48 protein-coding genes (1 of these 48 running past the window's edge) are annotated in these 57,671 nt (G+C 43.5%); 41 read left to right on the forward strand and 7 right to left on the reverse strand.

Features of this window, described 5'->3' with window-relative positions; all coding sequences use genetic code 11:
- The first annotated feature begins 495 nt into the window (after positions 1–495).
- From ltrA to G630_RS0110345, 9 genes are all read left to right on the forward strand, one after another.
- On the forward strand, positions 496–1,776 hold the full coding sequence (ltrA, locus tag G630_RS0110305; RefSeq protein WP_026498521.1) for a group II intron reverse transcriptase/maturase: 1,281 nt from the start codon (positions 496–498) through the stop codon (positions 1,774–1,776).
- Between the two features lie 125 nt (positions 1,777–1,901).
- Positions 1,902–3,158 carry an MFS transporter gene (locus G630_RS0110310; protein WP_026498522.1) on the forward strand — a complete coding sequence of 419 codons (1,257 nt, stop codon included), beginning with the start codon at positions 1,902–1,904 and terminating at the stop codon, positions 3,156–3,158.
- A 15-nt stretch (positions 3,159–3,173) separates the two neighbouring features.
- Positions 3,174–4,640 carry a ribosomal protection-like ABC-F family protein gene (abc-f, locus tag G630_RS24205; protein WP_081667866.1) on the forward strand — a complete coding sequence of 489 codons (1,467 nt, stop codon included), beginning with the start codon at positions 3,174–3,176 and terminating at the stop codon, positions 4,638–4,640.
- A 21-nt stretch (positions 4,641–4,661) separates the two neighbouring features.
- Complete coding sequence (locus G630_RS23570) at positions 4,662–5,423, forward strand: MBL fold metallo-hydrolase (RefSeq protein ID WP_081667868.1); 762 nt, start codon at positions 4,662–4,664, stop codon at positions 5,421–5,423.
- Positions 5,424–5,547: 124 nt separating this feature from the next.
- A complete protein-coding gene (locus G630_RS25365; RefSeq protein WP_026498523.1) occupies positions 5,548–7,413 on the forward strand; it encodes an alpha-galactosidase in 1,866 nt (621 codons plus the stop codon).
- A 13-nt stretch (positions 7,414–7,426) separates the two neighbouring features.
- Positions 7,427–7,783, forward strand: coding sequence for a hypothetical protein (locus G630_RS0110330; protein WP_155829176.1), 357 nt, complete (start codon positions 7,427–7,429; stop codon positions 7,781–7,783).
- A gap of 98 nt (positions 7,784–7,881) precedes the next feature.
- A complete protein-coding gene (locus G630_RS0110335; protein WP_022761086.1) occupies positions 7,882–9,039 on the forward strand; it encodes a GGDEF domain-containing protein in 1,158 nt (385 codons plus the stop codon).
- Between the two features lie 17 nt (positions 9,040–9,056).
- Positions 9,057–9,788, forward strand: coding sequence for an HD-GYP domain-containing protein (locus G630_RS21480; protein WP_022761087.1), 732 nt, complete (start codon positions 9,057–9,059; stop codon positions 9,786–9,788).
- On the forward strand, positions 9,785–11,035 hold the full coding sequence (locus tag G630_RS0110345) for an extracellular solute-binding protein (protein ID WP_022761088.1): 1,251 nt from the start codon (positions 9,785–9,787) through the stop codon (positions 11,033–11,035). Before G630_RS21480 ends, G630_RS0110345 begins: the two co-directional genes overlap by 4 nt.
- 1 nt (position 11,036) lies before the next feature.
- Here G630_RS0110345 and G630_RS0110350 read toward each other — a convergent pair whose 3' ends face one another.
- The 5 genes from G630_RS0110350 to G630_RS0110370 form a co-directional block, all read right to left on the reverse strand.
- Positions 11,037–12,728: a GGDEF domain-containing protein gene (locus G630_RS0110350; protein ID WP_022761089.1), complete on the reverse strand. Its 1,692-nt coding sequence runs from the start codon at positions 12,726–12,728 to the stop codon at positions 11,037–11,039.
- Positions 12,721–14,502, reverse strand: coding sequence for a GGDEF domain-containing protein (locus tag G630_RS0110355; protein WP_022761090.1), 1,782 nt, complete (start codon positions 14,500–14,502; stop codon positions 12,721–12,723). The genes G630_RS0110350 and G630_RS0110355 overlap by 8 nt, the downstream gene beginning before the upstream one ends.
- 133 nt (positions 14,503–14,635) lie before the next feature.
- A complete protein-coding gene (locus G630_RS0110360) occupies positions 14,636–15,451 on the reverse strand; it encodes a TPM domain-containing protein (RefSeq protein ID WP_022761091.1) in 816 nt (271 codons plus the stop codon).
- Positions 15,452–15,473: 22 nt separating this feature from the next.
- Positions 15,474–16,514, reverse strand: a complete 1,041-nt coding sequence (locus G630_RS0110365) for a hypothetical protein (RefSeq protein ID WP_242829169.1) — start codon at positions 16,512–16,514, stop codon at positions 15,474–15,476.
- 76 nt (positions 16,515–16,590) lie between these two features.
- Positions 16,591–17,796, reverse strand: coding sequence for an SPFH domain-containing protein (locus tag G630_RS0110370; RefSeq protein ID WP_022761093.1), 1,206 nt, complete (start codon positions 17,794–17,796; stop codon positions 16,591–16,593).
- A 170-nt stretch (positions 17,797–17,966) separates the two neighbouring features.
- Here G630_RS0110370 and G630_RS21485 point away from each other — a divergent pair, with 170 nt between their 5' ends.
- From G630_RS21485 to G630_RS0110420, 10 genes are all read left to right on the forward strand, one after another.
- Entirely contained in the window at positions 17,967–19,514 is a 1,548-nt protein-coding gene (locus G630_RS21485; RefSeq protein ID WP_196805200.1) for an ASKHA domain-containing protein, read from the forward strand.
- 70 nt (positions 19,515–19,584) lie between these two features.
- On the forward strand, positions 19,585–21,870 hold the full coding sequence (gene ftsH / locus G630_RS21490) for an ATP-dependent zinc metalloprotease FtsH (protein ID WP_022761095.1): 2,286 nt from the start codon (positions 19,585–19,587) through the stop codon (positions 21,868–21,870).
- Positions 21,871–21,952: 82 nt separating this feature from the next.
- Positions 21,953–23,821, forward strand: a complete 1,869-nt coding sequence (gene uvrC, locus G630_RS0110385) for an excinuclease ABC subunit UvrC (RefSeq protein WP_022761096.1) — start codon at positions 21,953–21,955, stop codon at positions 23,819–23,821.
- Positions 23,822–23,898: 77 nt separating this feature from the next.
- Complete coding sequence (gene hprK / locus G630_RS0110390) at positions 23,899–24,837, forward strand: HPr(Ser) kinase/phosphatase (RefSeq protein ID WP_026498524.1); 939 nt, start codon at positions 23,899–23,901, stop codon at positions 24,835–24,837.
- Positions 24,838–24,883: 46 nt separating this feature from the next.
- A complete protein-coding gene (locus G630_RS0110395) occupies positions 24,884–25,864 on the forward strand; it encodes an ROK family glucokinase (protein ID WP_022761097.1) in 981 nt (326 codons plus the stop codon).
- The gene (gene murB, locus G630_RS0110400; RefSeq protein WP_022761098.1) at positions 25,854–26,786 is read left to right on the forward strand and encodes a UDP-N-acetylmuramate dehydrogenase; all 933 of its coding nucleotides are present in this window, start codon (positions 25,854–25,856) and stop codon (positions 26,784–26,786) included. Before G630_RS0110395 ends, murB begins: the two co-directional genes overlap by 11 nt.
- A complete protein-coding gene (gene rapZ, locus G630_RS0110405; protein ID WP_022761099.1) occupies positions 26,783–27,646 on the forward strand; it encodes an RNase adapter RapZ in 864 nt (287 codons plus the stop codon). Before murB ends, rapZ begins: the two co-directional genes overlap by 4 nt.
- A gap of 5 nt (positions 27,647–27,651) precedes the next feature.
- On the forward strand, positions 27,652–28,596 hold the full coding sequence (whiA, locus tag G630_RS0110410) for a DNA-binding protein WhiA (RefSeq protein ID WP_022761100.1): 945 nt from the start codon (positions 27,652–27,654) through the stop codon (positions 28,594–28,596).
- 37 nt (positions 28,597–28,633) lie between these two features.
- A complete protein-coding gene (locus G630_RS0110415; protein WP_022761101.1) occupies positions 28,634–28,900 on the forward strand; it encodes an HPr family phosphocarrier protein in 267 nt (88 codons plus the stop codon).
- Between the two features lie 92 nt (positions 28,901–28,992).
- Entirely contained in the window at positions 28,993–29,892 is a 900-nt protein-coding gene (locus G630_RS0110420; RefSeq protein ID WP_022761102.1) for a diacylglycerol/lipid kinase family protein, read from the forward strand.
- Positions 29,893–30,106: 214 nt separating this feature from the next.
- Here G630_RS0110420 and G630_RS0110425 read toward each other — a convergent pair whose 3' ends face one another.
- Positions 30,107–30,634 carry a peptidylprolyl isomerase gene (locus G630_RS0110425; protein WP_022761103.1) on the reverse strand — a complete coding sequence of 176 codons (528 nt, stop codon included), beginning with the start codon at positions 30,632–30,634 and terminating at the stop codon, positions 30,107–30,109.
- Between the two features lie 73 nt (positions 30,635–30,707).
- On the opposite strand from G630_RS0110425, the gene G630_RS23575 reads away from it, so the two are divergent.
- From G630_RS23575 to mgtE, 6 genes are all read left to right on the forward strand, one after another.
- On the forward strand, positions 30,708–31,652 hold the full coding sequence (locus G630_RS23575) for a GNAT family N-acetyltransferase (RefSeq protein WP_049946170.1): 945 nt from the start codon (positions 30,708–30,710) through the stop codon (positions 31,650–31,652).
- A gap of 75 nt (positions 31,653–31,727) precedes the next feature.
- Positions 31,728–33,848 carry a Na/Pi cotransporter family protein gene (locus G630_RS21500; protein ID WP_330363795.1) on the forward strand — a complete coding sequence of 707 codons (2,121 nt, stop codon included), beginning with the start codon at positions 31,728–31,730 and terminating at the stop codon, positions 33,846–33,848.
- 2 nt (positions 33,849–33,850) lie between these two features.
- Positions 33,851–34,516 carry a hydrogenase nickel incorporation protein HypB gene (hypB, locus tag G630_RS0110440; RefSeq protein WP_022761106.1) on the forward strand — a complete coding sequence of 222 codons (666 nt, stop codon included), beginning with the start codon at positions 33,851–33,853 and terminating at the stop codon, positions 34,514–34,516.
- Positions 34,516–35,241: a pyruvate formate-lyase-activating protein gene (gene pflA / locus G630_RS0110445; protein ID WP_081667870.1), complete on the forward strand. Its 726-nt coding sequence runs from the start codon at positions 34,516–34,518 to the stop codon at positions 35,239–35,241. Before hypB ends, pflA begins: the two co-directional genes overlap by 1 nt.
- 392 nt (positions 35,242–35,633) lie before the next feature.
- Positions 35,634–37,898, forward strand: a complete 2,265-nt coding sequence (gene pflB / locus G630_RS0110450) for a formate C-acetyltransferase (RefSeq protein ID WP_026498527.1) — start codon at positions 35,634–35,636, stop codon at positions 37,896–37,898.
- Positions 37,899–38,134: 236 nt separating this feature from the next.
- Complete coding sequence (gene mgtE, locus G630_RS0110455) at positions 38,135–39,490, forward strand: magnesium transporter (RefSeq protein ID WP_026498528.1); 1,356 nt, start codon at positions 38,135–38,137, stop codon at positions 39,488–39,490.
- Between the two features lie 107 nt (positions 39,491–39,597).
- Here the strand turns inward: mgtE and G630_RS0110460 are convergent, their stop codons facing one another.
- Positions 39,598–41,589, reverse strand: a complete 1,992-nt coding sequence (locus tag G630_RS0110460) for a right-handed parallel beta-helix repeat-containing protein (RefSeq protein ID WP_026498529.1) — start codon at positions 41,587–41,589, stop codon at positions 39,598–39,600.
- Positions 41,590–41,832: 243 nt separating this feature from the next.
- Between G630_RS0110460 and G630_RS0110465 the strand changes: the two genes are divergently transcribed.
- From G630_RS0110465 to G630_RS0110540, 16 genes are all read left to right on the forward strand, one after another.
- On the forward strand, positions 41,833–42,879 hold the full coding sequence (locus G630_RS0110465; RefSeq protein WP_022761112.1) for a LacI family DNA-binding transcriptional regulator: 1,047 nt from the start codon (positions 41,833–41,835) through the stop codon (positions 42,877–42,879).
- Positions 42,880–42,897: 18 nt separating this feature from the next.
- On the forward strand, positions 42,898–43,806 hold the full coding sequence (locus G630_RS0110470; RefSeq protein ID WP_022761113.1) for an ABC transporter permease subunit: 909 nt from the start codon (positions 42,898–42,900) through the stop codon (positions 43,804–43,806).
- 52 nt (positions 43,807–43,858) lie between these two features.
- Positions 43,859–44,797: a carbohydrate ABC transporter permease gene (locus G630_RS0110475; RefSeq protein WP_044928151.1), complete on the forward strand. Its 939-nt coding sequence runs from the start codon at positions 43,859–43,861 to the stop codon at positions 44,795–44,797.
- 121 nt (positions 44,798–44,918) lie between these two features.
- Positions 44,919–46,733, forward strand: coding sequence for a sugar ABC transporter substrate-binding protein (locus G630_RS0110480; protein ID WP_022761115.1), 1,815 nt, complete (start codon positions 44,919–44,921; stop codon positions 46,731–46,733).
- Positions 46,734–46,994: 261 nt separating this feature from the next.
- Positions 46,995–47,357: a competence type IV pilus major pilin ComGC gene (locus tag G630_RS23580; protein ID WP_022761116.1), complete on the forward strand. Its 363-nt coding sequence runs from the start codon at positions 46,995–46,997 to the stop codon at positions 47,355–47,357.
- Between the two features lie 81 nt (positions 47,358–47,438).
- On the forward strand, positions 47,439–47,798 hold the full coding sequence (locus tag G630_RS0110490; RefSeq protein WP_139176218.1) for a hypothetical protein: 360 nt from the start codon (positions 47,439–47,441) through the stop codon (positions 47,796–47,798).
- 33 nt (positions 47,799–47,831) lie between these two features.
- Entirely contained in the window at positions 47,832–49,556 is a 1,725-nt protein-coding gene (locus G630_RS0110495) for a GspE/PulE family protein (RefSeq protein WP_022761118.1), read from the forward strand.
- Positions 49,557–49,565: 9 nt separating this feature from the next.
- Positions 49,566–50,618 carry a type IV pilus twitching motility protein PilT gene (locus G630_RS0110500; protein WP_026498531.1) on the forward strand — a complete coding sequence of 351 codons (1,053 nt, stop codon included), beginning with the start codon at positions 49,566–49,568 and terminating at the stop codon, positions 50,616–50,618.
- Between the two features lie 11 nt (positions 50,619–50,629).
- Positions 50,630–51,853: a type II secretion system F family protein gene (locus G630_RS0110505; protein ID WP_022761120.1), complete on the forward strand. Its 1,224-nt coding sequence runs from the start codon at positions 50,630–50,632 to the stop codon at positions 51,851–51,853.
- Positions 51,854–51,857: 4 nt separating this feature from the next.
- Positions 51,858–52,643 (forward strand): prepilin peptidase, encoded by a 786-nt coding sequence (locus tag G630_RS0110510; protein WP_081646667.1) that lies wholly within the window; start codon positions 51,858–51,860, stop codon positions 52,641–52,643.
- Between the two features lie 12 nt (positions 52,644–52,655).
- Positions 52,656–54,224: a pilus assembly protein PilM gene (gene pilM / locus G630_RS0110515; RefSeq protein ID WP_022761122.1), complete on the forward strand. Its 1,569-nt coding sequence runs from the start codon at positions 52,656–52,658 to the stop codon at positions 54,222–54,224.
- Positions 54,225–54,226: 2 nt separating this feature from the next.
- Positions 54,227–54,823 carry a type II secretion system protein M gene (locus G630_RS0110520; protein WP_022761123.1) on the forward strand — a complete coding sequence of 199 codons (597 nt, stop codon included), beginning with the start codon at positions 54,227–54,229 and terminating at the stop codon, positions 54,821–54,823.
- Entirely contained in the window at positions 54,813–55,415 is a 603-nt protein-coding gene (locus G630_RS0110525; protein WP_022761124.1) for a hypothetical protein, read from the forward strand. Before G630_RS0110520 ends, G630_RS0110525 begins: the two co-directional genes overlap by 11 nt.
- 8 nt (positions 55,416–55,423) lie before the next feature.
- The gene (locus G630_RS0110530) at positions 55,424–55,639 is read left to right on the forward strand and encodes a type II secretion system protein (RefSeq protein WP_022761125.1); all 216 of its coding nucleotides are present in this window, start codon (positions 55,424–55,426) and stop codon (positions 55,637–55,639) included.
- Positions 55,640–55,650: 11 nt separating this feature from the next.
- Positions 55,651–56,223, forward strand: coding sequence for a hypothetical protein (locus tag G630_RS0110535; protein ID WP_139176222.1), 573 nt, complete (start codon positions 55,651–55,653; stop codon positions 56,221–56,223).
- Between the two features lie 44 nt (positions 56,224–56,267).
- Positions 56,268–57,671 carry the beginning of a SpaA isopeptide-forming pilin-related protein gene (locus tag G630_RS0110540; protein WP_026498532.1) on the forward strand. It continues 8,358 nt past the right edge of the window, so 1,404 of the gene's 9,762 nt are visible here — the first part of the coding sequence; its start codon is at positions 56,268–56,270; the stop codon falls past the right edge of the window.

The following is a 57,671-nucleotide window of genomic DNA, read 5'->3' on the forward strand; positions in this document are numbered from 1 at the left end:
TTTTTGGTTTGCGCGCCATGGGCGCGCTCTAACGGGTGAAAGTCCCGAACACGCCCAGATAGTGGGAAGTGTATAGCCGAACAGCAAGGGTGTCCATTGTGAGGTGGAATCTGAAGGAAGCTGTAAGCAAATCTCTGGTCCGACGGACAGAAATCACATATAAGGCTAGGCTACGAGAGATAAGTTGGCCAAAAGCAACGAAGTCTAATAACTATCACATTTGTAGTAGCAGAGTAAATGTGGCGGATATATGGAGAGAAAGAGCGTGCACCTTAAGCGTGGAGGTCTCACAGAGGTTCCATTAGCCTAGTAACAACGAACTGTGAGAAGTCAGCCGAACCCATAGTAGCAAAGAAGTCTCTGTAATGGGGATGGAGTGAAGGGGTGAACAATCAATAAGTTTGAGTATGTCTCGTGTTGCAGAAATGACAACATCTGCCGTAACCAATCGGGTGAAGGGTGGTCAGATCAAGCGAGGCGGAAAGGAAAGAACGCATGGACACAAGTAGTCTAATGGAGCAGATACTATCTAGTGATAATCTCAATAGGGCATATCTGCAAGTCGTGCGAAACAAAGGTGCAGAGGGAGTGGACGGAATGAAGTACACAGAACTCAAGGAACATCTTGCAAAGAACGGCGAAATCATCAAGGAACAGTTGAGGACAAGAAAATATAAACCTCAGCCAGTACGAAGAGTGGAGATACCAAAGCCCGATGGTGGTGTCAGAAACCTAGGAGTACCAACAGTAACAGACAGATTCATACAACAAGCTATCGCACAGGTCTTAACACCAATCTACGAGGAACAGTTCCATGACCATAGTTATGGATTCAGACCGAATAGATGTGCACAGCAAGCAATCCTAACAGCGCTCGACATGATGAATGACGGTAATGATTGGATTGTAGATATTGACTTGGAAAAGTTCTTTGACACAGTAAATCACGACAAACTTATGACTATCATAGGTAGAACGATTAAAGATGGAGATGTTATTTCTATCGTTAGGAAATACCTGGTCAGTGGAATCATGATTGATGATGAGTATGAGGACTCCATTGTGGGAACACCACAAGGAGGTAATCTCTCGCCATTATTGGCAAACATCATGCTGAATGAACTTGATAAGGAAATGGAAAAGCGAGGGCTTAACTTTGTAAGATACGCAGATGATTGTATCATCATGGTTGGTAGCGAAATGTCTGCTAATAGAGTTATGAGAAATATCTCTCGATTCATTGAGGAGAAACTAGGTCTCAAGGTCAACATGACCAAGAGTAAAGTCGATAAACCACAAGGACTTAAATACCTTGGGTTTGGATTCTACTTTGACTCAAAAGCACATCAGTTTAAGGCAAAACCACATGCGAAATCAGTAGCGAAGTTTAAGAAGAGAATGAAAGAACTTACATGTCGTAGCTGGGGCGTTAGCAACAGATACAAGGTGGAGAAGCTCAATCAGCTTATCAGAGGATGGATTAACTATTTCAAGATAGGAACAATGAGAAATATCTGCTATAACATGGACGGCACTATCCGATATAGGCTTCGTATGTGCATTTGGAAACACTGGAAAACTCCACAAAACAGGGCAAAGAATCTTATAAAGCTTGGAGTTACTAAATGGGCTGCATGGAGAACCGCATATTCAAAAGGATACGCGAGAGTCTGTCGTGCATCTGATATATCCCAAGCCATAAGCAATAAGAGATTAGCCTCATACGGACTAATCTCTATGTTAGATTACTACACCGAAAGGTGTGTCACTTGTTAAGTTGATTGAACCGCCGTGTACGGAACCGTATGCACGGTGGCGTGAGAGGTCGAAAATGTCTTTATAATGAGACATTTTCTCCTACTCGATTGTCGCGGAAGTTGCAATTTATGACAGGAGGACGTATGGAAACGAAAACAAAGAATCCCTTATGGACGAGGGATTTTACGATAATAACAGTTGGTAGTGTGATTTCAATGTTTGGAAATAGTATGGCAGGATTTGCCATGAGTCTTATGGTGCTTGACTATACAGGGTCAACAATGCTGTATGCAGTATATCTTATGACATATACTGTGCCAAAGCTGATTGTACCCATAATATCAGGTGCAGTACTCGACAGATTTTCCAGGAAAAAGATGATATATACCCTGGACTACACTATGGGAACTATCTATCTGCTGGTTGGCATTCTTCTTATGAGAGGGTGGTTCAGCTTTCCATTATTTGCACTTTTCAGTCTGCTAATAGGCTCGATAAGCAGTATATACATGGTGGCTTATGACAGCTTTTATCCGCTTCTTATAACGGAGGGGAATTATTCAAAGGCATACTCTATAGCAAGTGTGCTTGAGACGCTGGCGATGTTCATGGTTCCTGTAGCAACCTTTTTATATAATCTCGTGGGCCTTGGCCCGTTACTTCTTGCAAACGCAGTGTGCTTCCTAATGGCAGCAACACTTGAAGTAAATATAAAGGCTGAGGAGAAATATATAGAAAAGCAGAGCATGAGACAGGATACTAAGGATATGGGGCATGTAGAGAGAATGCTCTTTGATATCAAGGAGGGTTTCTTATATCTTTTTTCGGAAAAAGGACTGCTTGTCATTGCTGTTTATTTCTTGTTTAGTGCTATGGCAGGAGGGGCTTCTGATGTAATATGCCTCCCATATTTGAAGAGTCACTACAAAAACGGAGAATACCTTTTCATGTGTATTTTCGGGATGAGCTTTTTAGGAAGAGGACTTGGAGGGATGTTCCACTACAGGAGGAAGCTCCCTGCAAAATACAAGTTTTATATAGCTCTTTTGGTGTACATAATCATAGGCGTTTTTGAGGGATTATATCTATATGTGCCTGTGAAAATTGCGATGGGGCTTGGCCTTATTGTGGGAATCGGAGGAGTAACCAGTTACACAATCAGAATCTCTTCAACTCAGAGCTATGTTCCGGATGAGACAAAGGGCAGATTTAACGGGGCTTTTCAGGTTCTTAGTACATCAGGTGCACTTCTTGCGCAGCTGATGGCCGGTGTTCTTACAGTCTATATGGATCAGAGGGCTGTGCTCCTTTTGTTTGAGCTTCTAAGTGTGTTTGCGGCCATAGCTTTTGTGGGAACTAACAGAAAATATGTAAAGCCAATCTATAACAGAAACATGTAATTAAAAGGAGGTACTATGCCCAGACGATTACTTATAAAAGCAGAAAATATAGTTCATTCCTACGGCGAACAGACTGTTCTTGATTTTGACAGATTTTATTTATACGAAGGTGAAAAGGTAGGTCTTGTTGGTGTAAACGGAGCAGGGAAAAGCACTCTTTTGAAAATTCTAGCAGGAGAAATAGAACCGACTAAAGGGACAGTTTACAGAGACTGTGAGCCATTTTATTTTGAGCAGTTTGGAATGACGGAAGTTTATGATACAGACTATGAAGAAGCAGGGAAAATGGGAGTCAGCGATCAGCTCTGGCAAGAAAATGTCAGCGGCGGCGAGAATACAAGAATCAGACTGGCGCAGCTTTTTTCAAGCCCTCAGGCGGTAGCTTTCCTTGATGAGCCAACCTCAAACCTTGATTTTGATGGGGTGGAGCTTTTAAAGAAAAGACTTAGAGAAATTGAAACAATGGTTATCATCAGCCATGACAGAACCGTACTCAATGAGCTATGCGACAGGATTGTTGAGATATCCTTTAGTGAGCTTCAAAGCTATAACGGCAATTATGATGATTATGTTGTTCAGAAGGAAGAGCAGTATAAAACACAGCTCTCGGAATATGAAAACTATCAGTCTGAAAAGAAAAGATTGCAGAATGTTTACACTCAGAAGAAAGCCAAGGCAAAGAAGGTTGAGAAAAAGCCAAGGAACATCACTGCAAGTGAAGCTAAGGCACGGGCCCTTTGCGGAAACAGGAAACCTGAGGATAAGGCGAGAGGAATTGAGAAAAGTGCATCCAATGTCTTAAAAAGGATAGAACACATGGAGGTAAAGGAGAAGCCAAAGGAGGAACCAACAGCAAGACCGGATTTCAGGCTGACAAACCCTCCGAGGAACCCAATCGTCATAAGAGGCGAGCATATTAACTTTTCATACGATGACAATGTGATACTTGATGATGCGGACTTCATGATAAAAAACGGAAGTAAGGTGGCGCTTCTTGGAAGTAACGGTGCCGGTAAGACAACACTGCTGGAACTCATAGCAAATAGAGATATGGTCTACGTAGTTCCGGGGGCCAAGATCGGATACGCCAAGCAGAACATGTCGCAGATAGATTATGACCGGACAGTGCTTGAAAACATAAGAAGGGTAAGTATACAGACAGAAAGCTTATCACGTATAATATTATCCAGGTTACTGCTTACTGAAAAAGACATGAACAAGAAGGCATCACAGTTATCCGGAGGAGAGAGGATGAAGCTTTCCTTTGCGATGCTTTTTGTGTCGGATGTCAATTTGCTCATTCTTGATGAGCCTACAAATTATCTTGATATTCCTTCGGTTGAGGCGCTTGAAAAGCTGCTGATAGAGTATGAAGGGACGCTTCTTTTCACATCGCATGACAAGATGTTTGTGGACAGGATTGCAACAGAGAGACTTTACGTTGAGAATGGGAAAATAGTAAGTGATATGCAAAAGAAATAATGTGCTAAGAGGAGGTTCATCATGGCAGTTAAATTCATGCGTACAGGACAACAGGGAATTCTGGTATGGGATGAGGAGACAGGCTACAGGTTCGGTATAGATTTATTTTTATCCGATATGGAGGGCAGACAGGTAAAGAACCCGTTCGATATCGAAGCTTTGAAGGATGTTTCTATCTTTTTCGGAACTCATGACCATATAGACCATATAGACAGAGATGCCTGGGTAAAAATTGCTGGGATTAATTCCAAGGCAAAATTTGTAGCACCTAAGTACTTTGAAAAGACTTTGCCCGATGAACTTGGTATAGAAAAAGAACGGTTTGTTTTTGTGGATGAAGAATATTCTGCGGATGTAGATGACCTGCACATAGAGGCAATTCCTGCTGCGCATGAATTTCTTGATACTGCGCCGGAGGGGCTACATCCGTATCTGATGTATATAGTTACTTTCGGTGGTAAAAAAATCTGCCACATGGGAGACACCTGCTTGTATGAAGGGGTATATGACAAGCTAAGGAAAAGCGGACCCTTTGATGTCATGTTCCCTCCGATAAACGGTCGTGATGCAGTGAGACTTCGCGATAACTGCATAGGAAATATGACATATCAGGAGGCAGCAGATCTGGTGGGTACTTTAAAGCCGGCACTTGCTGTTCCGGGACATTACGATATGTTTAAGTTCAATGGTGCTGATCCAAACGAGTTTAAGGACTATGTGGAAATAAAATATCCGGGTCAAAAAGTGATGATCCTGCAGCCGGGTGAGGAATTTGAGTTATAAAAGAAAAGCGCACTTTTAAAGCATTATTTGACAGTAGCAAGGCAAATAGTGAGAAGAGTTTTTTGCAAAACTAGGATAAGTTAATAATGTAAATACAGATAAGTTTCTTTTCACGGGAGGACCTATGCTTAGACCTGACAAAATAACAGAGGCCGGACGCTTTAACAGTTTTGATAATAACGAAATATTACTTGGAAAAAAGAAAAACCACCTTCCTGCAATGGGGTGGAACAGCTGGAATGCCTTCGGAAGCGGTAATACCGAAGCACTGACCAAGGCAATGGCAGATAAAATGGTAGAGCTGGGCCTTGATAAGAAAGGTTATCAGTATGTAGTTTTGGACGATGGCTGTTATAACCCCGAGAGGATTGACGGAAAGCTAGCTGCGGAACCGGTGAAGTTCCCGGGTGGTTTTAAGTCTGTTTCCGATTATGTCCATGCTAAAGGTCTTAAGTTTGGCATGTACAATGATATAGGTGTAAAGACCTGCTCCGGAGCAAGGGTTGGCATTTGCGGATACGAGGATGTGGATGCAAAAAGCTATGTTGAATGGGGCGTTGATTTTATGAAGGTTGATAATTGCTATTATCCTTTTGATAACGCTACTTTTTCAAATTCAGAGAATGCTGCATACACCTTTACGCCTGATATCAGAGCAATAAAAATATGCGGAAAGAAAAGCGAGATTCTTAGCGCCGTATCCGATGGCAGAATAACCGGTGATCGTGCTCATGCAGAAAAGAATTATGTGACGGGGCTCGGAACCTTCGATGGAACGGGACCGGATGCTTCTCCCGTGGGAGTCAGAAGCAGTGAACTCATTTTTGATTATGAGCCCTCTGCTGATAATAAGACAGATAATAATGAATACCAGATCTTAGTGGAATACAGGTCCTCAAAAGAGGAGGGTCGTGGTGACTGGCTTCAGCTTGCAGTAGGTGATGAGTATTATTATGACGATTTTCTTACCAAGGGACTTGATGCGGAGCTCTCTGATAAGAATTTGAATGATCCCGATAACAGAAATAATCCCGTGGATAACAATATGCCGGATCTGGACGGGGAAGAAAATAAAGAGGCTGCAGATAAGGAATTCATCTGGAGTGAGCCTGTTACAGTCAAGCTTGGTGATGGTACTAATCATATCAGGATTATGAATCACAGAAGACAGGAAAACACTCTTAATTCATATTCCAGAATCCTGAAGGCACTTAATGAAGCTGCTCCTGGACACGATATCATCTATTCTGCCTGCGAATGGGGTAAGAGTCATCCGCAGAACTGGGCTTACAAAGTATGTGACAGCTGGAGAATCCTGAATGATATAACATTCCGGGTAGGAAGTGATGGAGATCCCGGGCACGGCGACTGGAAGGATGATTATACTCCAAGTGTGACGACGCAGTATAACAAGGCAGTCATAATGGATGAGTTCGCAGGTCTTGATAAGGGCTGGAACGATCCCGATATGCTGATGATAGGCATGGACGGACTTGATGAGATTCAGTGCAGAACACATATGACACTGTGGTGCATGATGAATTCGCCTCTTATGCTGGGACTTGATCTTAGAAGAGTACAAAAAGGTGACTGGATCTATAACATAATCGCCAATGACGATGCTATTGCAATTAATCAGGACTCTCTCGGAGTTCAGGCAAAGAGGGTATTTTCAACTCTGGCGAAGGAGTGTCCTGACAAGGAATATATTCGCGATATAAACCGTGTGGATATTCTTGTTAAACCGCTTAGCGGGGACAGATTTGCAATAACCTTTGTAAATGTCAGCGAGGAAGATAAGAAGGACTCTTACAGTATTACCCATAAGGAAATTCAAAAGTTCCTGGGAGATAGGATAAAATCAGCAGATAAATATCTTGTAAAAGATATTTGGACAGGAGAAGAAACCGAGAATGACACAGGTGTATTTAAAGTAGACGGACTTAAAGCCTGTGACCAGGTTACGATTGTTGTGACTCCTAAAGGCTGATTATATAGGTAAAATGACGACTGAAGCATTCATAGATTATTTAACAGAAGAATACCGTGGCGATACAGCCGCTTTTTGGAAGCATATGATGGCGGATAATTCAGAAGAGATGCTGATGCAACCTGTCACAAAGAAAAAAGCGGCTCTGATATTGCACGCCATGATGAGGGATTCACTTAATATAAAGGATGTTGACTGGGATAAGGCCAAGAAACTAAAGGATATCTATGATTGCCGCATCTGTGCTAATGCTGTTGCACAGGTAATTGAAAGAGGTCTTATAGAACCGGAGAAGCCGGACTTATTCGGAATGCAGATTCCCATGAAGGATGAAGAATTACTGAGCGCTGTGAAAAAGCTTATCATATAAATATAATGCTATCTTTAGATAATTATTAGATTTATCTGTTACAGTAATAATATACGTATTGTGGCATGCTATGCGATTTCAATAATGAGGATTGGAGCATGAGAGCACAAAGTATAAATCATTACGGTTACGATAAAGAAACTAAAGAGGAATGCACAGAGCTTATAAACGGAACCAATAGAAAACATGTGATGATTCTGAATATATGGTTCTTTATAGTGAATGTGCTGTGTATTATATTCTCAGCGTTTGATATTTTCAGCGTAAACCAGAGCGAGATGAGACTGTATATTGTTTATGCAGTTGTTTCTGCTGTGTTTTTTGTGGTGTGCAAGACCTATGGAGCGAAACCAACTACCGGAAGAGTGACGGTTCTGGTAGTCGTAAATATGCTTATATGGATGGCCTATTCCATTCAAATATCAATTGATCAGCCATACATGGCAGCTACACTTTTCATGGTCATGCTGGTTGTATTGTCTTTTTCTTTTATTTCAACCATGCTAAGGACATTGGCAGGCATAGCATTGTGCTGCGGATGTTTTCTCTATTGTTCATTTAAAATCAAAGCAATTTCCATCGCAGAGCAGGATTTATATAATGTAATTATTTTCGTATCACTTTCAATCGTACTGCACTTCGCCTTTCAGAGGACCAGAATGCAGCAGTTTGTCACGATGCAGAAAAATATACAGATTCAGCGCGAGCTGGAGATAAAATCAAGTTTTGACGCGCTTACGTCTTTGTTAAACAGAGGGCGTTTCTTCTCCCTTGCAGGAAATATCCTTTCAAATCCCCATGATGAATATATTGCAATATGTCTTCTCGACCTCGACGAGTTCAAACAGATAAATGATAAACTTGGGCACCAGATGGGCGATAAGGCTATCCAGATAGCGGGACAGACAATTATCGAGGGCCTCGGAGTGGATATGACAAAGAAGTGGACTTTTCAGGAAAAGGTTTTGAAGGAAGGAATCAGTTTTCCCGGAAGGCTTGGCGGTGATGAATTTATAGTGTTTATAAGAGGGAAGAAGAACAGAGAGGAAGTTACGGAGCTTCTTCAAAATATGCTCAGATCACTTAACAGTGTAGAAGTAGGAGATCTTCACGGAATACATGCATCTCTTGGGGTGACCGAGATAACAGAAAATGACAGAGACATAGATGTTGCATATAAGCGTGCTGACGAGGCCCTGTATGAATCCAAGCGGGCAGGAAAAAATCAGATACGTTTTATGGACGCAGAAGAATAAAGGCAGGGAGGTAGATTATGAATTCAAATGAGATCAACCTGCTGATATTTTTCATAATAATACTGCTAATGCTCACAGCAATTACTCTGCATGAAAACTATACCAGGAAAAAGCGCACGGCAGCAATTCTTGAGATACTGGTTGGAATTATTGAAGCGGGAAATCCTAATCTCGACGGACATTCTCTCCATGTGCATAATCTGACGATGGTATTATATGAATTTATGCCTTTCAGATACAGATTACAGGTCAGCCAGATTGACCTTCACTATGCGTCGCTTCTTTTGGATATAGGTAAAAATGGCATACCTGATTCGATAATGGAACATGCGGGGAAGCTTGGACAAAATGAGTGGGAGATAGTAAAGAAGCATCCTGATATAGGAGTAAATATGTTAAAGGATGTGCCCGGGATGGGGAAAACTCTTTCCTACATTCTGTATCATCATGAAAGAATTGATGGTAAGGGCTATCACCAGCTGACAGGGGAACAGATTCCCCTCGGAGCCAGAATGATTGCGGTGGCAGATGCTTATTCTGCCATGACAATGAATCGCTTGTACAAAGCTACTTTGCCCTACGCTGAAGCTACATCCGAACTTCGATTAGCAGCCGGTACACAGCTTGATGAGAATCTTGTAAACATTTTTTGTAATATACCGATGAGTAAAATTGATTCCTGCATGGAGGATGTCAATCTCAAAATGGAAAGATATCCCAACGCCAGAAAGGGGAGTATAGGTGTATGAAGTGGAAGAGAATGCTTTCCGCCATACTGACAGTAATGGTGCTAATATGTGCGATGTCCTGCGGGAAAAAGCAGGATAAGCAAAACGCATCGGGAGTGGATCCGGAGACGGCGCCTCATATAACATTGGCGCTAAGAGCCGGTATTTACTCCGATGCGATAAAATCCTGCCTCATTCCGTTCGAAGAAGAGAACCAGGTCATTTGTGATGTGCTGGAACTTGGAGAAGAAGAGCTTCACAAAGGTATTCTTGAAAATGCATCGAAGACTGAAGGGCAATATGATCTTTGTATGATAGACGGATCCTGGAAGGCAGAGATGACCGCAAATTCATTACTGTTAAACCTTTCCAAAGAAGGATATGAACTGGACGATGACATTATAAAAGCTACCACGACTATCTGCTACGATGGAAATGATATATATGTTGCGCCTTTTTACGGCAATGTGACCGTTCTTCTTTTCAATAAATATAACGTGGAGAAAGCGGGATATAATGTTGAACAACTTTCATCCCTTGAAGAGATATATCAGGTGTGCAAGGCTTCACAGGATAAAGGGAACCTGGGGTTCATGTACAGGGGCGATTCCGAGAACAATTATGTGGTGGATTTTCTCCCGATTCTCAGATCCTACGGCGGGTGGGTTGTTGATGAAAATAACAAGCCCACGGTAAATACAGAGGAATTCAAGAAAGCGCTCAATTTTTATATGCAGCTGATTGCTACAGGAAAATCGGAAAGCAGAGATGATCTTATAATGGCGATCGACAACGGAGCAGCTACTATGGCGGTAGGCTGGCCGGGGTGGTATACGCCTACAAAGAGATCAGCATCTGACTACATTGCACTTACGGGAAAAGCGTTCAGTGACTCTGAAGGGTATAATGCAAATGTATATGGTATATGGACCATAGGTGTTCCTGTAAATAGCCAAAATAAGGAATTGGCAGTGAAGCTTGTTAAGTATCTGATGGACCCTCAAGTGCAAAAAAGTACAATAGAATACGGAGGCGTTCCCTGCAGATACTCATGCCTTACTGATGAGAAGATTCTGGCAGATAATCCTCCGCTAAAAGCGGTCTGTGCTGCTCTTGAAAACGGTGTTTACAGACCTGATATGGAAGAGTGGACCGATTTTTATACAATACTCGGAAATAAGATGGAGCTTATCATAAACGGGGAGAAAGATATAGACGAAGGGCTTTCTGAGGCACAGGCAGAGCTTGAGGAGATGCTCCGTAAATAATCTATATCCTTGCAACTATGCCGAGCTTTGCGTGCATGAGCTTTTTGTTTTCATACATTCGCTTATCGGCAAGCAGATAAACACTGTGAGAGTTTTTCTGCTCCACTTCAGTGCTGAAGGCATAACCGGAAGCTACGCTTCTTCTGTAGCCGGGATACAGAACATTTTTCACCTCAAGCGCGTCTTTAAGCCTTGTTAAAAGAGTATCCACTTCATCAAAATGTTCCTTTTTGAGAATTGCCACAAACTCATCGCCACCTATCCTGGCGATGAAAGCTTTGTCATCAAAACACTGTTTAAGAACCTGAGAGAATTCCAATAAATATTTATCTCCTGCGGCATGTCCGTCGCTATCGTTAATTTCCTTAAGGCCGTTAAGATCAAGACTTACTATGCAGTAGTCGTCATCGCTTTTGTCCAAATCTTCCAGATACTTATCATAGCGTGATCTGTTTGGAAGATCTGTCAGTCCGTCTGCATAAGCAAGGTGTGTCAGAGACGCATACTCTTTTCTCATGGCGAAGGATTCCGACAAGTAAATGAAATAGTTAATGAGGTTTGCGAAAACGAATATCAGTCCTGCCATCGGAATCATGCGTATTGTCAGGAATGATGGGGGAACAATATTCCTTATTTCCAGAGAAAAAGCGGCATAGTTGATTATGTATGACAGAGAAAAAACAGAAAGACCGAGTAACTGTATTACCTCGGCAGGCGCAAGCTTTTTTTGCTTAAAATCTTTAAAGAAGATGATAAGCATGAAGAAGGAACATATTATGGATATGCACTGAAAATACGGCAACGTGCGATTCATATGGATGACACCTGTGAAATGAAGCACGATAAGACCTATACAAATGAAGGAACTGGTGCAGGACACTACCATAAATATCCAATCGCGGTAGTGCTGTTGGATGCAGCCGACAATAAGGTAAGTAAGAGGCACCATAAGATAAAGGGAGACATACTCTAATTCGGTAGCTCTGCTTTTGGTATCTATGAAAAAATCGACCAGTCTGAAATAACCAAGTACCCACACTCCCAGATTAATAAACAGGATCGATACAAAGAGTTGGGAAAGAATACTGGGCATTGTCTTGTAAAAACCTAAAGTAATGATTAAAAAGGCTGCACCGAAAATTATCAGGAAAACTCCCGATGCAAGAGGAAACATATTTCTAAATATATAGGAGCGCATGACATCGTGATAATCGCCGTATACAGGCGGCAAGTAAAAATTATAGAAGCTGTCTTCTTCAACATAGAGGACGAGCCGCAGCTCCATAGGATGATCCTTTTCCGGAACAGGAACAACATGGAAACTACAACCTATATATTCTCCTTTTTCCAGCAAGTCTTTATACTCCGAACGGATGAGCTCGTTATCAATAAACAGGTCGTATGCAGAATATCTTGAAAGAAACATAAAGGTGGGAAACACGAAAGCGTTACTTGCAGGAATAGTTCTTGAGAGCACAATAATATCACCCTTCTTTGACCTAAAGTTGAGAGCCCTAGGGATGTCATAAAGAGAGACATTCTCGAAGCTTTCTTCGTTAAATTCAACAGACCATTCTTTATCAAATGTGTATATCTTTCCTGCATTAGCCGGATAGAATAAAAAGTGGCATATAGTTACAAGAAGCAGGAAGGTAAGAAGTGCAATTATAAGGAATTTGATTCGTTTAATCATCTGCAGGTACACCTCCTTCCTTCGAGGGTGTATTGCCCATTATGTCATTTACAAATCTTCCGATCTTGGAAGAATGATGCTTATCTTTTTCTTCATACATGCGGTTATCGGCAAGCACAAAAACATCGCCGGCTTCGCCACCTTGAACTTCACGGCTGTAGGCGAAACCACAGGATGCGGACAGATTTAGGTTTGTCTCATGACTGTTGAAAGCATTAAGTCTTTCGCGCAGGTCATTTATCATTTTTTGGCATATTCCTTCCTCGGGATTCTCTACTGCCACAAGGAATTCATCACCGCCGGTTCTCCCTATCAAAGCTGCACCGGAAAAAGCCTGCTTCATGATGTCTGCGAAGGTCTTTAATATTCGGTCACCCTCCTGATGCCCCAGTGTATCGTTGACAGGCTTTAAATTATCCATATCAATAGAAATGATGGCAAATTTTCCATGTACAGATGCCATGTATTGCATACATTTGGCACGATTCATAAGGCCTGTCAGAGAGTCGGTATAGGCAAGACCCTCAAGGTGCTCCTTCATGTAGACTGAGTTAATATGCTCTATTCCGTGATAGAAATAGAATACAAACAGGCAAAGTACAAAGCACAAAGCGCCTATAGTCATAAAGTTGATATCAGCGTAAGCTTCTCCGCCTGCTAAGAGAAACTTAAGCACATTGTACTTTATGATATCAATGACAGAGCAAACTATGAAAAGGGCAAGACCCAGCACGAGAATGCTGTCTGAAGTCATTCCAACGTATTCCGGACTATTTCTTCTGTTATGATAATGCTTTATCACATCGGTAATAATCTGCGGAAGCTCTATTATTGTTTCTACAATAGCCAGAATGTGAAGTGTGGGTACAAAAATATTAATATGGATAATTCCGCTTATATGTAAGATGGTGGTAACTATCGGGAAAAGCGCATTTATAGCTATCAGAACCTTATTTAGATTGGTGTTAAGGCTTGGATGCGATGAAATAAGAAAGGCAATAATAGCAAAAGGAATAGAGTACAGAGAAAAGTACTCTAGGAAATTGAAGAAGGCTTCATAATCCGAAAGGAAGCAAAACAGGTCGTTAAAAGCAAGGTTGTAGGCACCAAGGAAAAATGCTATCAGTGAAGTGAAGATTAGTGACAGATCATGTCCGTGGTACATATACAGATACGAGGAAAGTGTCAGTAAAAGAAAAGCAAAGACTATCTGGAAACCGCCTATGAACAGAGGGAGGCGCTTTTTCTGCAATAAGTGCCGCTCGAGCTCAAATCTGTTTCCGTAGTAGACCGGTGAAAGACCGGAGAATGCATCATCTTCTGTGACATCGAGTCTGATTGTCAGAGTTTTTCCGGCATATTGTTGCGGATTTTTAATTGGAACAATATTAAAGTGCTTGGGGAGGAGTCTTCCCGCATCATAGAATTCTTTTCCATAGTTATAGATTTCCTCATCATCTATATAGACAGTGACTACCGAGAGGATAGTTCTGAACATGATACAAGCAGATGGCACCTGCCCTGAAGGGAACGAGGTGCTTATTATCACAACATCGCCCTTTTGGGAATCTCCTATATTCAGATCTTCAAGAGATGCATCATCTGCATGAAAATTTCCATGCTTTACAGACCATCCGTCTTCCAGGGTGGTCATATGATAGGTGTTTGGCGTGGTCATAAATGAGCTGCCAAAAAGAATTAAAATTACCGGTATTACTACCAGCAAAATGGGCAGCAGCCACACGTTTATATGTAAATAATCGCGAAGTCGCATAGCTCTCTCCTGATAATAAGTATATCAATAAAAAAAGCAGTCTTTTATAAAAAAACAGTTATATTTCTGAATTTTGTATTACCAGAAGAAGTAAAAAGACCTCATCCGAGTGATGGATGAGGTCTGAGGATTTTTAAAAGCTCCCGCTGCTTCCGCCGTGGCTTGTTCCCGAAGAACCTGTATGGGTTGAAGAACCGCCGGTATCCTTTGGCTTAGCATGCTTTGACAGAGTTTTTCTTATAAATCTGTCGTGGTGTCCGGTTAGGGACAGACCATTTTGTGAATAATTCGAAGCTCCGGTTTCTCTGTGAACCGTGTGGAGCTGCGCAATAAATATGAAAAGCGGAATCAGTGCAAGTAAAAGACCTGCAAGAATACAGATTCCGAGTTTCCCTGCTGTGAAGGTGTGGGAGTCAATATCATCCTGAAGCTTTCTGCTGCAAGCAGAGATAAATTTATCGAAGGAGGAGTAATAATTTCCTGCCGATAAATCGCTCTTGCAGGCATCAATAAGGTCTTCCTGATCTGAATCCGAGTACACCTGTATTGCAGAGCCGGTTGTTGTAATATGCCATTGTCTGGAGGTTATATCAATCAGGAAGAGAATTCCGTCGTGTTTTTCTCCAATGCCATAGCCGTTATAATCGTAAAAATCGTCGGCATAGGCCTCTACATCGCGGCTTCCGAGACTGTCTACGGTAACAATGACAATGGCGGAATTATACTCGTTTTCCACCTGATAGATATGAGTTGCCAGAGCGTTCTCTTCGTCATCCGTCAGCAGATCGGCGGCATCGACTACAGGGAAAAGTGATCCGTCTACCGTATAAACGGGATCCACAAGACCCTCGGTGCCGGCCTTAACATTAAACGACAGGATGACAGGCAATGCCAGAATGAAGCATATCAGCATGGCCGTAATAATATTCAGTTGTTTTTTATGATTCATATTCCTATCCCTTAATGTATTATTAGCTGATAACGATGAGACAGATGATTATGGAAATAAGTGTAAATCCAAGCGCTGAAAGGATATAGAGTACGGCAGCTCGTCCCTTACTTACAGGAAGGTTGCCGACAAATTTACCGCTCTGACCGTTCATTGCGAACAGATAGTTGTTTCCGTTCCAGGAAGTGTTTAACAGCCATACCGGATAGAGCGCATATTTGTGTGAAAGACTGCGCACCTGTTTGTTTCTGGTAATGGGTGTTACTGATGAATAGCCGGTTACGGTATTTCTGATATCGTTTTCAACCGTGTTCTCCATACGATTCACGATGTGCGTCTTGGTTTCCTCTACATCAACGTCGTATCTGTTTGCAAGAAATCCTGCAAGATATCCGCTGTTGAAGGGAACCGCCTCGGAAAAGTTGAAGGGTTCGATGGATTCCATAAGATCATCGGGCATCTCTTTTGAAGCGTCATGGGGTACATGACTGAATTCTTCGTGACCGGATCTGTCAACCTCGTAAAAGCTGGTTTCCGTGTAATTGTAGTCGCTGTCACTCCAGGTTCTGACCTTTGTTGCTTCGAATCTGTAGTCAGCATCTATCTTTGCATCATAAAGCCAGTACGGAATATAAATTCCGCGAATTTTGTCTATATGATTCTGCGCAAAGAAAACCCTGGGTAAAAGCAATTTTCCTTTAACATAGCCGGCATAGCTGTCCATGGCGTCCTGCTTGCTTTTCTTAAACGGGATGACATAGTTGGGGCGAAGGTCACCGGCGAACTTTTCTTTTACAACAACATTGTTACTGCAAAAAGGGCAGGTGAGGGATCCTTCAGTCTCAGAGGCGACTATCTCACCTCCGCAGGACTGACAGGAATACACCACCATACCATCGGTTTCGCCGGGTTTCCATTCTGTGCCTTCCGAAAGCCATTCATTGCTGTCTGCTTTTGCATCTTTGTCCTGTTCCTCCTGTCTGGGGGCTTTGTAATCACTAACCTTTATTTTGGTGTCGCAATAAGGACAAAGCAGCATCTGACTGCCGGCATCAAAATTCATTACCCCTCCGCACGAGGGGCATTCATATTCGGTTAATCCCATAGATAATTTCCTAAACTATTATTTCTGCCGATAATTATGGTCTGGGCTGACCACAATTTGAACAGAATTTTCCGCTGTTAACAGTTCCGCATGAGCATGTCCAGTCTGCGCTGGGCTTGGGCTGACCGCAATTTGAGCAGAAATTGCCGTTGTTGACGGTTCCGCATGCGCATGTCCAACCACCCTGGCTCTGAGGCTGCATCTGAGGAGCTGCCTGTGCAGGCTGTGCCTGCTGCCCCATAGCGAAGAGTCCGGCTGCGTTTGCACCGCCTGCCTGCTGTGCCATGTTCATTCCTGCAAATGCCATCATAGGACCTGTTGATGTGTTCTTAGCGGCATCCTGCATAGCCTGTGCCTGTGCGCCTACAAGAGTAGCGGCTGCCATGTTGGGATTTGAAAGAACAGCATTCTTCTGAAGCTCTTTGATCATCTTTTCATCTTCTTCAGAAGCGTTTACGGAGTTGATACCGAATGTGGAAATTCTGATTCCGTAAGTGTCGCCCCATTTAGCTGAAAGAACTTCGTTCAGTGCATCAGCGATCTCTGTGGTGTGTCCGGGAAGAGCACTGTAACGAACGCCTGTCTCTGAAATCTTTGCAAATGCGGGCTGAAGAGCTGTGAGAAGCTCACTCTTTAACTGAGATTCGATGTTTTCTCTCTTGTACTCTCCTGTGAAGTTTCCGCAGAGATTGGTATAGAAGAGAATGGGATCTACGATCTTGTAACTGTATTCACCATGGCAACGGATGGAGATATCAACGTCGAGGCCGATGTTTTTATCTACAACACGGAAAGGAACCGGATTAGCGGTACCGTACTTGTTGCCGATGATATCCTTGGTGTTGATATAGTAAATGCGCTGGTCGTTAGCGGCATCTCCGCCGAAACTGATACGCTTACCGATCTTTTTAAAGGTTTCCTTGATGTTGGAAGAGAGGCTTCCGTAGAAGAGAGAAGGCTCTGTGCTTACATCATATACGAACTCACCGGGCTCAGCGCAGATTTCAGTTACTTTTCCCTGATCAACGAGAATCATGCACTGCCCGTCAGCAACTGCTATTATTGAACCGTTGGAAATGATGTTATCATTACCCTTGGTGTTGGAGCTTCCTCTGCCGGTACGCTTAACGCCCTTAACGGCAAGTGTGTCAGCAGGAATAGCATCACAATAGAAATAGTCTCTCCAGGAATCAGCGAGAACACTTGAAGCAGCTCCGACTCCAGCTTGTAAAATACCCATACAAAAATTTCCTCCTTTTAAATTAAGTTTTACCTTTTTATATTGTGGTCTTTTTTGTCAGACCATTATTGAATACTGATAAAAATTATACCACAATTAAGATATAATTATAAAATAAGATGTACAAATTAAATGGGGTTAAGTTGCCAATTGCAGCGATGAAAGAACATATGAAACTGTTATACAATGGAAAAACATACAATATCAGCAGAGGGACGCTACTCTCCGAGCTATTTAAGCGCGAAAATATGGATATTCCTATGGTCTGCGCAGGTATGGGAAGATGCGGAAAGTGCAAGGTGAGGTTTGTCAGCGGTGCCCCCAGGGCGACTTCAGCTGACAGCTCGTTTTTTAGTGAGGATGAGATAAAAAGTGGCTGGAGACTGGCTTGCAGAGCTGTAATTACAGAGGATGCTGAGATTGAGACTGATCTTTCCACTGCAAAAGAAGATAAGGCTTTCAGTATAAAGGAGGAGAGCAGAGAGGATAAGTGCGAGGATCTTTCGTCCGGAAACTTTGTTGCAGCCATAGATATCGGTACCACAACGATTGCAGCAGCAATCATATCGCCAAAGGACGGGAATGACATCATAAAGAAGGCAGTAACCATGAATCATCAAAGAAGTTACGGCGCCGATGTTATAAGCAGGATCAAGGCGGCAAATGAGGGCAATGCTGATGTTTTGAGAAAGCTGGTAACGGATGATTTGAAGGGACTTCTTAAAAATGTAGCCTTAAAGGAGGTCGTGATTGCCGGGAATACTACCATGCTTCATTTATTGGTGGGGGATTCCTGTGAGGGTTTGGGAATTTCTCCCTATAAACCCGTAAGACTTTCATATCCGGAGATGAGCTTTTCTGAGGTACTTGGAGTCACATTCGAAGAGAAAGATATTTATGATGAAACCGAATGCAGAATAATGCCAGGTATATCTGCTTTTGTTGGAGCGGATATCGTATCCGGTATGTATGCCCTTGATTTTTATAAGATACCTGAGGGTAAAACCTATATGCTTATTGATCTTGGAACAAACGGAGAGATGGCAGTTGCGGACTCCCAAAAAATAACTGTCTGCTCGACGGCAGCAGGTCCGGTGTTTGAGGGAGGCGGTATATCCTGCGGTATGGCCGGAGTTTCGGGAGCCATAGAGCATGTAAAGATTGATAAAGAGAAAAAAACCGCGGATTACAGGACGATAGAAAATACAGAACCTCTCGGAATCTGCGGAAGCGGAGTACTTGAACTTGTATCCGAACTCAGAAGATGCGATATCGTCGATGAAACAGGTCTTCTGGCGGATGAATATTTCGAAGAAGGTTTTATATTATATAAGGATGAAAAAAAGACGATTTCTTTTTCGCAGAATGATATTCGTGCTCTGCAGCTTGCAAAGGCTGCGATAAGAAGCGGGATAGATACCCTGCTTTCGGAACATGGCATTACTTCCGCAGATGTGGATAAGGTATATATTGCCGGAGGATTCAGTGAACATCTTGATATTGATATGATAAAAGCACTAAAGATGTTACCGGAGGAATATATAAATAAAAACATAACAGAGTGCGTAGGTAACACTTCGCTAAAGGGCTGTATAAAGGCGCTCGGAGATTGTGATTATCAAAAAAAGATCACTGATATTGCAGCCCGTTCGAGTGAGATTTCATTGGCAGGTACAGATACCTTCGGAGAGAGTTTTATTTCAGCTATGAATTTATAAATTGATTTATGTATCTGTTATACTTATAATAGAACGATAGGAACCACGAAACGAGATTAAGAGGTAAGCAATGGATAACAATTATAATAACAATAATGGGGCAGGCGGAGAAGGCGGTCCCAAGAAACAAAATATATTACTGCTGGTTGTTGCTGCGCTTGTGTCAGTGCTTTTCATGACATATTTCATGCGCGCGGTTACAGGTTCCAGTAATAAAGAAGTAACTTATTCCGAGTTTATTCAGATGATCGAGGATAAGAAGGTTGAGAGCGTAGTGATCGAGAGTGACCGCATCAACATTATCCCCAAGGTAAGTTCTGATGAGCTTAAGTTCAATCCCTTCTCCGGTTCGACCACGGTTTTGACATATTATACGGGTAAAGCCGAGGATGATTCCACACTTACGAAGAGACTTCTTGATGCAGGAATTCCGGTAAGCAGTGAGATTCCGGATTCTTCGAGTGCGATCATCTCCTTTGCCGTTTATTATGTTCTTCCGATTTTGCTCATGTGGCTGATTCTTTCATTTGTGTTCAGACGCATGTCGAAGGGCGGCGGTCCGCTCGGTATCGGTAAAAACAACGCTAAGGTTTACATGCAGCGTGAGACAGGAGTTACTTTCAAGGATGTAGCGGGCGAGGATGAAGCAAAAGAATCTCTTGTTGAGGTCGTTGACTTCCTTCATAATCCCGGCAGATACGTTAAGATCGGCGCGAAGCTTCCGAAAGGTGCTCTTTTGGTAGGACCTCCCGGAACAGGTAAGACACTTCTTGCCAAAGCGGTTGCGGGTGAGGCACACGTTCCTTTTTATTCACTTGCAGGATCTGACTTTATTGAGCTGTATGTCGGTGTCGGTGCGAGCCGTGTTCGTGAACTTTTCGCAGAGGCCAGCAAAAATGCGCCTTGTATTATTTTCATAGATGAGATTGATGCTATCGGAAGAAGCCGTGACAGTAAGTACGGCGGCGGAAATGAAGAGCGTGAGCAGACACTGAACCAGCTGCTTTCAGAGATGGATGGTTTTGATTCTTCAAAGGGTGTCCTCGTTCTCGGAGCTACAAACAGACCTGAGATTCTTGATAAAGCGCTTCTTCGTCCCGGACGTTTCGACAGACGTATCATTGTTGATAAGCCTGATCTTAAGGGCCGTGAAGAGATCCTTAAGGTTCACTCCAAGGATGTTAAGATGGATGAGACCGTTGATCTTAAGGGAATCGCCCTTGCTACCAGCGGTGCTGTAGGTTCAGACCTTGCCAACATGATCAACGAGGCAGCCATAAATGCAGTTAAGGCTCACAGAGAGTATGTTTGCCAGCAGGATCTTATGGAGGCCGTTGAGCAGGTACTTGTTGGAAAAGAGAAAAAGGACAGAATTCTCAGCAAGGAGGAGAGAAAGATCGTCTCCTATCATGAGGTCGGACATGCCCTTATCAGTGCGGTTCAGAAGAATACTGAGCCTGTTCAGAAGATTACAATCGTTCCCAGAACCATGGGTGCACTCGGATATGTAATGCAGGTTCCCGAGGATGAGAAATACCTTGAGACCAAGGATGAGATCATTGATGATATCATTGTTTCGCTCGGCGGACGTGCGGCTGAGGAAGTTATTTTCAACACAGTTACAACAGGTGCTGAGAATGATATTGAGAAAGCTACCTCAATGGCCAGAAGCATGATAACAATGTTCGGTATGAGTGATAAGTTCGGACTCATGCAGCTTGAATCAATACAAAACAGATATCTCGACGGAAACAGAGTGCTTAACTGCAGTCCGCAGACTGAGTACGAAGTCGACGAAGAGGTGAAAAAGCTTCTTGCCGACTGTTACGAGAAGGCAAAGCAGATCATTCGCGATCACATTGATACCATGGATAAGATCGCACAGTTCCTTATTGAGAAAGAGACCATCACCGGTAAGGAATTCATGAAGATTTATCGTGAGGTAGAGAACATTCCCGAACCCACCGAGGAAGAGATGGAGGAGGCAAAGCACGGAAGAATCTATGCTACACGTCCCGAATCCGCAGCGGTTGGAGAGAATGTTCCGATCAAGGAGAAGGAGAAGAAGGAGTCTGTTTCTGCAGAGAAGGAGCCGGAACCCGTTCCTGTTACTTCTGAGCAGCAGCCACAGCCCCAGCAGGGATATATAAACTGGCAGCAGCCTCAAGACGCTACCAATGGTCAGTCGCAGCAGAGCACGACATCTTTCGGACTTCCTACATACGGCCAGCCTACATATGGCCCGGGCGGAGCATCCTATGCCTCCAAGCCTGAGAAGAAGGAAGAGAATGAGGATACACCTACAGGTGGTGGACGCTTCTCACATATGCCTGACAATTTTGATAATCAGAATTAAGAATTTTTGTGAAAAGACAAAAATGTATGTAAGAATCCAGAGGGCTGTCGCGTAGCGGCAGCCTTTTTGATAAGATGTAATTATGGAAGAGAAATTTAATGTACAGGAAGAACTGAAAAAGCTCCCGAAACAGCCGGGGGTTTATATAATGCGTGATCAGAATGACACGATAATGTATGTTGGGAAGGCAGTGAATCTCAATAACCGGGTGCGCTCCTACTTCAGGAAAATCGTGGGCCGCGGGCCGCAGATTGACCGCATGGTCCAGCAGATTGCTCGCTTTGAGTATATCGTCACTGATTCAGAGCTGGAAGCGCTTGTCCTTGAGAATAATCTGATCAAGGAAAATTGCCCCAGATACAACACGATGCTGAAGGATGACAAGACCTATCCCTACATAAAGGTCACTGTTTCCGAGGACTTTCCCAGAATCTTATTCTCCAGACTTATGAAGAAGGATAAGTCCAAGTATTACGGTCCGTTTACCAGTGCGGCAGCAGTTAAGGACACCATAGAGCTGATAAACAAGATATACGGCCTCAGAACCTGCAACAGAGTTCTGCCAAGAGACATAGGTCTGGACAGACCCTGCCTTAACTATCATATGAACAGATGCTCTGCGCCCTGCGACGGAAAAATCTCAAAGGAAGAATATGCCGAGAGGATACGAGGTGCTCTGGACTTTTTGGAAGGCAATTATACTCCTATTATCAGGGATCTGACTGAAAAGATGGAGGCAGCGGCGGAGGAGCTGAATTTCGAGAAAGCAGCAACCTACAGGGATCTTCTTACCAGTGTAAAACAGGTGGCACAGAAGCAGAAGATGACTGATTCAGCCATGGAGGACAAGGATATACTGGCCATTGCAGCAGATGAGAATGATGCTGTGGTGCAGGTCTTTTTTGTCCGAGACGGAAGGCTTATCGGAAGAGAGCATTTCTACATGACGCATGTGTCCGAGAATCCCACAAATGAGATATTGCTGAATTTTGTAAAACAGTTCTATGCCGGAACGCCTTTTATTCCGAGAGAGCTCATGCTTCCCGAAGCCATAGAGGACATGGAGGTAATTGAAAAATGGCTCACTCAGAGAAAAGGGAGCAGAGTTTATCTAAGTGTCCCGGAGAGAGGGCAGAAGGAAAAGCTGATGGAGCTTGCAGCTCAAAATGCAGAGCTGATTCTGAGTAAGGACAAGGAGAGACTAAAGCGCGAAGAAGGCAGAACAATAGGAGCTGTAAAAGAGATAGAAAAACTTCTGGGGATCAATGGAATTATCAGAATGGAGGCCTACGATATCTCCAATATCAGCGGTTTTGCCAATGTCGGATCGATGGTTGTCTATGAGAAGGGAAAACCAAAGCGCAGTGATTACAGGAAGTTCAGGATTAAATCCGTCACAGGCCCGGATGACTATGCATGCATGAAGGAAGTACTCACCAGAAGACTTATGCATGGCCTAGAGGAAAAGCACGAGCTTGAAGTGCGCGAGATAGATGCGAGATACGGCAGCTTTACAAAGTTTCCCGATCTTATTTTGATGGATGGTGGAAGAGGCCAGGTAAATATCTGCCTGCAGGTTCTTGAAGAACTGGGAATTACTATTCCGGTGTGCGGAATGGTTAAGGATGACAACCACAGGACCAGAGGACTTTATTTCAATAATGAAGAGCTCCCGATAGACAGACGTTCCGAGGGCTTTAAGCTCATAACAAGAATTCAGGATGAAGCACACAGATTTGCGATAGAGTACCATCGTTCTCTTCGAAGTAAATCACAGGTAAAGAGCTCCCTTGATGAGATTCCCGGAGTGGGTCCTGCCAGAAGAAAAGCTCTTATGCGCCATTTTAAATCCATAGAAGATATCAGAAATGCAGATATAGAGACGCTTAAGCAGGTTCCGGAAATTCCTGAAAATGCCGCGAAACAGATATATGATTTCTTCCATTCTTAAGGATGCGGGGAGGCATGAAATAATTGTAAAAGCCCAGTGGGTGTGCTAAACTGTGGTAAGTTAAAAGGGGGTATCTCATGGCAACGGTAAAGCTAAAAACTGTCATTAAAAAGATGGAGCTTGAAAACCTCACCCCGGAGCTCGATGTTTCCAAGATTCGAATTCATCAGCCCGATATCAACAGACCGGCTCTGCAGCTCGCAGGCTACTTTGAGCATTTTGAGGCTACAAGACTTCAGGTTATAGGATTCGTAGAATATTCATATATGGAATCCATTCCCGCAGAAGATAAGGAGCGGGTATATCGCGAATTTTTATCCTTTGACATTCCGTGTGTCGTTTTCTGCAGAAATCTGATACCGGATCCGATGTTCGTAAAGATGGCGCTTGAGGAGAAGGTTCCGATAATGGTAACTAAAAAGCCTACATCATCATTCATGGCTGAGATCATCAGATGGCTTAATGTGGAGCTTGCTCCCTGCATTTCCATCCACGGAGTTCTGGTTGATGTTTACGGCGTAGGCGTTCTTATAACAGGTGAAAGCGGAATCGGTAAATCCGAGGCTGCGCTTGAGCTTATTAAGAGAGGTCACAGACTTGTGTCCGATGACGTGGTGGAACTGCGTAAGGTAAGTGATGTGACACTTATAGGAACAGCTCCCGATATCACGAGGCATTTTATTGAGCTTCGAGGAATCGGAATCGTGGATGTAAAGACACTTTTCGGTGTATCCAGCGTCCGCGACACACAGAACATTGACCTTGTTATCAAGCTTGAGGAGTGGGATAAGGACAAGGAATACGACAGACTTGGTCTTGAAGAGGAATATACAGAGTATCTTGGCAACAAGATAGTTTGTCACAGAATTCCGATTCGTCCCGGCAGAAACCTTGCGATTATCTGTGAGTCCGCAGCAGTTAACCACAGACAGAAGATGATGGGCTACAATGCTGCTCAGGAGCTTTATAACAGAGTGCAGAATTCGCTCACCAAGGGTCATGATGACGACGATTGATAAATAGAAAATAATAAATAAGAATAATAAAAAGGAAGCAGTGTAAATGGAAAACCAGACATCAAGTTTAGTAGAAAGATATGTATTCGGAGTTGATATAGGCGGAACTACCGTAAAAATCGGACTCCTTGATATGGACGGTCACAAGATAGAAGTGTGGGAGATTCCTACAAGAACAGAGGACGAGGGAAAAAATGTTCTCCCTGATATCGCTGAGGCGATCAGAAATAAGATGACCGAGAGAGGAATAAAGGATTCACAGGTAGTCGGAGTAGGAGCAGGTGCACCCGGCCCCTTCGGCGATGACGGAACAATCTTCAAGGCTGTTAATCTCGGCTGGAGTGAGTTCAATATGAAGGATGAGCTTCACGATCTTGTTAAGATTCCCGTTAAGTGCGGTAACGATGCCAATGTAGCTGCACTCGGAGAATATTGGATGGGCGGCGGCCAGGGCTACAAGGATATGCTCATGGTTACACTCGGAACAGGTGTAGGCGGAGGAATCATCCACAACGGCAAGATCTTTAACGGTGCTACTGGTGCCGGCGGAGAAATCGGTCATATTCATATCAATGACGATGAGACTCTCGTATGCGGATGCGGACATAAAGGCTGTCTTGAGCAGTATGCAAGTGCGACAGGCGCAGTTCTTCTCATGAATAGATTACTTGAAGAGAGCGATGAGGAGTGTGTTCTTCGCGGTACAGACTTCATGTGCAAGGACATCTTCGATGCAGCAAAGAAGGGAGATAAGCTTGCTAATGAAGCAATTACACGCTATGGCGAATATCTCGGAAAAGGTCTTGCAATGATAGCATCCACTATCAATCCTGAGATCATCGTATTTGGCGGCGGAGTTTCAAAGGCAGGAGACGTTCTTTTTGATCTTGTTCGTCCTTCATTTGAGAAGTATGTATTCCCCGGCGCAAAGAGAACAAAGTTTGCTCTTGCAAAGCTTGGAAATGATGCGGGAATCTTCGGAGCAGCTAAACTGGTTTTGGATTCGGTTTCAAAAAATGAAAATTGATTTGGATGTAAAACTTTCGGAGATTATCCCGAAGCAAAACATTATAAAAAATGAGATTATGAGCAGGCACACCACGTTTCGCACGGGTGGGCCTGCCGATTATTTTGTAAAGGTAGGAACAAAAGAGGCTCTTTCAAAGCTGATAAAGTTTTTTCATGAGGAAGGGCTGACCTTTTCCAAGGACTATTATATTCTCGGAAACGGAAGCAATCTCCTTGTTTCTGATGAAGGATACAGAGGAATAATCTTGTCTCTGGAGGGAGAGTTTGCGGAAGTTGTTCCCGAGAGTGACACTGTTATAAGAGCAGGAGCGGCAGCACTTAATGTAGCTGTTGCTAATCTTGCCAGAGATAAAGAACTTAAAGGCTTTGAATTTGCTCACGGTATACCGGGTTCTATCGGCGGTGCACTTGTGATGAATGCCGGAGCTTATGGCGGTGAGATGAGGCAGGTTGTCCGCTCTGTAACTGCTATTATGGAGGATGGTACCGAGAAAATTTTTAGCCGTGATGAGCTCGAGTTTGATTACAGGACAAGTGTATTTAAGAGAATTAATTGCGTTATAACCGATGCACTTATTGAACTTGAAAAAGGAAACAGAGCAGATATTGAAGCTCTGATGGAGGATCTTAAGAGTAGGCGTGTCTCCAAGCAGCCGCTGGAGTATCCAAGTGCAGGATCAACATTTAAGAGACCTGAGGGATACTTTGCGGGAAAACTTATAGAGGATGCCGGACTTAAGGGCTACAGTGTAGGGGGAGCACAGGTCTCCGAGAAGCATAGCGGGTTTGTAATAAATACCGGTGATGCTACTTCGGATGATGTATATAGGCTTATATGCGACGTCAGAAAAAAGGTAATGGAGTCTTTCGGAGTTGAACTATCTCCGGAGGTAATACTTTTGGGAGAATTTAAGGCATGAGAATTGTAATCGTAACGGGAATGAGCGGGGGAGGAAAATCTACAGCTATACATATGCTTGAGGATGCGGGGTTCTACTGTGTAGACAATCTGCCTCCGGCACTGTTTGAGAAATTTTCAGAGCTGATAACGCAGCCAGACAGTGAGATCACGAAGGTTGCAGTTGGTCTGGATGTAAGATCCGGCCAGAGGTTTGAGGATGCTCCGAGAGTTATTGAAGAACTCAGGGAAAGAGGACTTCCTGTGGAGGTGCTTTTCCTGGAGTGCTCGGATGCGGTTTTAGTAAAGAGATACAAAGAATCAAGAAGAAGGCACCCGCTCTCTCCTGAAGGAAGAATTGAAGATGGTATCAAGAAGGAGAGGGAGCTTCTTAAGAAGCTTCGTTCGCAGGCAGATTATATTATAGACACTTCTCAGCTGCTTACCCGTGAATTCAAGACGGAAATGGACAGGCTGTTCGTTGCAAATGAAAAGCGCGGTAACCTGATTTTGACGGTATTGTCCTTTGGATTTAAGCACGGAATTCCATCGGATGCCGATCTGGTATTTGATGTTAGATTTTTGCCCAATCCGTTTTATATTGATGAATTAAAGCATCTTACAGGAAATGATAAGCCTGTTCAGGACTATGTTAAGAGCTTTCCGGAGTGCGAACAGTTTCTTGAAAAACTGAAGGATATGCTGGAATTCCTTGTTCCCGGTTATATTAATGAGGGAAAATATCAGCTGGTGGTTGCCATCGGATGTACCGGTGGTCAGCACCGATCTGTTACAATAGCAAATGAAATATATGAGAGATTAAAAGAAGCGGAGAATTTCGGGGTAAAGATTTATCACAGAGATTTGAAGCATGCAAGGTGATATGGATGTCATTTTCCGGTGATGTTAAAAATGAACTTGCAAAGCAGATAGCGACATCGAGGCATTGTCAGCTTTCTGAACTGGCGGCGATTGTTTTGGGCTCCGGTTTGATACGGTGCTCGGAAAGCGGCATGTACACTGTGTTTTTACAGTCAGATGCTGCGGCGCAGTCGAGAAAGTTCTTTACAATCCTAAAAAAAGCATTTAATATAGAGGCTAGCGTGCTTGATAAAATGCCCGAGGAGCATGCAGGAGGCAAGGTTTACCTGCCTGTTCTTAGTGGAACAGAGGAGATTTCATCAATTCTTAAGTCCATTCATCTTATAGATGATACAGGAAAAATCAGGACAGCAGATGATGGAATCAGTCACAGACTGGTTAGACAATCCTGTTGTAAGAGAGCATTTTTAAGAGACACTTTTTTGTGTATTGGTTCAGTAAGTGATCCGAGTAAATCATACCATCTCGAGTTTGTATGTACATCCGAGAGAATGGCGGATGACTTAAAAGAGATGATAGAGAGCTTTGACATAGAGGCGCGAATTGTCATGCGCAAAAAATACTATGTCGTATATATTAAAGAGAGTACTGCTATAGTAGATCTCCTTAATGTTATGGAGGCTCCCGTAAGTCTCATGAATATGGAAAACGAGCGTATAGTTAAAGAGATGCGCAACTCCATAAACAGAAGGGTTAATTGCGAGACGGCCAATATCACAAAAACAGTCAATGCAGCATCGAGACAGACCGCGGATATATTGTTTTTGAGAGACCATTACGGATTTGAGAATCTTCCCAAGGGACTCGAAGATATGGCCAGGGTCAGGCTGCAATATCCTGATGCAACATTGTTAGAGCTTGGAAAATATCTGGATCCGCCGGTAGGCAAATCCGGGGTTAATCACAGGCTAAGAAAGCTCAGCGAACTCGCGGAGAAAATACGAGGCTGAGCGAAGCTGCGTTCTTTGCAGTTAAGAGGAGGAAATTATGACAACAAAATCTATCGAGATCAAGCTTCCGGGTGGACTTGAGGCACGTCCCGTTGCCGAGTTGGTTCAGCTTGCAAGCCGCTACGACAGCACACTTCACATCGAGGCACAGTCCAAGAAGGTGAATGCCAAGAGTATCATGGGCATGATGACACTTAACCTTAATTCAGGTGAAGAGGTTACAGTGATTGCTGATGGCTCTGATGAGGCAGATGCAGTTGCAGGAATGGAAAGTTTCCTTATGGGAAATTTACAGCTCTCATAAGATAATATTGTTTGAATCCTATGGAAAGCCCCGGTTATATTCATTATAATGAATGTAATCGGGGTTTACTTATAAACATAAGTGGAGGCAGTATGAACAAAAAAAAGATGCTTTTTGTCTACAATCCCAAAGCAGGCAAAGAGCGTATCAGAAGTAATCTGCTGGACATAATTGATATATTTGCAAAGGCCGGATACGAAGTGACGGTTCATCCTACGCAGGAGCAGGGTGACGCAATAGAGGCTGTTAAAAACAGAGATAGGGGATTTGACATTGTCACCTGCAGCGGAGGAGACGGCACGCTCGATGAAGTTGTCAGCGGCATGTGGATGTCTAAGACTCGTGTGCCCATAGGATATGTTCCTGCAGGATCGACAAACGATTTTGCAATGAGCCTTGGGATTCCGGCTGCTATGCATGCATCTGCCGAGGCTATTGTCACCGGCAGGGAATATGCCTGTGATATCGGAGTTATGAATGGTGAAACCTTTGTGTACATAGCTGCGTTCGGATTATTTACGGATGTATCCTATTTAACCAAACAGGATATAAAAAATGTTCTCGGACATATGGCGTATATATTTGAGGGTGCCAAAAGGCTTTCGGAGATCCGTTCATATCATATGAAGGTTACGACGGATGACATGGTCATAGAGGATGATTTTGTATTCGGAATGGTGACCAATTCCATTTCGGTAGGAGGATTTAAGGATATTACCGGGAAGCATATAAAGCTTGATGATGGCGTTTTCGAAGTTACTCTGGTAAAATTCCCCGACAATATGCTTGATATGAGTAATCTCATGGCAGCCCTGTTAAACCGTGATATAGATACGGAGCAGATGTACTGCTTTAAGACGAGCCATCTTGTCTTGGAATCCAAGGAGAGTATAGCCTGGACAAGAGATGGTGAGTTTGGCGGAGAGCATACCTATGTTGATATTAAAAATGAGAATAAGGCACTGAAAATCATGGTGCCAAATAAGAATTAGTGATTGTTTCTGCGAACGGGTAAGGAATTTGCCCGTTCATTTTTTGTTCATAAAACGTTTAAAGACTATTAACGCCAGATTATTTCTTGGACATTTCTTTTATGTATACTAAAGATGTCAGATGAAGAAAGGCAATACCAATTAAAAAATAACTTTTTCATAATAAGCCAAGGAAACAAAAGTTTCCTTGGCTTCCTCCCTTTTATGGGGCTCTTTATAATGTCTCCGGCTCAGGATAATCCACACCAAAGGTTTCTACTGTTACTTTTTCCATAACCTGATCTGTTGTAGGTCTGTCCATCCAGTCAGTCTCGGTCTCGGCAATCTTGTTTACGACATCCATTCCCTCGATAACTTTTCCGAATGCAGCATATGCGCCGTCCAGGTGAGGAGCGTTCTTGTGCATGATAAAAAACTGTGAGCCTGCGGAATCAGGTATCTGTGTACGCGCCATGGAAAGAACACCTTCTGTATGAAGAAGATCATTCTTAAAGCCGTTCTGTGAAAATTCACCCTTGATAGAGTAACCCGGGCCGCCCATACCTGTTCCTTCGGGATCTCCGCCCTGAAGCATGAAACCTTTGATCACGCGGTGGAAGATAACACCGTCATAGAAATTGTGGTTAATAAGTGAAATGAAATTATTTACTGTGTTGGGGGCAATTTCAGGATAAAGCTCGGCTTTGATCACATCGCCGCCTTTCATGGTAATAGTTACGATAGGATTTTTTGTATCAGCCATTTTTCTCTCCTTTTTGGTTTTTCGTGGTAGAAATGTGCGATTAATTATACAATATAGATGAGGTATAGAAAAGTTGCTTAGGGAAATCATTTTTTGCTTAAAATATCATACAGATGTAAGTATAAGCGAGAAGATAAGAAGCGCCGCTGATTATCTTGAGGGTGAGGGGATTCGCTGCCAAATAGTATATCCTGAGCCTGAGATAATGACAAAGGAGGGGCTTCTTCTCGGAATAATGGAAAACGATTCAGAGCATTCCCTTAAGGATATCCTGTTTTTGTCGGACTCCTCGGAACTCTCGGAGATACTCCTTGGAAGCGGAGCCTATGTTGTGGGTTTGCAGCATGAGGAGAATCCCGGCGAAGGTTTTCCGGGCTTAAAATATGTGTTTACGGATATTGATGAAGTCGGCTTTGATTCTTATGAGAAGGCCTATCAGAGATATGCGCGTATTCCGTGGACAATACTCGAAACGAAGAGATGCATAATCAGGGAGACCACAGTGGAGGATGTGGACGCCTTTTACGAGATATATGCCGATCCGGAGATGACAAGATATATGGAGGGACTTTTCAAAAATCCCGAGGACGAAAAGAAATACCAGGCGGATTATATAGAAAAGGTGTACGGCCTTTTGGGATTCGGAACCTGGACGGTTGTGAGAAAGGAAGACGGCAAAATAATAGGCAGAGCGGGCTTCAGTGTCAGGAACGGCTTTGATGACGTGGAGCTGGGGTTCCTCATTGGTACGGATTATCAGAGACAGGGCTATGCTTATGAAGTGTGCGAGGCAATCCTGAAATACGGAAGGGAAGTTCTTTTGTTTGAAAGGATAATTGCTTTCGTGAAGGCTGAAAATCTTGTTTCCATACATCTTTGCGAAAAGCTCGGCTTTGAGAAAAAAGAAGAGGTTGAAATAGAAGAGAATATTTATGGGGAGGAGTACCATGATGGGGTAAAAGTGGCTCCGTCAAGGGCTCAGTTCGGTAAATATATAAGAATGGTGCTTGCTATTTGAATTTTTTTCAGTTACCATACATTTGAAGAAAAGGGATAAAAATTACGTAGTACCCAGGATGTATAGGAGGTATGGATGAGTTCTATGGATTTGTTTTCGTTAATTGCAGGGCTGCTCGGAGGACTGGCTCTGTTTATGTATGGTATGAATGTAATGAGCGGTGGGCTTACCAAGGCGGCCGGCGGTAAACTTGAGGCGGCCCTCAGTAAGGTGACAAGCCATCCTGTCATTGCATATCTGTTTGGTGTGGGAGTCACTGCACTGGTTCAGTCTTCATCAGCTTCAACGGTTATGGTTGTCGGTCTCGTTAACTCCGGAATCATGACACTAAAGGAAGCGGTCAATGTTATACTCGGTGCGAATCTGGGTACAACATTTACGGCATGGCTGCTCAGCTTGAATGCCATAAGCAGTGATAACTTTCTTATCAATCTGTTAAAACCCACATCGTTTACCCCATTTTTGGCTATTATCGGTATCGTTCTTTATATGTTTTCCAAGAGCGATAAGAAGAACAACATAGGTCTTGTTCTCATCGGCTTTTCTGTGCTGATGTTCGGAATGAGCATGATGTCCGATGCTGTTTCTCCGCTTAAAAACAATGCGGGATTCCAGAGCGTACTCATGACTTTCAGCAATCCTTTCATCGGATTTTTGGTCGGTGTATTTTTCACTATGGTAATTCAAAGCTCCGCCGGGACCATCGGTATCATGCAGGCTCTCGCCGCGTCGGTGCATATTCCGTACAGCGTGGCTCTTCCCGTTGTAGTAGGTGCAGAAGTGGGAACCTGTATTACAGCTATTCTGTCATCACTGGGAGCTAACAAGAACGGTAAGAGAACGGCTCTTATGCATTTGTATTTCAACATCATAAAAGCCGGTTCTTTTATGATTATTTTCTATATTATTCATTCGTTTGTTCACTTTGCGTTTATGGATCGTACAGCGGGCATGGTTGGAATAGCTTCTATTCATACGCTGATCAACCTGGTGGCTACTCCGCTTATGCTTCCGTTTGCAGGACTTCTTGTGAAGATGGCATATGCCTCTATTCCGATAGATGACAAGGAGAGAGAGGAGCAGGAGGAGATGCAGGGAATCACCAAGTTGGATCCCCGATTCCTTACGAATCCGCCCTTTGCATTGGAGCAGAGTAAGCAGGTTGCCATGGATATGGCAGAATTTGCGAGAGAGGGTCTGGAAAAAGCTATACCGCTTCTTGAGAACTACAACCCTGAGGTTGCGGATGAGGTCAGACGACTTGAGGAAAAGGTTGACCGCTACGAGGATCAGCTTGGTACATATCTTATGCAGATAAATAACCACCATCTGGCCGAGATGGATTCAAGGCTTCTGTCCATTATTCTTCACTGCATAACGGATTTTGAGAGAATAAGCGATCATACTTTAAATATTGCGCAGATAGCCCGCAATATGAATGAAAAGAAGGAACATTTTTCATCAAAGGCCAGCGAGGAGATCAGGATATTCTCCAATGCTGTAAGGGAGATTGTTGACCTGTCCTTTACATCTTTCCAGAATCAGGATCTCAAGCTTGCACAGTCGGTTGAGCCTCTTGAGGAAGTAATTGACGGACTGAATATGGAAGTTAAGAGGAGACATGTAAGACGTCTTCGCAAAGGAAAGTGTACTATAGATATGGGCTTTAGTTTGTCCGAGCTGGGTACGGACTATGAGCGTATTGCGGATCACTGCAGTAATATTGCCGTATGTCTCCTTGAAGTCAGCGAGGGAATGTTTGATACACATGAGTATATCGAACACCTCAAGGAAGAGAAGAATCAGGAATTTGAGAAAGCCGTTGATCTATATGAGAGAAAGTACAGACTTCCCGCTATGAAGAAGGGCTTCGAGGATGAGGATGAAATAGATCCTTCATTCGCTGAAAACCATGCAGTACTTGTGGATATCATGAAGTCTGAGGACGAAGAGATCATAGATGAGGCTCTTGCGGCAGCAGGCGTCAAGAAGAAGGATAAGCTGTCCGAAAAGGTTAAGGATAAACTGTCCGGCAAGCCCAAGGACAAAGAGAAGTCAAAGGACAAAGAATCCGGAAAAGATAAGAGTAAATCCAAGGATAAAAAAGATAAGAAAGAAAAAACGAAGAAGTCGAAAGAAGAGAAGTCAAAAGAAGAAAAAGTTAATGAAGACGATGTAAAAGAAGAAAAGGAATAAAAATGAGTACAAGAATTATTGAATTAAAAAGAAGTGTATTTGAGAGTAACGATGAGAGAGCAGATCTCCTTAGAAAAGAGCTTAAGGATAAAGGGATTTTTCTTTTGAACCTTATGTCTTCACCGGGATCGGGAAAGACCACAACTCTCAAGGCAACAATCAATGCACTTAAGGACAAGTATAAAATCGGTGTTATGGAAGCTGATATCGATTCCGATGTTGATACCAAGAAGATTGCAGAGACCGGAGTAAAAGCAATTCAGCTCCACACAGGCGGTATGTGCCATCTTGATGCTGATATGACAAGACAGGGCCTTGATGCCCTTGTAGAGGGAGATGTTGATCTTGCTATCTTAGAGAATGTAGGAAATCTTGTATGTCCTGCAGAGTTTGATACAGGAGCTTCAAAGAATGCGATGATCCTTTCTGTTCCGGAAGGTCACGACAAGCCCCTCAAGTATCCTCTTATGTTTAGCATCTGCGACGTTGTTCTTATTAACAAGATCGATGTTGCTCCTTACTTTGATTTTGATCTTGAGAAATGTAAGGAATACATTCACATGAGAAATCCTAAGGCTGAGATTATTCCTATCTGCGCCAAGACAGGTGAGGGAGTGGATAAGTTTGCAGAGTGGCTCAGCGCTCAGGTTGAAGACTGGAAGAAGTAATGACACAAGGACGAATTCATTCAATAGAAACCTTCGGTTCAGTTGATGGACCGGGGGTTCGTTTTATCATATTTTTAAAAGGCTGTAATCTTAGATGTAAGTATTGCCATAATGCGGACACCTGGAATCCGGAATCCAATGATCTGAGGACGGCAACTGAAATCCTGGATAAAGCTGAGCGCTATAAAGGTTACTGGGGAGATGAGGGCGGAATCACAGTCAGTGGAGGTGAGCCGCTTTTACAGCTGGATTTTCTTCTGGAGCTTTTCAAAGAGGCAAAGGCAAGAGTAATAAATACCTGCATTGATACTGCTGCGCAGCCGTTTACCAAAGAGGAACCATTCTTCTCGAAGTTCAAGGAGCTCTTGGAGTATACCGATCTTCTCCTGGTGGATATCAAGCACATAGATAATGAAGAGCATATAAAACTCACGGGAAAATCAAATGAGAATATTCTTGAATGCCTAAGATATCTCTCGGAAACAGGTAAGCCTGTCTGGATAAGACACGTGCTGGTTCCCGGAATCACGGATAATGATGAATATCTGAAAAGAACCAGAGAATTCCTTGATACGCTTACAAATGTTAAGAGAGTAGATGTTCTTCCGTACCATTCTCTTGGACAGTATAAATGGGAAGAACTGGGAATCCCTTATCAGCTTGAAGGCGTGGAAGCGCCAGGCCCCGATCGTGTCGAGAACGCGGTTAGAATTCTAAGAGAATGATCTACGCCTTCCCCTTGGGGGCGCACGACGTCCGGGGGACGTCGGCTTTGCGCGGACCGGAGCGGAGCGGAGACAGGTGGCGCGAAGCGCCGGATGAGGGGATAAAAATACACAATAGAAATACAATATATGTTAAAAAATTGCCAAAGTTGACAAAAGTTATCAACTTTGGCTTTTTTTCGCGGTTTTAGGTTGAAATATATAACGGTATGTGTAAAAATACCAATCGGGTGTCAAAGTTTAAATATACATATTGTGGTTTATGGTTTATAATACACAATATATAGTGGTTTTGATTTTGGCATGCAATTCTTTCCTATTATGTTGCTTTTGCAACTTGCAATAGATTTCGAGGGTGGTATCGGTTTTCAAGAAAGAGAGGAGCAGATATTATGAGAGAACAGTGGAGAGGATTTAAAGGCAATAAGTGGACTGATGAAGTTAACTTAAGAGACTTTATCCAGAATAACTATACAATGTATGAGGGAGACGAGAGCTTCCTTGCTGACGCTACAGAGGCTACAGATAAGCTCTGGGGCAGACTTCAGGAATTGCAGAAAGAGGAGCGTGCTAACGGTGGAGTTCTCGAGTGCGAGACAGAGGTTGTATCAGGTCTTACAGCATATGGCCCCGGCTATATCGACGAGTCCATGAAGGATCTTGAGACTGTTGTAGGTCTTCAGACTGACAAGCCTCTTAAGAGAGCATTCATGCCTTACGGCGGTATCAAAATGGCTGAGCAGGCTGCTGATACCTATGGCTTCAAGGTAAATGAGAAATTCCACAAGATTTTTACTGAGTATCACAAGACACACAATCAGGCAGTTTTTGATGCATATACACCTGAGATGATGGCAGCTCGTCACAGCCACATCGTTACAGGACTTCCGGATACATACGGCCGCGGACGTATCGTCGGTGACTACAGAAGAGTGGCACTTTACGGTATCGACTTCCTTATCGAGCAGAAGAAGGAAGACTTCTCACTTTGCGGATGCGGCGTTATGACTGATGATGTTATCCGTCAGAGAGAAGAGATCGCAGAGCAAATGAGAGCTCTTCGCGGAATGAAGGAGATGGCAGCTGTTTACGGATTCGATATTTCACAGCCTGCTAACAATGCAAGAGAAGCAGTTCAGTGGTTATACTTCGGATACCTTGCAGCTATCAAGACACAGAACGGTGCTGCAATGTCAGTTGGACGTGTTTCTACATTCCTTGATATTTATATTGAGAGAGACCTTAAGGAGGGTACACTTACTGAGTCTGAGGCTCAGGAGCTTATCGACCATCTTGTTATGAAGTGCCGTATGGTTAAGTTTGCTCGTATCCCCAGCTACAACCAGCTCTTCTCAGGAGATCCGGTTTGGGCAACACTTGAGGTTGGCGGACTGGGAATGGACGGTCGTCACATGGTTACAAAGAACGACTACAGATTCCTTCACACACTTGAGAACATGGGACCTTCACCTGAGCCCAACCTTACAGTTCTCTATTCAAGCAGACTTCCCAAGAACTTCAAGAAGTATGCTGCTAAGATTTCAGTTACAACATCTTCTATCCAGTACGAGAACGATGATGTTATGCGTCCTGTATGGGGTGATGATTACAGCATTTGCTGCTGTGTATCAGCTACTCAGACAGGTAAGGAGATGCAGTTCTTCGGAGCAAGAGCTAACCTTGCTAAGTGTCTTCTTTACGCTATCAACGGCGGTAAGGATGAGAAGTTCCTTGACAAGCAGGGTAACCACATGCAGGTAGGTCCTGAATATGCACCTATCACATCTGAGTACCTTGATTATGATGAGGTTATGAAGAAGTACGATAAGATGATGGATTGGCTTGCAAGCCTCTATGTAAATATCCTCAATCTTATCCAGTATATGCATGATAAGTACTATTATGAAGCAGCTGAGATGGCTCTTATCGATACAGATGTACGTCGTACATTCGCTACAGGTATCGCAGGCTTCTCACACGTAGTTGACTCACTTTGCGCTATCAAGTATGCAAAGGTTAAGACTGTAAGAGATGAGTCAGGTCTTGTTGTAGATTACAAGATCGAGGGAGATTTCCCGAAGTACGGTAACGACGATGAGAGAGCAGACGAGATCGCTGTATGGCTCCTCAAGACTTTCCTCAAGAAGGTTAAGAAGAACCACACATACAGAAACTCAGAGCCTACAACATCTATCCTTACAATTACTTCAAACGTTGTTTACGGTAAGGCTACAGGTGCTCTTCCGGATGGAAGACCTGCATTTGCTCCTTTTGCACCCGGTGCTAACCCGGCTTACGGCGCAGAGCAGAGCGGACTCCTTGCTTCACTTAACTCAGTAGCAAAGCTTCCTTACGAGTATGCGCTTGATGGTATCTCAAATACACAGACCATCAATCCCGGTGCACTTGGTCACGACGACGATGAGCGTGCAGACAGACTTGTAAACGTAATGGACGGTTACTTCGATCAGGGAGCACACCACCTCAACGTTAACGTATTTGGTGTTGAGAAGCTCAAGGACGCTATGGAGCATCCTGAAAAGCCTGAGTATGCTAACTTCACAATCCGTGTATCAGGTTACGCAGTTAAGTTCATCGACCTCACTCGTGAGCAGCAGATGGACGTAATTAACCGTACTTGCCACGAATCCATGTAATATGAGTACGGCGCCCCGGACATATATGTCCGGGGCGCTTGTTTTATTGGAAAAGAATAAAAAATGTGATAAACTAAAGGTTGTTCTAAAAGTTTCTTAAAGACAAATCCCGCAAATTCGGGAAATCTCCAAAGGAAAGGTGGTGGTTTTATGAAGAAGATTAAACATGTAAGTAGCGATAATCCTCTGCCTCGAAGTACAAACTTAATAAAAAACCACACCGAAAGGAGATTCCCATGGAAGAAAATACTATCATTGACGTAATCCGTGAACTCCTTGAGAGCAAGCAGTATACCAAGCTTCGTCAGACTTTCGCTGAGATGAATACTGCGGATATCGCTGCTATCATGGACGACATGGAAAATGAAGACTCATTAAAAATGTTCCGCATCCTGCCAAAGGACATGGCTGCGGACGTATTTGCTAACCTCGAAATTGAGGATCAGCAGTACATTATTCAATCTCTGTCCGATAAGGAAGCCGGCAACATCATCGATAACCTGATGGCCGATGATGCGACAGACCTTTTGGAAGAGATGCCTGCAAGTATTGTAAAGAAGATTCTTGCGAACGCAAGACCTGATACAAGAGCGGATATAAACCATCTGCTCAGATACCCTGAAGATTCCGCGGGCTCCATAATGACAGTGGAGTATGTTGACCTCAAGGAATACATGACGGTTGAACAGGCTATTGCCAGAATTAAGAAAATCGGTCTTGATTCGGAGACAGTAAATACCTGTTATGTTGTTACGAATCAGAGAATACTGGTCGGTACCGTAGCCCTTCGCTATCTGCTTATTAAGGACGGCGATGAAAAAATCGGCGACATCATGAATACCCATGTCATTAGTATCAACACTATGACTGACCAGGAAGAAGCTGCCAACATGTTCAAGAAGTACGACTTCACAGTGATGCCCGTGGTTGATAACGAGAACAGAATGATCGGTATCATCACCATCGATGACGTTGTCGACATCATTGAAGAAGAGGCTACCGAGGATATCGAGAAGATGGCAGCTATCATCCCTTCCGATAAGCCATATTCGCGTATCGGTATTTTGGATGTATATAAAAACAGAATGCCATGGCTTCTGTTTTTGATGATAAGTGCAACCTTCACGGGAGCTATAATTACAAAGTTCTCGGATGCGTTATCCGCTTATGTGGTACTTACAGCCTACATACCTATGCTGATGGATACGGGTGGTAATGCCGGTTCGCAGGCGAGCGTATCAATTATTCGTAGCTTGTCGCTTGGAGAGATAGAATTTGCGGACCTCTTCAAGGTTTGGTGGAAGGAAGCAAGAGTTGCGGTACTTTGCGGCGTTACGCTTTCAGTTGCAAACTTTGTTAAGCTACTTGTCATAGACAGACTTGCAATCCCTGTAGCTGCAGTTGTCTGCCTGACACTTGTTATTGTAGTAATTATTGCAAAGAGTATAGGTTGTCTTCTCCCTATGTGCGCAGACAAGCTTGGTTTCGACCCTGCAGTAATGGCGTCACCTATGATCACAACAATTGTGGATGCGATCTCACTACTGGCGTATTTCACTATAGCAACGCAGTTGCTGCATTTAGCTGTATAGAATAAAAAACGCCCCGGGTAATATATCTCTCTACAAACCTCATTGCAAAGAACGCAAGAATCGGTTTGTATTGAGATATATCACCCGGGGCTTGTCCTTTTAATTATTTAGAATACTTTAATTTCTTTACTATCAAAAGCCGCAAACGGACCGGGGATGGTGGCAGGATCCCTGTGTGCTCCGAAGTAATCCTTGTCGAAGGTGATCGGAGATCCATCCGGATTTTCGAAGTACTGTTCAGGCTCAAAAGCTTTTCCGAGTGCTTCGGTAGTAAGAATATTGCAGGAGAAATCTCCGAGCTTTCCGAAGAGATCTGACTTAATATACCAGCTGCCCTTCTTTTCTACTACTGTAACGGATACCTTGGATTTTTTATCTACAAGCTTGTTCTTTTCCTTCTTGTAAACATTGGCGCCACCGAAGTATGCGTTGCCGTCAATCCAAACAGGAAGATGGCCAAAGTGCGCTTCTGCAAGTCCGCCCATGTCGGGGTGTTTCTCAAAATCAAACTGATCCATCCAGTCCTCATAGGTGGGGAAGATATCAAAAGGTGCTGTTCCAACTGCCTCGTAGTCGGCATCCGCAGCGGTCTTCTTTTTATCATGAATCTTGTACTGCTGCAGGAAGATGTTGTTGTAAATTCTGTCATCGCCGTGGAGAATCGTCATGAAGCCTGCAACCTCGGTGCGGTGACGGATGTGGTAAGGTGTGTAGCGAGGCTCTCTCTGCCCTGAAACAATGCTGTCCACACCTGAGTTAATAAGTGAAAAGCCGCCAAGTATCAGATTGTGGATTACAGCAATACCTTCACTCGGAATTGTTATGGCAACTGGCGAGAGGAGGATATTGTTATCAATAAGAGTAGGACCGTGACCCACCTCAATAAAGACATCTGTGTTGAACATGGCACCGGGAGCCTGCCCAAGACCTTCCGGACGGCAGTTGTCATGCATGAGGTTCTGGGTTACTCTGGCACCCTGAGCCTGCCAGTCAAGCCAAACACCCATAATACAATTGTGGATATGGTTTCGTCTTATAGTCACATCGATGGCAGCATGGAGCTTTATTCCTGCGGTTTCCGCACCACCAAGCTGCTGTGAATTGCATACGTGATGGATGTGGCAATCCTCGATGATGGAGAATACTCCGCCCATACGACCGACGATACCGGTCTGTTCGCAGTGGTGAATGTGGCAGCGTCTTATGATATGGTGGCCGATTTTTTCCTTGAGCCATCCATGGAACTGGCCGCGGCAAACGGCGTCACGCTCCATCTGAGTGGGACTCTTTACATGATTCTTGGTGAAGTACATGTCGTTTTCGGGATCGAGATATTTTCCGAGAGAGATACCGCAGCATCGGCTCCCCCAGATTTCGCAGTCCTCGATTATCCAGCCCTTGCTCCAGTGAGGGCCTATCATACCATCCTGGTAAGCTGCAGGCGGAGCCCAGGTGGTAGCTGCTTTGTTGATGTTAAAGCCGCTGACGGTTATATAATCCACATGGTTTTTGTCAGGCATGAAGCAGTTTCTTCTGACAACGATTTCGGTCTTTTCTTTATTAGGATCAAGCTTATGAAAATTGGCATAGATAACTGTATCATCGCCATCCTGCTCTGTGTACCAGAGAAATGATGCCTCCTCCTGGTTCCAGGCAAAGGGATTGGCTTCGGCTTTCTCGCACTCCTTTAGAGAGTCTGTCTCGTGCATCATTACGTCATTAAGGAAAATGGAGCCTGTATGACGGATCTTGGGTGAGAAATACCAGTCACCGTAAACCCTCTCTATATAAGGGTTATAATCTCCAAAAATGGTATTATTTATTCTTGCGCTCCATACATTTCCCTTTACCTTCTTCCAGCCTGTAAGTGGTTCCGCACCGGTGATCACTGCTCCCAGAGGCTCGGTGGAGCGATAAGTAATCCGGGCATCCTTTTCTCCTTTGTTCTGAGGGATGACCTGCTCTCTGTAGATACCGGGTTTGACAAGTATCTCATCTCCTGCTACAGCAATCTTTGCTGCATCGTTTATATGTCTGAAGGGCCTTTTTTCGCTTCCATCGCCGTCGCGGAAAGCGGATGCGTCAACATAATAAATCATTCCTTTTTCCTCCAATAATGTGTTTGATTAAACGTTAAACTTAATTTTTTTTATGTTACGATTAACAGAGCGGATTGTCAATAATATGCACAACAAATTATGAAAAAGAGCAATAATTTTATACATATTACCAAATGTTGTAGTTGACATAAGTTAAAAAAGTTAATAAAATTATCCTGTAGTTAAACGATTTACTTAAAAAGTTTTCGTCAAATAACCCAAACAATATTGACTGGAGCTCAAATGGTAACTCTCAAAGAAGTCGCAGAAATATGCAATGTTTCGGCGGCCACGGTATCAAATGTTATAAACGGTAAAGCGAAGACGAGTGAAGCAACCAGGAAGCGTATCTTACAGGTTATCGAGGAAACAGGTTATAAACCAAACTACATGGCAAAAGGACTCCGGACCAATCGTACGAAAATAATCTCGATTGTTACCGAGGATATAGCACAGTTCACGTCTCCCCCGATAATCGAGAGCATAATGGAACAGTGTGAAAAACATGATTACCATGTATACGTTCATAACCTTCGTCTCTATGACAGATGGCAGGATACCTGGTATGACCAGGATAAAGATTATCATTCTGTTCTGGATCCGGTGTTGCAGGATGTTCTTTCGGCCAGGGCTGAAGGCGTGATTTACCTTGCGGGACATACAAGAATTATCAATTTTTACAAAGATAATTTTAATCTTCCTACAGTCATGTGCTACTCACTGTCGAATTCACCGGCAATCCCGTCGGTGGTTATCGAGGATGAGAAAAGCGCCTATGAAGTAACATCTTACCTTGTAAAGAACGGGCATAAGCGCATCGGATTCGTTGGAGGAAGGGCTGAAAATATACATACAGCTCAGAGACTATTGGGATATCAGAGAGCACTTTTTGAAAACGGCATTCTTTTTGATCCGAATCTTGTGTATTACGGAGATTGGAGCAGAGAGTCGGGGTACGAGGGTGCTAAGACACTTCTTCCTCAGGGAGTGACAGCATTTTTTGGTATTTCGGATAAGATGACCGGTGGAATTTATGATTATCTTATCGAGTGCGGACTTCAGATAGGAAAAGAGATTGCAGTTGCCGGTTTTGATAACGAGAGTATTTCGGAATACTTCTATCCGCCGCTTACAACTACGACACTCCCGCTTGCGGAGATAGGAAGGATAAGCGCAGATTTGCTGATAGATATGCTTGAGAATGATCAGCCTGAAGAATTACCTGCGGAGCCTAAGGTTGTAAGGATACCGTGTTCGATGGAAATAAGAAAATCTGTATGTAGAAGATGATTTGGGTGGAGGTGCAAGTTGACTAAGAAAAAAGCTTATTCATTAAAGTTATTTTTGATGGTGCTGCCGTTTATAGTGCTGGTTATGCTCTTTTGTTATTACCCGCTGTATGGATGGCTCTACGCATTCTATGATTACAAACCGCCGAAGACTTTGGCAAACAGTGCGTTTGTAGGCTTTAAGTGGTTTAAATCTCTTGTAAGCAGTGATGTAAAGATCAAACAGATCATTCAGGTTCTGAAAAATACCTTTGCAATGAGCGGACTTACGCTCGGAACGAGCTGGCTCCCCATGCTGTTCGCAGTATTTCTCAATGAGATCAGGGGCGTGAAGTTCAGAAAGTTTGTACAGACAGTCACAACACTTCCTAACTTTGTCAGCTGGGTTATGGTATATTCCATCGCATTTTCATTATTTAACAGTACAGGTATGATGAATTCCCTTCTTATGAAAATGGGTGTCATCAGTACTCCGATACTTTTCCTTCAGTCATCAGAGCATGTGTGGTTCACACAGTGGTTATGGCTTACCTGGAAAAACCTGGGCTGGGCGGCAATTATGTACATCGCGGCAATTTCGAGTATTGACGATGAGATGATTCAGGCCGCAAGAGTTGACGGTGCGACCAGAATGCAGATTATCTGGCATATTACAATCCCGAGTCTGTTGCCGACATACTTTGTTCTTCTGGTTCTGAACGTTGCAAACTTCCTGAATAACGGAATGGAGCAGTACTACGTATTCCAGAACGCGTTTAACAAGGATTACATCCAGGTTCTCGACCTGTACGTGTATAACATGGCAATGGGTAGTGGTGGCTACTCCGTATCGGTTGCAATCAGTATGCTGAAGAGTCTTGTCAGCCTTGTGCTTCTTTTCATAGTTAACAGAGCTTCCAAGACAATTCGCGGCGAGAGCATCCTGTGATCGGAGGTGGAAGATGGCTATCACACATACAATGACAGGATTGGTGAATAAGATGACAGATAAAAAGAAAGAAATTCCTCAGCAGAAGAGTAAGATGCATGTAAGTGCCGGAGACAGAGCGGTAGAGATTGTATGCTACATAATTTTTGCAATAGCTGCATTCCTTTGCCTGTATCCTTTTTATTACATCGTAATCAATACAATAAGTGCGAATGATATAAGTGCGAGAGGTGATGTACTTTTCCTTCCACAGAGCATTCACTTCCACAACTACATATCCGCATTCAGAATTGAAGGACTGCCTCAGGCTTTCAAGATTTCGCTTATGAGAACAGTTCTCGGTACCGGCCTTACTGTTTTTGCTTCTGCTTTTCTGGGATTTATGTTCACCCAGGAAAAAATGTGGGCAAGAAAAATCTGGTACAGATTTGTGGTTGCTACTATGTATTTCAATGCAGGTATCATACCCTGGTACCTTGTTATGAAGCAGATGCACCTTACAAATAACTTCCTCGGATACATCCTTCCCGCGATTGTATCGCCCTTTAATCTGATTCTTACAAAGACCTTTGTTGAGTCGGTTCCGAAGGAACTACAGGAAGCAGCTGAGATGGATGGTGCGGGAGTGCTCACCGTATTCTTCAGAGTCATCATTCCCGTAATCAAGCCCATCATGGCAACGGTTGCAATTTTCTCAGCAGTAAGCCAGTGGAACGCTTTCCAGGATACACTGCTCCTCATGACAGATACCAAGCTGTATCCTTTGCAGTTTGTGCTCTATCAGTACCTGAATCAGGCGAGCTCACTTGCATCGCTGGCTCAGAGCACATCGAGTACAGCATCACTTGCAGCTGCTGCAGCTACTGCACAGACCACAACCAGTGTGCGTATGACAATTACAGTTATCGTAGTACTTCCGATCATGCTCGTATACCCGATCTTCCAAAAGTATTTCGTAAAGGGAATTATGATAGGAGCTGTGAAGGGCTAATGTAATATGCCTTCTCCCTTTGGGAGAAGGTGTCAGCGAAGCTGACGGATGAGGGTTTCGAAAATATCTCCCATGGGGGTATAGATAAAACTTTATGAAAAAAGTGAAGGAGGAAAAAATTATGAAACTGAAAAAACTTTCATCTCTGGCACTTACTGCAATGCTTACAGTAAGTATGCTCGCCGGATGCGGCGGTGGAAGCACAGGCGGTAGCACAGATACCGGCAGTGCAGGCGGTGCAGAGACAAGCACAGAAGCAGGCGGCTCAGACGCTGCTGAGGCTACTGATGCAGGTGAGAGCACAGAGGCAGGCGATACTGCTGAAGCAGCTCCCGCAGCAAACCATGACGAGACCTACACTGTAGACTTCTACAATGTAGCAGCTAACTTCCAGGGTGTTCAGCCCGGATGGTACGGCAAGATCGTTAAGGACAAGTTCAACATGGATCTTAACATCATCGCACCTCAGGTATCAGGTGACGGAGCTGCTCTTTATCAGACAAGATGTGCAGCTGGCGCACTTGGTGATCTCATCATTCTTGATAACGCAGATGCAGCAGAGTGCGTAGAGTCAGGACTTATCCATGACCTTACAGATGCACTTTCAAAGTATCCTAACCTTATGAAGTATGAGAAGCAGATCAAAGACTTCAACTCACAGGTTGGCGACGGATCCAAGATTTATTGTATCCCGCTTGAAATGAACAACAATGGACCTACAGATTACAAGCAGCTTCACGTTTATTCTTATCCTCGTATGGGATGGGATATGTACAACGAAGTTGGTGCTCCCGAGCTTAAGAATCTTGATGACCTTCTTGATTGCTTAAAGAAGATCCAGGATGCTCATCCGACAAACGAGAACGGCGATCCCGCATATGCAATCAGCATGTGGAAGGATTGGGATTCTCAGTACATGGAGAACGTTGCTCAGCTTACAAAGTGGTATGGACAGGAAGTTAACGGTTCCGTTCTTATCGGTACAGACAACAGCATAGCTCCTATCACAGATAAGGATGGCGCTTACTACAAGATGCTTAAGTTCTTCTATCAGGCAAATCAGATGGGACTTGTTGATCCTGATTCCGCAACTCAGGACTGGAACTCAATCGTTTCCAAGATGCAGGATAAGAGAGTTTACCTCTACTGGTACAGCTGGCAGTATGGCTTCTGGAACAGCCCTGCAAGAGGCGAAGAGGGAACCAACTATGTTGAGATTCCTGTAGCAGACACAAACCTTTACCAGGCATCTGACACCTACTATGGTGATGGACGTGTTCTCTGCGTAGGTTCTCAGGTTTCTGACGAGAACTTTGACAGACTTATGGAGTTCCTTGACTGGTATGCTTCACCCGAGGGTGTTCAGATCCAGCATGCAGGTACAGAAGGTCTTACTTACACAATCGAAGATGGCAAGTACACACTTACAGAGGATGGTCTTAACAGATTCTCAGCAGAAGTACTCGTTCCCGAGGAAATGGGCGGCGGAAACTGGAACGACGGTAACAACCAGATCAACCAGTGGATCGTAGCATCCTGTGATGTTAACCCTGAGACAGGCGAGCCTTATGCTTCTGATATGTGGTCAACAACAATCGAGATGAACCAGACAAAGACAACCAAGGAGTGGTCAGAGAAGTTTGGCGCAGCTGACGATGTTGAGTATCTCAAGAACAATGGTATGATGACAGTAGTTCCTTCAATCAATATCGCTCTTGCAATCGATACTACAGACATCAGCCTTATCCGTAAGCAGTGCGGCGATGTTATCAAGGATTCTTCCTGGAGAATGGTATTCGCAAAGGATGATGCTGATTTCGATGCACAGTGGGATGAGATGGTCAACCAGCTGACAGGTCTTGGATTTGACGATCTTGTAGCTTTTGATACAGAAAAGTATCAGCCTATGCTCGATGCAAGAAAAGCAGCTCAGTAATACTTCATCAGACATAACTTTTAGAAGAAAAAGTTCCGGCAGCCGGTTAAGCGGCTGCCGGATTTTTTATGCATAAATATACTTATTAAAATTTATGAGAATGAGAATAATTATACTTTTTTGCTAAACAATTTCGAGAATTTATAGGATTTTTAGAAAAATAAGCCCAAGTTTTCTTGAATCGGGGAATGCATAGGCGTAAAATAATTATACTGAAATATTATTTCATTGTTTTATCCACTTATGAGAAGGAGAACTGAAATGATTAGACAGATGAGGGAGAGACTTAGACAGAGAAAGGGATTCACACTAGCTGAACTTCTGATTGTAGTTGCTATTATAGCAGTTCTGGTTGCAATCGCAATTCCTACATTTACCAATCAGCTGGAGAAAGCAAGAGAAGCTACGGATGCAGCGAATATAAGAGCTCTTTATGCAGAGGTCGTCGCTGAGTATCTCGAGACGGGAAATCCTGTAGCTGCAAAAACTATGCCTGTACAGCAGAAAAAAGACGGCTGGCAGTCAGACATTGCATGGCCAAGCGGCATTACTGCTCCCGGCGCGAAGACTTCGGGAAGTTGGTCCGTTTCATGCGGTGCTGATGGTGAAGTGTCTATTAATTAAATTCACATAATCATTTTGAATATAAAGGCATAACATAAGCTTTGTGTTTTTAGGATTTCCATAGATTAAAGGTATTTTTATATGGATATAATTAAAAATCAAAGAGGAATATCGAGAATGGTGGTGCTGGTCGCTGTTATTGCTGTCTGTCTGATAGCAATAATCGTTTTTATAAAGCTCGGCCGTAGTACCGAAAGCGCACTTGAGGATGTGGATGAACAGCTGGTTATTACAGCTGAGCACGAGGCGCGTCTCGAATATATGCAAAATGATCTCATCACACAAGTGGTGTATGATGCGGAAAACAAAACCTTTGTAGATCCGACAATGGCAAAAAGCACAGTAGAGCCATACGGATCCTCAAAAAAGAACAGGGGTAAGTATCTGCTGATAACTATAGGCAATGATGAGACCGTTTCGTCAAAATGGGTAACTCCGTAAACGATGTGAACCGGTTTCTATGTAGGGGGAAACATGCCAAAGAAGAGAATAGGTGACCTGCTTATAGAGCGTGGTCTGATTAACGACAAGGAATTGCAGTTTGCTCTTGATATGCAGAAGCAAACCCATGAAAAGCTTGGCGAAGTCCTTATAAATAACAGAATTGTGTCTCCGGAGGACATGGCAAAAACGCTTGCCGTTCAGCTGGAGGTTGATTATATAGACCTTGCCAAGGTTAATATACCCCAGGAACTTACTAAGCTTGTGCAGAAAAATACTGCCAAGCAAAATCACTTGGTTCCTGTTCGTCAGCAGGGGGATTCACTTTTGGTAGCAATGGATGATCCCCTGAATTTCTATGCGCTTGATGAGGTCAGAAAAGCCTCTAATCTTAAGATTGTTCCGCTTATTGCCACAAATGTGGCGGTGGAGCGTGCAATAAATACGCTGTATGGCAATGAGAATGCGAAACAGGCCATTGCCGATTATAAAAAGGAGCTTGGACTTAATGAATCGGAAAAGGCTGCCGATACCTCGCTCTCCAATTTTGATTTCGTAATAACATCGAATACTATCAGCGGAGATGGTGATAGTGCGCCTACAATAAGGCTGGTTAATTCTATTATAGAGCGTGCCGTTTCTGAGCACGCATCAGATATCCATTTTGAACCAAGAGAACAGGATATGGACGTTCGTATGCGTATCGACGGTGTTCTGAGGGACATTCTTAAGGTTCCGAAGGATATCACTGCTGCAGTAATTGCCCGTATCAAGACAATGTCCGGTATGGATGTTGCAGAGAAGAGAATTCCGCAGGACGGACGTTTTGCGGTAAGTGTTCTCGGTAAGAGTATCGACATGCGTGTATCTACCCTTCCTATCGCCTGGGGTGAAAAAATAGTATGTCGTCTTCTTGATAAATCCAATACCGAAATTGATAAGGAAATGCTGGGACTTCGTGCGGATGACATGGAGAAATACGAAAAGCTCATTCACTACAAGAATGGTGTAATGCTTCTCGTAGGTCCTACCGGTTCAGGTAAGACAACAACCATGTACGCTATGCTCAATGAGCTTAACACCAGGGATGTCAATCTGGTAACGCTTGAGGATCCTATCGAGTATAACCTTGACGGATTGAATCAGGTACAGGTTAATACAAAGACGAACATGACTTTCGCAAACGGTCTTAGAGCGATTCTCCGTCAGGACCCGGATATCGTATCAGTAGGTGAGATACGTGACGGAGAGACAGCAGAGATATGCCTTAGAGCAGCGCTTACCGGACGTTTTGTTATGAGTACAATTCACACCAATGACGCAATTGGTGCAATTGACAGACTTGAGGATATTGGTGTAGAACCTTATCTTATTTCAGCAACACTTCGAGGTGTAATCTCGCAGAGACTTGTCAGGAGAGTATGTCCCTACTGCGCAGAGGAATACGAACCCCAGCAGGATGAGATTGACAAGCTCGGAATAAAGATTCAGCCCGGAACAAAGTTTAAATTCGGAAGAGGTTGTCAGCACTGCTTCAATACCGGCTATTCGGGACGAATTGCCATATTTGAAATCATGATGGTAACCCCCGAAATCAGAGACCTGATCTATAAAAAGGCAGGACGCTCTGCCATTGAACAGGAACTTAAGAAGGAAGGCAGTGATTTCGTATCACTTAAGGAGGCCGGCATTAAGCTGGTGCTCGAGGGCGTAACCACAGCCTATGAAGTTATGAGAGTGACTAATGAAAGCGATTGAGGATTTAATATGAGAAGTATTGATGAATTAGTAGCAAAAGCTAAAGCCGAAGGTGCATCCGATATTCATATTATCTGTGGCCTTCCGCCAAAGTACAGAAAAAGCGGTGACCTCGAAAACATGGAGGATATGCCCGTAACGAAGGAAGAATGTATCAGTCTCGCCAAGCAGCTTGCAAAGACGGATGAAGCTTTTAACGAACTGATGGAGACCGGTGAGCTTGATGCAGCGGATACTTTTGCTGACAGCAGATGCAGACTTCATTTGTTCAAGCAACAGGGAGTTCCTTCACTGGCGCTTAGAATTCTGGCTGAACATATTCCGGAGCTATCCACATTGGGACTTCCCATAGGCGTTCTTGATCTGCCAAAGCTCCATAAAGGAATAGTGCTTGTAACCGGTGAGACCGGGTCCGGTAAATCAACAACACTTGCAGCTATATTGGACAACATCAATCATCATTACAAACGACACATCGTAACTCTGGAAGATCCTGTAGAGTACATGTATACACCTGATCTTTGCGCAATCAATCAGCGCGAAGTCGGAAAAGATACACAGAGCTTTGCGATGGGACTTAGAGCTTCCCTTCGTGAAGACCCCAACGTAATTCTTATCGGTGAGATGCGTGACAGGGATACCATCGAGACTGCTATTACAGCAGCTGAGACCGGACATCTTGTATTCGGAACACTTCATACAGGAAGTGCGGCAGATTCTATAGACAGAATGGTGCAGGTATTCCCGGAAGCAGCGCAGCAGCAGATCAGATTGCAGTTATCAATGGTTCTTCAGGCAGTACTTACCCAGCAGCTCATTCAGAAAAAGGATGGCGGAAGGGCACTGGCTGCAGAATATATGATAGTAACGGATGCGATAAGGAATCTTATCAGAACCGGAAATACACCGCAGATTGCCAATGCTGTAGCAACAAGTGCGGAAATCGGCGGACAGACTATGGATCAGTCCATAGTAATGCTTGTAAGAAACGGACTTATATCCAGAGAGAATGCTTTGCATTATGCAGTTAACAAGGATTTTGTAAGTAGGAACATGATGTAACAGGGGGACTCATGAACAGCTACAAATACACAGCGCTCTCTACTTCAGGCGAAAAGGTCACTGGAATGCTCGAAGCCATAGACCAGCTTGAAGCAACAGCCAAGATCAGACAACAGTATAAAGCGGTGCTTTCCGTAAAAGAGGTTCAGGGGAGCAGTCTTAAAATGCCTGCTTTTCTAAATGCGGACATCGGTGGGTCAAAAATCGACCCTAAAGCATTCACCCTGATGTGCAGTCAGTTTGCCACAATCCTTACTGCGGGAATTCCGATTGCCAGAGCGGTAAAGCTTATCGGCGATAAGACCACGAACAAATTCCTGAAAAGACTTCTTATGAATGTTTTTGAGGATGTGGAGGCCGGACGTGCGTTGTCATCCTCTTTCGATGATCACGGAGAGGGAGCACTTCCTCCGACATTCTGCGAAACAATCAAGGCAGGTGAGGAAGCCGGAGATCTGGCAGGAGCTTTTGAGTCGATTTTTAAGCATTTCGATAAGCAGACAAAGATGGGGGCTAAGGTTAGAAGTGCTATGACTTATCCCATGTTTGTGCTCCTGGTTGCGATTGTAGTTGTAATAATCCTCATGGTAAAGGTTGTTCCGACATTTACGGCAATCTTTGATGAGATAGGGGGACAGCTCCCTCTTCCGACCAGAATGCTGATCGGAATATCCAATTTTTTCAGCAGGAATATTCTTATTATTGCTGCAATTATCGGCATAATCATAGTTGGCTATGTTATGTATAAAAAGACTCCGGCAGGTGCGATGAATATTTCAAAGCTCCAGCTAAAGCTTCCGGTTTTCGGAAATATAGCAGAGTTGAACGCAGCAAGCCTGTTTGCCAATACAATGGCTACCATGATCGGATCCGGACTTCCGATGACAAAGGCAGTCAGTATTACTTCAAGGGTTATGACCAATGAAGTATATAAGGAAAAAGTTGCCGGAATGGTTTCGAAGATAGAAGAGGGACGAACCGTTGTCGATTCGATGAGAGAGACGCAGGTAATGCCAGATATTCTGACTGACATGGTGGGAGTCGGTGAAGAGACCGGAGAGATGAAGCACACCATGGACATCGTTGCTGCCTATTACGACAGTGAACTTGAACAGGCAGTTACAAAAGCCATAGCAATGCTTGAACCGGCGCTTTTGATATTTATAGCAATTGTTGCAGGCTTTATTGTAATTGCAATTTATTTGGCGATGTTCAGCATGTATCAGGGGATGTAAAAAAGTGGAACTTTACTACACAATATGCGTAGCCTTATTTGGGCTGTTGTTTGGTTCCTTCCTAAACTGCATGGCCATGCGCATAGTCAGGAATGAAGATTTTGTGACAGGCAGAAGTCATTGCATGAGCTGTTACCATCAGCTCGAAGCCATAGATCTCATTCCGGTATTCAGCTATGTGATAAGCGGTGGTAAATGCAGATACTGCAAACAGAAGATATCGATCAGATATCCCCTGACCGAGATGGCCTTTATGGTACTGTCGGTGGTCCTGTACATTTTTATGAAGAGGGATCCCGTACTATTTGCCGAAAGCTGGATATTGGTGGGTCTGCTTTTTGCAATGGCGATCACTGATATAGAATCTCTGGAAATACCGAATTTACTGATTCTTTCGGCAGCTGTAAGCTGGGTAATCTTTTCCGTGATAAAAATTATTACCGGAAGAATCGATTTATATACGCTTGGAATAAGGATTCTTACGGGACTTATTTTCGGAGCTTTGATGCTCATAATGAGCATCCTTGTAGATAAGCTTATTGGACGGGAAAGTCTTGGAGGCGGTGACATTAAATTATTTGCACTCCTCGGGTTATATATGGGACCTGTCCGTTCATATGAACTGCTTATATTATCCTGTGTTTTGGGAATAGTTTTTGCACTGATAAGAAAGAAGCTAATGCCAGGTTCCTCAAAGGAGTTTCCGCTGGGGCCGGCGATAGCAGTAGCAGCATACATTGTTTTGTTATTCGGAGACTTAGTAGCAGCCTGGTATTTTAAACTAATATGAGAGGGTAAAAAAATGCCAAAGAATGACGGAGTATTGGGAATAAGTGTAACACACGGTAGACTTGCTCTGACGCTTATGAAGGGCGGAATAGTACGTAAATCGGAGTGGGAAGAGATACCTGACAATATTGTTGAAGGTACTAAAATAATTTCCCAGAATCTCTTTGCGGATTTTTTGAGAGAGCAGATAAAGGAAAAAGGCATTAAGTGCAAAACGGCTGCTTATGTAATTCCGGATTCCGATATTTTTGTAAAAAATATCACGATGCCGAAGATTGCAGATGATCAGCTGAGATTCAACGTGCCTTTTGAGTTCAAGGACCTCATACAGGGAGAACTCAATCAGTACGTGTTTGATTATGTAAAAAGAGAAAGCGCCAGCAATGATGAAAACACCATAAATTTGCTTGCTTATGCGGTCCCGGTTAATTCGCTTGCAAATATACGTGAAACCCTTAAACAGGCGGGACTTAAACTTGTTAAGGCACTTCCCGAAACCTCTGTATATGAAGCACTGATCGGTGCCCTTGGAAATGAAGAAGAGATTAAAAAAGAGCGCTGCTTCATGGATATAGGAAGAAGAGCTATACGAATGATGATATTCAAAAACGGAGAGTTTAAGCTTTCGCACTTCATAGATGTCGGTGAAGATCAGGTTATCCGCGCAATTGCCGATGAGTTGAACGTGGATACCCATCTTGCGATAACCTACTTAAGAAGTCGGTATCAGGATTGCGACAAGCTTCCATCAGCAGTAAATGCATACAAGGATATTTCGATTGAAATTCTTAAGGGACTGAATTTCTATGAAATGTCCGATATGACTTCGAGACTTAAGGATATTGTCCTTTGCGGAACGGGAGCAATGACAGAGCCGCTTGTGGAAATGCTCAAGGAGCGACTCGATAAAACCGTTGTTACAATGGATGAGCTTTATCCCAATTACAATAAAGAGAAAGAAATCAATGTTACTTACGGGTCAGTCGGAGTGCTTCTAAGTGATGCATTAGGAGTTGCCACAAACAGCAATCTGGCATCTGCGGGACAGAAAAAGAAGACAAATCTCAAGGCTGTTTTCGGGACAATTGCAGCAATCTTAGTGGCAGCTTTGCTCATAGGAAAATTCGGTTTTGTTGACAGACTTAATACTCTCGCAAATGAGAGGGAGAGAGCAAACGAACTACAGCAGCAGATTAATGAGCAGAGCAAATTTATCAAGGAGTCGGAGCAACTGACACAGGAGTACTATCATTACAGCTGGGATCAGATGAGTGATGAGGAAAAGAGCAGGGTCAGCAGAGTCGACACACTTAAGCTTATAGACCTGATAGGCAGTCAGGGAATGAAGGTTAAGTTCATGGATCTCTCGTCAGAGACACTTACGATTGATCTCTTAGCAAATGATTTGGACAGTGTAAGCAAACTTACGACAGTTATGGAAGAAGAGGATATAGTTGAGAGCTGTTCTGTAGTATCTGCGAAGACACTGACTGAAGAAACGGATGGAGTTAAAACAGATGCCGGTGTGACGGCACAGATAAAGGTGCACCTTACAAAAGGATCTTCTGAAGAGGAGAATTGAAAGTGAACATACTTAATAAAGACTTCACCAAAAATGAAAAGACGCTTCTTGTGATACTTGCACTGGTAATTGTGGGAGCGTTGTATTACCTGTTTGTATTCACTCCTATCGAGAATGGAATCCATTCCGCCAGGGTTGAACAGCAGGCTCTTGAAACCGAGCTCGTAGCTACCAAGGCAAGAGTCGAAAAGATAAAAGCCATGACAGAAGAATATGATGCGGGCGGCGGAGCTTTGACAGGTTATATGCCAAGCTATAATGCAGGCAAGTCGGAAATTGATTTTCTGCATAAGATTCTTGGCAATACAACAGATTACTCTGTGAATTTCACTAATCTTACCAGGGAAGGCGATCTCATCAGAAGAGAGTTCGTCATGAAGTTTACAGCAAGAAATTATGCGCAGGCACAGGAAGTAGTTAAGGCTCTTGAAGAAAGCGAGATAAGATGCCTTGTGGGAGGCATTGTTGTATCACCTGTGGAAAGAGAACTTACGGTTCAGGATCAGGATGTGGATGTCAACCTGACAGGAACTTTCTATGAGACGTTGCAGGGCGGTACTCCCGACAAGGAGTTGCCGGAGGATGCTAATGACAACTAACAGGAAGATCCGCGAAAAACTAAATACACGCGGTGCTTCGATGATAATCGCACTGTTAATTTTTATTATCGTTACGTTTGTATCGATCGCGATTGTAAATGCGTCAATTCTTAATGCAAAACGAACCGACGCCGAAAGGTATGAGGAAAAGGCCTATCTTGCTACAACTCAGGCGATAGCGCTTGTTCAGGGCTGCATGAAGGAAGACGCGGCTTATACAAAAAAAGAGGGAAAAGATTCAGAACTGACCGGACTCGAAGGAAGCTTCGGGGATGCTGTTAAACAGATGGCGGACAGCATAACCGGTGGAAGTGATTCAGTTACAAGAAATATAAGCTTTTCATATTCAGGTCTTGATGATATGGGAAGCCTTTCCGGACAGATGACCATGGATGATTCCTACACCATAACAGTGGATGTATGGGTGGATTCCGATAAAGCGGACTATCCGCTTACACTTACAATTCCGGGATCGGCTCAGACTGTGAAACAGGAAATACCGGGTAGAAAGAATAAGGGAAAGACCAAGAGAATAACCTACGTATCCTGGTCGAAGGATGGTATGTATGTAACCGGTACGGATAATGGTTGAGGTTAAAGATGTTCCTAAAACTAAGAAAAAGGATTAAGTCAAAAAGCGGTGAAACGCTTATAGAAACGCTGTTTGCACTTCTTATAGGAGTGCTGGCACTTATAATGCTGCCGGGTGCAATTGTGGCTGCAACCAGGGCAAATAAGGAGTCTGCAGAGAATTCGGTATATACTGAAGGTAATAGTAACAATGTGGTTACAGTAACAGGTTTTAGTATAGACTAGCCAAACACACTATGAAGACTGTACAATTAAAGTTAAGACAACTTTACAGAAAAAGGATAAAAGGGAGCAGTGGCGGATTTTCTATTTTGGAAATGCTCCTTGCCATTATTATTCTGCTCCTTGCTACGCAGCTTGTGGCTGAATCCATAAGTCTTGCAAGTAAGCATTATATTCAAAGCACCAACAGATCCAAGGCTCAGATGATAGTTTCTACGCTGGCAGATTTTGTAAGATCCGAACTGACAGTAGCAAGTGATGTCATTGTTGAGGGCGGGGAAGTCTCTTTTATTGACGGAAGCGCACGCCTGGGCGGCAGATGCACACTGGGACTTGAAGGCACAACGTTATGCCTGAAAAATGCAAAAACCGGAAAGAACTATTATCCGATAGTTGGAAGCCAAGGCGGAACGCCTTTTGAATATGCGAACGGATTGTATGTAAGCAGTTTTAACATAGATTACAGTGAAGGTAGCGAAGAAGCAGGGACATTCAGCTATTCGATAGCAGTATCCGATAAAACGGGGAAAGAACTTGCGACAGGAAGATACACGGTAAAAGGTAATATTTTTACAATAGAAAATTAAGTCTGAAAGGATAAAAAATATAACGATCGGGGAGTTAGTTGTTTATGAAAAAAGTTGGGTCAACTAGAAATATTTTACGTGGAAGAAACAAATCAAAAGGATTCACAGTTGCAGAGTTGCTGATAGTAGTTGCTATTCTGCTTGCGCTTGTTGCATTTGGCGTTGTGGCCGGGATCAGGATTATAAGAAATATGAGACAGTCTCACCTTGATAAAAGAGCTGAGGCTGTTTATTATGCCGCTGAGAGCCGGATGATGGAACTGTTCGTAACAGAGAATAAGACGGAAGTCACCGAGAATGATGATGGTGAGGAAGTAACAAAAGCAGTTGTTGAGACCCTTTACAGTGCAAGAAGGTTCACAAATGAAGATGGAACCTTTGCATATATTACTTCCGACGAAGACAGTGCAGCCAAGGCGCTTTTCACAAATGACAGAACACTGGAAGTTGAGCTTGGCTCTGATTACTGGATAATTGAGTATGACCCCGTAAGCCTTGATATTTATGCGGTTATTCTGAGTGAAAATCTCGAAAAGGCAGGAACAGATCTTGCTTCCCTGACCTGTCAGAGTGCAAGCGCGCCGTTGCGCGGAACACCCGAGGACAGAATAGCTGCTTACAATTCATATGTAGGCTACTACTCCGAAGGTGCTAACAACGGAGCCGGAGCAGCGGCGAAGAGCGGCCTCAGGGTAGGAGCATGGATCCTTAACAGACGAGAGCTTCTCGGAGTTATAAAGATATCCGCTGATGAGAAGACAAGAAGAGCGATAGAGAATCTCTCATTTAAAGTATCACTTAGCGGTGAAAAGAGTGAGAGTGAAGATATAGATATCTCTGCAAACGAGATTTTCTGGCAGAACTATGCCCAGGATGAGGACAGCAACTTCCTGGAGACTGACGGTAAGACAGGAATTGTTATTACAACTTCCGATATAAGAACCACTATCCCGGCAACCTGCTTTGGTGCAGCTACTGATAATAATGGAAGATATGCCCTTATAGGATATGTAAAACTTGATTCCCTTGATAAAAAGCTCCAGTTCAAGGATATCAAGGCAGGTGGAACAGGCGGAAAGCTTGGATCAAGCATTACACCCGGTGACGATATCACTCTGTCCGTAAAGGTTTGGGATTCCGGAGACGGCAGTGCAAAATATTCGGAAAACGTGAGAGGAGCCAGTGCTATATCAGCGCCGGAGAACAGCCTCTTTGCTGATTTTGATGTCAAAAACGGAATCTCTGTAGCAGAAATTGTATACCCCCGCCATCTTCAGAACCTTGACTATGAGTTCTCACATGTTAAGGCAAATATGGCTGCAGGTGAGGGAACAGGCGGAGAAATAGCAGCAGTCCTTCTTGAGGATATTGAGTGGGATGAAGAGGAAAATCTCTCTAAAGACAAGGTTAGGAACTTTACTCCGATTAACAATGAAGAGCTGGTATCC

Origin of the sequence: Butyrivibrio sp. WCD2001, from assembly GCF_000424485.1 — a bacterium.
Classification (GTDB): Bacteria; Bacillota; Clostridia; order Lachnospirales; family Lachnospiraceae; genus Butyrivibrio.

Coding starts and splice junctions, on each gene's coding strand:
- G630_RS0110350 (WP_022761089.1), bottom strand. CDS start 12,728: ATGATTAAACGAATCAAATTCCTTATAATTGCACTTCTTACCTTCCTG.
- G630_RS0110335 (WP_022761086.1), top strand. CDS start 7,882: ATGAGAGCACAAAGTATAAATCATTACGGTTACGATAAAGAAACTAAA.
- ftsH (WP_022761095.1), top strand. CDS start 19,585: ATGGATAACAATTATAATAACAATAATGGGGCAGGCGGAGAAGGCGGT.
- hypB (WP_022761106.1), top strand. CDS start 33,851: ATGAGTACAAGAATTATTGAATTAAAAAGAAGTGTATTTGAGAGTAAC.
- G630_RS23570 (WP_081667868.1), top strand. CDS start 4,662: ATGGCAGTTAAATTCATGCGTACAGGACAACAGGGAATTCTGGTATGG.
- G630_RS23580 (WP_022761116.1), top strand. CDS start 46,995: ATGATTAGACAGATGAGGGAGAGACTTAGACAGAGAAAGGGATTCACA.
- G630_RS0110370 (WP_022761093.1), bottom strand. CDS start 17,796: ATGGGTATTTTACAAGCTGGAGTCGGAGCTGCTTCAAGTGTTCTCGCT.
- G630_RS0110500 (WP_026498531.1), top strand. CDS start 49,566: ATGAGAAGTATTGATGAATTAGTAGCAAAAGCTAAAGCCGAAGGTGCA.
- G630_RS0110505 (WP_022761120.1), top strand. CDS start 50,630: ATGAACAGCTACAAATACACAGCGCTCTCTACTTCAGGCGAAAAGGTC.
- G630_RS21485 (WP_196805200.1), top strand. CDS start 17,967: ATGAAACTGTTATACAATGGAAAAACATACAATATCAGCAGAGGGACG.
- G630_RS0110420 (WP_022761102.1), top strand. CDS start 28,993: ATGAACAAAAAAAAGATGCTTTTTGTCTACAATCCCAAAGCAGGCAAA.
- G630_RS0110310 (WP_026498522.1), top strand. CDS start 1,902: ATGGAAACGAAAACAAAGAATCCCTTATGGACGAGGGATTTTACGATA.
- G630_RS0110425 (WP_022761103.1), bottom strand. CDS start 30,634: ATGGCTGATACAAAAAATCCTATCGTAACTATTACCATGAAAGGCGGC.
- hprK (WP_026498524.1), top strand. CDS start 23,899: ATGGCAACGGTAAAGCTAAAAACTGTCATTAAAAAGATGGAGCTTGAA.
- pflB (WP_026498527.1), top strand. CDS start 35,634: ATGAGAGAACAGTGGAGAGGATTTAAAGGCAATAAGTGGACTGATGAA.
- abc-f (WP_081667866.1), top strand. CDS start 3,174: ATGCCCAGACGATTACTTATAAAAGCAGAAAATATAGTTCATTCCTAC.
- mgtE (WP_026498528.1), top strand. CDS start 38,135: ATGGAAGAAAATACTATCATTGACGTAATCCGTGAACTCCTTGAGAGC.
- G630_RS0110415 (WP_022761101.1), top strand. CDS start 28,634: ATGACAACAAAATCTATCGAGATCAAGCTTCCGGGTGGACTTGAGGCA.
- G630_RS0110460 (WP_026498529.1), bottom strand. CDS start 41,589: ATGATTTATTATGTTGACGCATCCGCTTTCCGCGACGGCGATGGAAGC.
- G630_RS0110495 (WP_022761118.1), top strand. CDS start 47,832: ATGCCAAAGAAGAGAATAGGTGACCTGCTTATAGAGCGTGGTCTGATT.
- G630_RS0110530 (WP_022761125.1), top strand. CDS start 55,424: ATGTTCCTAAAACTAAGAAAAAGGATTAAGTCAAAAAGCGGTGAAACG.
- ltrA (WP_026498521.1), top strand. CDS start 496: ATGGACACAAGTAGTCTAATGGAGCAGATACTATCTAGTGATAATCTC.
- G630_RS0110535 (WP_139176222.1), top strand. CDS start 55,651: ATGAAGACTGTACAATTAAAGTTAAGACAACTTTACAGAAAAAGGATA.
- G630_RS0110480 (WP_022761115.1), top strand. CDS start 44,919: ATGAAACTGAAAAAACTTTCATCTCTGGCACTTACTGCAATGCTTACA.
- G630_RS0110330 (WP_155829176.1), top strand. CDS start 7,427: ATGACGACTGAAGCATTCATAGATTATTTAACAGAAGAATACCGTGGC.
- G630_RS0110345 (WP_022761088.1), top strand. CDS start 9,785: ATGAAGTGGAAGAGAATGCTTTCCGCCATACTGACAGTAATGGTGCTA.
- G630_RS0110365 (WP_242829169.1), bottom strand. CDS start 16,514: ATGAATTTTGATGCCGGCAGTCAGATGCTGCTTTGTCCTTATTGCGAC.
- G630_RS0110475 (WP_044928151.1), top strand. CDS start 43,859: ATGACAGATAAAAAGAAAGAAATTCCTCAGCAGAAGAGTAAGATGCAT.
- G630_RS0110355 (WP_022761090.1), bottom strand. CDS start 14,502: ATGCGACTTCGCGATTATTTACATATAAACGTGTGGCTGCTGCCCATT.
- pflA (WP_081667870.1), top strand. CDS start 34,516: ATGACACAAGGACGAATTCATTCAATAGAAACCTTCGGTTCAGTTGAT.
- G630_RS25365 (WP_026498523.1), top strand. CDS start 5,548: ATGCTTAGACCTGACAAAATAACAGAGGCCGGACGCTTTAACAGTTTT.
- G630_RS0110525 (WP_022761124.1), top strand. CDS start 54,813: ATGACAACTAACAGGAAGATCCGCGAAAAACTAAATACACGCGGTGCT.
- G630_RS0110395 (WP_022761097.1), top strand. CDS start 24,884: ATGGAAAACCAGACATCAAGTTTAGTAGAAAGATATGTATTCGGAGTT.
- pilM (WP_022761122.1), top strand. CDS start 52,656: ATGCCAAAGAATGACGGAGTATTGGGAATAAGTGTAACACACGGTAGA.
- whiA (WP_022761100.1), top strand. CDS start 27,652: ATGTCATTTTCCGGTGATGTTAAAAATGAACTTGCAAAGCAGATAGCG.
- G630_RS21480 (WP_022761087.1), top strand. CDS start 9,057: ATGAATTCAAATGAGATCAACCTGCTGATATTTTTCATAATAATACTG.
- G630_RS21500 (WP_330363795.1), top strand. CDS start 31,728: ATGAGTTCTATGGATTTGTTTTCGTTAATTGCAGGGCTGCTCGGAGGA.
- rapZ (WP_022761099.1), top strand. CDS start 26,783: ATGAGAATTGTAATCGTAACGGGAATGAGCGGGGGAGGAAAATCTACA.
- uvrC (WP_022761096.1), top strand. CDS start 21,953: ATGGAAGAGAAATTTAATGTACAGGAAGAACTGAAAAAGCTCCCGAAA.
- G630_RS0110465 (WP_022761112.1), top strand. CDS start 41,833: ATGGTAACTCTCAAAGAAGTCGCAGAAATATGCAATGTTTCGGCGGCC.
- G630_RS0110490 (WP_139176218.1), top strand. CDS start 47,439: ATGGATATAATTAAAAATCAAAGAGGAATATCGAGAATGGTGGTGCTG.
- G630_RS0110360 (WP_022761091.1), bottom strand. CDS start 15,451: ATGAATCATAAAAAACAACTGAATATTATTACGGCCATGCTGATATGC.
- murB (WP_022761098.1), top strand. CDS start 25,854: ATGAAAATTGATTTGGATGTAAAACTTTCGGAGATTATCCCGAAGCAA.